Source organism: Alteribacter aurantiacus DSM 18675 (assembly GCF_000429705.1).
Taxonomy (GTDB): domain Bacteria; phylum Bacillota; class Bacilli; order Bacillales; family Salisediminibacteriaceae; genus Alteribacter; species Alteribacter aurantiacus.
On sequence record NZ_KE386941.1, the window covers coordinates 1 to 57,671 of the forward strand.

At 41.6% G+C, this 57,671-nt stretch carries 47 protein-coding genes, 16 tRNA genes, 2 rRNA genes and 1 riboswitch (1 of these 66 running past the window's edge); of the genes, 54 read left to right on the top strand and 11 right to left on the bottom strand.

Annotated features, from left to right (window positions below; translation table 11 throughout):
• The 26 genes from G476_RS0103070 to G476_RS0103205 all read left to right on the top strand — a co-directional run.
• Positions 1–111, top strand: a 23S ribosomal RNA gene (locus tag G476_RS0103070); the annotation flags it as partial.
• A gap of 95 nt (positions 112–206) precedes the next feature.
• A 5S ribosomal RNA gene (gene rrf / locus G476_RS0103075) occupies positions 207–323 on the top strand.
• 12 nt (positions 324–335) lie between these two features.
• Positions 336–410 (top strand) — tRNA-Asn (locus G476_RS0103080).
• A gap of 3 nt (positions 411–413) precedes the next feature.
• A tRNA-Ser gene (locus tag G476_RS0103085) sits at positions 414–506 on the top strand.
• Positions 507–511: 5 nt separating this feature from the next.
• Positions 512–586 (top strand) — tRNA-Glu (locus G476_RS0103090).
• A 76-nt stretch (positions 587–662) separates the two neighbouring features.
• Positions 663–738 (top strand) — tRNA-Val (locus G476_RS0103095).
• Between the two features lie 6 nt (positions 739–744).
• Positions 745–821: transfer RNA gene (locus tag G476_RS0103100), tRNA-Met, on the top strand.
• Positions 822–825: 4 nt separating this feature from the next.
• Positions 826–901, top strand: a tRNA-Asp gene (locus G476_RS0103105).
• Between the two features lie 11 nt (positions 902–912).
• Positions 913–988: transfer RNA gene (locus G476_RS0103110), tRNA-Phe, on the top strand.
• Positions 989–996: 8 nt separating this feature from the next.
• Positions 997–1,072: transfer RNA gene (locus G476_RS0103115), tRNA-Thr, on the top strand.
• A gap of 56 nt (positions 1,073–1,128) precedes the next feature.
• Positions 1,129–1,213: transfer RNA gene (locus tag G476_RS0103120), tRNA-Tyr, on the top strand.
• A 54-nt stretch (positions 1,214–1,267) separates the two neighbouring features.
• Positions 1,268–1,344: transfer RNA gene (locus G476_RS0103125), tRNA-His, on the top strand.
• A gap of 34 nt (positions 1,345–1,378) precedes the next feature.
• Positions 1,379–1,453 (top strand) — tRNA-Gln (locus G476_RS0103130).
• Between the two features lie 4 nt (positions 1,454–1,457).
• Positions 1,458–1,532 (top strand) — tRNA-Gly (locus G476_RS0103135).
• A gap of 9 nt (positions 1,533–1,541) precedes the next feature.
• Positions 1,542–1,616 (top strand) — tRNA-Cys (locus G476_RS0103140).
• Positions 1,617–1,647: 31 nt separating this feature from the next.
• Positions 1,648–1,736, top strand: a tRNA-Leu gene (locus G476_RS0103145).
• 45 nt (positions 1,737–1,781) lie between these two features.
• Positions 1,782–1,866, top strand: a tRNA-Leu gene (locus tag G476_RS0103150).
• 114 nt (positions 1,867–1,980) lie between these two features.
• Positions 1,981–2,907: a tyrosine-type recombinase/integrase gene (locus tag G476_RS0103155; RefSeq protein ID WP_026688790.1), complete on the top strand. Its 927-nt coding sequence runs from the start codon at positions 1,981–1,983 to the stop codon at positions 2,905–2,907.
• A gap of 155 nt (positions 2,908–3,062) precedes the next feature.
• Positions 3,063–3,974: a hypothetical protein gene (locus G476_RS22775; RefSeq protein ID WP_051314631.1), complete on the top strand. Its 912-nt coding sequence runs from the start codon at positions 3,063–3,065 to the stop codon at positions 3,972–3,974.
• Positions 3,975–4,201: 227 nt separating this feature from the next.
• On the top strand, positions 4,202–4,393 hold the full coding sequence (locus G476_RS0103165) for a hypothetical protein (RefSeq protein ID WP_026688791.1): 192 nt from the start codon (positions 4,202–4,204) through the stop codon (positions 4,391–4,393).
• Between the two features lie 106 nt (positions 4,394–4,499).
• On the top strand, positions 4,500–5,105 hold the full coding sequence (locus G476_RS0103170) for a hypothetical protein (RefSeq protein ID WP_026688792.1): 606 nt from the start codon (positions 4,500–4,502) through the stop codon (positions 5,103–5,105).
• A gap of 560 nt (positions 5,106–5,665) precedes the next feature.
• On the top strand, positions 5,666–6,418 hold the full coding sequence (locus tag G476_RS0103180; protein WP_026688794.1) for a hypothetical protein: 753 nt from the start codon (positions 5,666–5,668) through the stop codon (positions 6,416–6,418).
• 552 nt (positions 6,419–6,970) lie between these two features.
• The gene (locus G476_RS0103185) at positions 6,971–8,488 is read left to right on the top strand and encodes a phage major capsid protein (RefSeq protein ID WP_026688795.1); all 1,518 of its coding nucleotides are present in this window, start codon (positions 6,971–6,973) and stop codon (positions 8,486–8,488) included.
• 97 nt (positions 8,489–8,585) lie between these two features.
• Complete coding sequence (locus tag G476_RS0103190; protein ID WP_026688796.1) at positions 8,586–8,996, top strand: phage major tail protein, TP901-1 family; 411 nt, start codon at positions 8,586–8,588, stop codon at positions 8,994–8,996.
• A gap of 472 nt (positions 8,997–9,468) precedes the next feature.
• Entirely contained in the window at positions 9,469–9,798 is a 330-nt protein-coding gene (locus tag G476_RS0103200; RefSeq protein WP_026688798.1) for a P27 family phage terminase small subunit, read from the top strand.
• Position 9,799: 1 nt separating this feature from the next.
• On the top strand, positions 9,800–9,985 hold the full coding sequence (locus G476_RS0103205; RefSeq protein ID WP_026688799.1) for a hypothetical protein: 186 nt from the start codon (positions 9,800–9,802) through the stop codon (positions 9,983–9,985).
• Between the two features lie 81 nt (positions 9,986–10,066).
• Here G476_RS0103205 and G476_RS0103210 read toward each other — a convergent pair whose 3' ends face one another.
• Positions 10,067–10,942 (bottom strand): DUF3800 domain-containing protein, encoded by an 876-nt coding sequence (locus G476_RS0103210; RefSeq protein ID WP_026688800.1) that lies wholly within the window; start codon positions 10,940–10,942, stop codon positions 10,067–10,069.
• Positions 10,943–11,074: 132 nt separating this feature from the next.
• Between G476_RS0103210 and G476_RS0103215 the strand changes: the two genes are divergently transcribed.
• The 6 genes from G476_RS0103215 to G476_RS0103245 all read left to right on the top strand — a co-directional run bounded on the left by G476_RS0103215 (position 11,075) and on the right by G476_RS0103245 (position 17,619).
• On the top strand, positions 11,075–13,786 hold the full coding sequence (locus G476_RS0103215) for a class I SAM-dependent DNA methyltransferase (RefSeq protein WP_026688801.1): 2,712 nt from the start codon (positions 11,075–11,077) through the stop codon (positions 13,784–13,786).
• 128 nt (positions 13,787–13,914) lie between these two features.
• The gene (locus G476_RS0103220; RefSeq protein ID WP_026688802.1) at positions 13,915–14,769 is read left to right on the top strand and encodes a hypothetical protein; all 855 of its coding nucleotides are present in this window, start codon (positions 13,915–13,917) and stop codon (positions 14,767–14,769) included.
• 105 nt (positions 14,770–14,874) lie between these two features.
• Positions 14,875–15,273: a hypothetical protein gene (locus tag G476_RS0103225; RefSeq protein ID WP_026688803.1), complete on the top strand. Its 399-nt coding sequence runs from the start codon at positions 14,875–14,877 to the stop codon at positions 15,271–15,273.
• A 273-nt stretch (positions 15,274–15,546) separates the two neighbouring features.
• Positions 15,547–16,068 carry a tubby C-terminal domain-like protein gene (locus tag G476_RS0103230; RefSeq protein WP_026688804.1) on the top strand — a complete coding sequence of 174 codons (522 nt, stop codon included), beginning with the start codon at positions 15,547–15,549 and terminating at the stop codon, positions 16,066–16,068.
• Positions 16,069–16,336: 268 nt separating this feature from the next.
• Positions 16,337–17,068 (top strand): potassium channel family protein, encoded by a 732-nt coding sequence (locus G476_RS0103235; RefSeq protein WP_026688805.1) that lies wholly within the window; start codon positions 16,337–16,339, stop codon positions 17,066–17,068.
• Between the two features lie 269 nt (positions 17,069–17,337).
• Positions 17,338–17,619 (top strand): hypothetical protein, encoded by a 282-nt coding sequence (locus tag G476_RS0103245; protein ID WP_026688806.1) that lies wholly within the window; start codon positions 17,338–17,340, stop codon positions 17,617–17,619.
• Between the two features lie 171 nt (positions 17,620–17,790).
• Here G476_RS0103245 and G476_RS0103250 read toward each other — a convergent pair whose 3' ends face one another.
• From G476_RS0103250 to G476_RS0103260, 3 genes are all read right to left on the bottom strand, one after another.
• Positions 17,791–18,807: a L,D-transpeptidase family protein gene (locus G476_RS0103250; RefSeq protein ID WP_035186059.1), complete on the bottom strand. Its 1,017-nt coding sequence runs from the start codon at positions 18,805–18,807 to the stop codon at positions 17,791–17,793.
• A gap of 337 nt (positions 18,808–19,144) precedes the next feature.
• Positions 19,145–20,041: a DUF4349 domain-containing protein gene (locus G476_RS21165; RefSeq protein WP_051314632.1), complete on the bottom strand. Its 897-nt coding sequence runs from the start codon at positions 20,039–20,041 to the stop codon at positions 19,145–19,147.
• Between the two features lie 129 nt (positions 20,042–20,170).
• Positions 20,171–21,073 (bottom strand): aldo/keto reductase, encoded by a 903-nt coding sequence (locus G476_RS0103260; protein ID WP_026688808.1) that lies wholly within the window; start codon positions 21,071–21,073, stop codon positions 20,171–20,173.
• Positions 21,074–21,325: 252 nt separating this feature from the next.
• On the opposite strand from G476_RS0103260, the gene G476_RS0103265 reads away from it, so the two are divergent.
• The gene (locus G476_RS0103265) at positions 21,326–24,373 is read left to right on the top strand and encodes an efflux RND transporter permease subunit (RefSeq protein WP_026688809.1); all 3,048 of its coding nucleotides are present in this window, start codon (positions 21,326–21,328) and stop codon (positions 24,371–24,373) included.
• Positions 24,374–24,476: 103 nt separating this feature from the next.
• Here the strand turns inward: G476_RS0103265 and G476_RS0103270 are convergent, their stop codons facing one another.
• On the bottom strand, positions 24,477–25,331 hold the full coding sequence (locus tag G476_RS0103270; RefSeq protein WP_035186604.1) for an SDR family oxidoreductase: 855 nt from the start codon (positions 25,329–25,331) through the stop codon (positions 24,477–24,479).
• Positions 25,332–25,660: 329 nt separating this feature from the next.
• On the opposite strand from G476_RS0103270, the gene G476_RS0103275 reads away from it, so the two are divergent.
• Positions 25,661–25,861 carry a DUF2188 domain-containing protein gene (locus G476_RS0103275; RefSeq protein ID WP_026688811.1) on the top strand — a complete coding sequence of 67 codons (201 nt, stop codon included), beginning with the start codon at positions 25,661–25,663 and terminating at the stop codon, positions 25,859–25,861.
• 89 nt (positions 25,862–25,950) lie between these two features.
• Here G476_RS0103275 and G476_RS0103280 read toward each other — a convergent pair whose 3' ends face one another.
• Entirely contained in the window at positions 25,951–26,340 is a 390-nt protein-coding gene (locus tag G476_RS0103280) for a DUF302 domain-containing protein (RefSeq protein ID WP_026688812.1), read from the bottom strand.
• Positions 26,341–26,523: 183 nt separating this feature from the next.
• Here G476_RS0103280 and G476_RS0103285 point away from each other — a divergent pair.
• From G476_RS0103285 to G476_RS0103350, 14 genes are all read left to right on the top strand, one after another.
• Positions 26,524–26,597, top strand: a tRNA-Gly gene (locus G476_RS0103285).
• Positions 26,598–26,707: 110 nt separating this feature from the next.
• On the top strand, positions 26,708–27,853 hold the full coding sequence (queG, locus tag G476_RS0103290; protein WP_026688813.1) for a tRNA epoxyqueuosine(34) reductase QueG: 1,146 nt from the start codon (positions 26,708–26,710) through the stop codon (positions 27,851–27,853).
• A gap of 99 nt (positions 27,854–27,952) precedes the next feature.
• Positions 27,953–28,483 carry a methylated-DNA--[protein]-cysteine S-methyltransferase gene (locus G476_RS0103295; protein WP_026688814.1) on the top strand — a complete coding sequence of 177 codons (531 nt, stop codon included), beginning with the start codon at positions 27,953–27,955 and terminating at the stop codon, positions 28,481–28,483.
• A gap of 205 nt (positions 28,484–28,688) precedes the next feature.
• Positions 28,689–29,591 carry an amidase domain-containing protein gene (locus tag G476_RS0103300; protein WP_026688815.1) on the top strand — a complete coding sequence of 301 codons (903 nt, stop codon included), beginning with the start codon at positions 28,689–28,691 and terminating at the stop codon, positions 29,589–29,591.
• 204 nt (positions 29,592–29,795) lie between these two features.
• Positions 29,796–30,269 (top strand): tRNA (uridine(34)/cytosine(34)/5-carboxymethylaminomethyluridine(34)-2'-O)-methyltransferase TrmL, encoded by a 474-nt coding sequence (gene trmL / locus G476_RS0103305; protein WP_026688816.1) that lies wholly within the window; start codon positions 29,796–29,798, stop codon positions 30,267–30,269.
• Positions 30,270–30,639: 370 nt separating this feature from the next.
• Positions 30,640–30,916, top strand: a riboswitch (cobalamin riboswitch).
• 178 nt (positions 30,917–31,094) lie between these two features.
• Positions 31,095–33,293 carry a ribonucleoside-diphosphate reductase subunit alpha gene (locus tag G476_RS0103310; RefSeq protein WP_156906580.1) on the top strand — a complete coding sequence of 733 codons (2,199 nt, stop codon included), beginning with the start codon at positions 31,095–31,097 and terminating at the stop codon, positions 33,291–33,293.
• Positions 33,294–33,308: 15 nt separating this feature from the next.
• Positions 33,309–34,346 (top strand): ribonucleotide-diphosphate reductase subunit beta, encoded by a 1,038-nt coding sequence (locus G476_RS0103315; protein WP_026688818.1) that lies wholly within the window; start codon positions 33,309–33,311, stop codon positions 34,344–34,346.
• A gap of 270 nt (positions 34,347–34,616) precedes the next feature.
• The gene (locus G476_RS0103320; protein ID WP_026688819.1) at positions 34,617–36,158 is read left to right on the top strand and encodes an AbgT family transporter; all 1,542 of its coding nucleotides are present in this window, start codon (positions 34,617–34,619) and stop codon (positions 36,156–36,158) included.
• A 427-nt stretch (positions 36,159–36,585) separates the two neighbouring features.
• Positions 36,586–36,825, top strand: a complete 240-nt coding sequence (locus tag G476_RS0103325) for a hypothetical protein (protein ID WP_156906508.1) — start codon at positions 36,586–36,588, stop codon at positions 36,823–36,825.
• A 245-nt stretch (positions 36,826–37,070) separates the two neighbouring features.
• Positions 37,071–38,273 (top strand): M20 metallopeptidase family protein, encoded by a 1,203-nt coding sequence (locus G476_RS0103330; RefSeq protein WP_026688821.1) that lies wholly within the window; start codon positions 37,071–37,073, stop codon positions 38,271–38,273.
• Positions 38,273–39,589, top strand: a complete 1,317-nt coding sequence (locus G476_RS21170) for an amidohydrolase (protein WP_205620288.1) — start codon at positions 38,273–38,275, stop codon at positions 39,587–39,589. Before G476_RS0103330 ends, G476_RS21170 begins: the two co-directional genes overlap by 1 nt.
• Entirely contained in the window at positions 39,586–40,830 is a 1,245-nt protein-coding gene (locus G476_RS0103340; RefSeq protein ID WP_026688822.1) for a M20 family metallo-hydrolase, read from the top strand. Before G476_RS21170 ends, G476_RS0103340 begins: the two co-directional genes overlap by 4 nt.
• Before the next feature lie 3 nt (positions 40,831–40,833).
• On the top strand, positions 40,834–42,141 hold the full coding sequence (locus G476_RS0103345; protein ID WP_026688823.1) for a helix-turn-helix domain-containing protein: 1,308 nt from the start codon (positions 40,834–40,836) through the stop codon (positions 42,139–42,141).
• 581 nt (positions 42,142–42,722) lie between these two features.
• Positions 42,723–44,330, top strand: a complete 1,608-nt coding sequence (locus G476_RS0103350; protein ID WP_026688824.1) for a glutathione ABC transporter substrate-binding protein — start codon at positions 42,723–42,725, stop codon at positions 44,328–44,330.
• A 164-nt stretch (positions 44,331–44,494) separates the two neighbouring features.
• Here G476_RS0103350 and G476_RS0103355 read toward each other — a convergent pair whose 3' ends face one another.
• The 3 genes from G476_RS0103355 to G476_RS0103365 form a co-directional block, all read right to left on the bottom strand.
• Entirely contained in the window at positions 44,495–45,685 is a 1,191-nt protein-coding gene (locus G476_RS0103355; RefSeq protein WP_026688825.1) for a M14 family metallopeptidase, read from the bottom strand.
• Between the two features lie 88 nt (positions 45,686–45,773).
• Positions 45,774–47,273: a UDP-N-acetylmuramoyl-L-alanyl-D-glutamate--2,6-diaminopimelate ligase gene (locus G476_RS21175; RefSeq protein ID WP_051314633.1), complete on the bottom strand. Its 1,500-nt coding sequence runs from the start codon at positions 47,271–47,273 to the stop codon at positions 45,774–45,776.
• 194 nt (positions 47,274–47,467) lie between these two features.
• Positions 47,468–47,920 carry a hypothetical protein gene (locus G476_RS0103365; RefSeq protein ID WP_026688826.1) on the bottom strand — a complete coding sequence of 151 codons (453 nt, stop codon included), beginning with the start codon at positions 47,918–47,920 and terminating at the stop codon, positions 47,468–47,470.
• Positions 47,921–48,142: 222 nt separating this feature from the next.
• Between G476_RS0103365 and G476_RS0103370 the strand changes: the two genes are divergently transcribed.
• The 3 genes from G476_RS0103370 to G476_RS0103380 all read left to right on the top strand — a co-directional run bounded on the left by G476_RS0103370 (position 48,143) and on the right by G476_RS0103380 (position 51,069).
• A complete protein-coding gene (locus G476_RS0103370; RefSeq protein ID WP_026688827.1) occupies positions 48,143–48,784 on the top strand; it encodes a YpjP family protein in 642 nt (213 codons plus the stop codon).
• 204 nt (positions 48,785–48,988) lie between these two features.
• Positions 48,989–50,110, top strand: a complete 1,122-nt coding sequence (locus tag G476_RS0103375; protein ID WP_026688828.1) for an NAD(P)/FAD-dependent oxidoreductase — start codon at positions 48,989–48,991, stop codon at positions 50,108–50,110.
• A gap of 203 nt (positions 50,111–50,313) precedes the next feature.
• Complete coding sequence (locus G476_RS0103380) at positions 50,314–51,069, top strand: MerR family transcriptional regulator (RefSeq protein ID WP_026688829.1); 756 nt, start codon at positions 50,314–50,316, stop codon at positions 51,067–51,069.
• Between the two features lie 61 nt (positions 51,070–51,130).
• Here the strand turns inward: G476_RS0103380 and G476_RS0103385 are convergent, their stop codons facing one another.
• On the bottom strand, positions 51,131–52,405 hold the full coding sequence (locus tag G476_RS0103385) for an acyl-CoA thioester hydrolase/BAAT C-terminal domain-containing protein (protein WP_026688830.1): 1,275 nt from the start codon (positions 52,403–52,405) through the stop codon (positions 51,131–51,133).
• 509 nt (positions 52,406–52,914) lie between these two features.
• Between G476_RS0103385 and G476_RS0103395 the strand changes: the two genes are divergently transcribed.
• Positions 52,915–53,220: an antibiotic biosynthesis monooxygenase family protein gene (locus G476_RS0103395; protein WP_026688831.1), complete on the top strand. Its 306-nt coding sequence runs from the start codon at positions 52,915–52,917 to the stop codon at positions 53,218–53,220.
• A 287-nt stretch (positions 53,221–53,507) separates the two neighbouring features.
• Complete coding sequence (locus G476_RS0103400) at positions 53,508–54,065, top strand: DUF5366 family protein (protein WP_026688832.1); 558 nt, start codon at positions 53,508–53,510, stop codon at positions 54,063–54,065.
• A 284-nt stretch (positions 54,066–54,349) separates the two neighbouring features.
• On the opposite strand, the gene G476_RS0103405 is transcribed toward G476_RS0103400, so the two are convergent.
• A complete protein-coding gene (locus G476_RS0103405; RefSeq protein WP_026688833.1) occupies positions 54,350–56,203 on the bottom strand; it encodes a transglycosylase domain-containing protein in 1,854 nt (617 codons plus the stop codon).
• 169 nt (positions 56,204–56,372) lie between these two features.
• On the opposite strand from G476_RS0103405, the gene G476_RS0103410 reads away from it, so the two are divergent.
• Positions 56,373–57,671 carry the 5' portion of a PrkA family serine protein kinase gene (locus G476_RS0103410; RefSeq protein ID WP_026688834.1) on the top strand. The gene runs 597 nt beyond the window's last position, so 1,299 of the gene's 1,896 nt are visible here — the first part of the coding sequence; it begins with the start codon at positions 56,373–56,375; the stop codon falls past the right edge of the window.

The following is a 57,671-nucleotide window of genomic DNA, read 5'->3' on the forward strand; positions in this document are numbered from 1 at the left end:
ATTACGTTAAGTAAGTAAGATCCCTCAGAGACGATGAGGTTGATAGGTCTCATGTGGAAGCGTGGCAACGCGTGGAGCTGAGAGATACTAATCGATCGAGGGCTTATCCAAAAATTGATGTTTGTTTAGTCTTCTAACGAAACTCTGTGAAGAGTGTCGAAGCTGTTATCTAGTTTTGAGAGAATATCTCTCTAACTTCATATTTGTCTAGTGGCGATAGCGAAGAGGTCACACCCGTTCCCATGCCGAACACGGAAGTTAAGCTCTTCAGCGCCGATGGTAGTTGGGGGCTCTCCCCCTGTGAGAGTAGGACGTCGCTAGGCAAGTATTATTATTCCACAGTAGCTCAGTGGTAGAGCAATCGGCTGTTAACCGATCGGTCGTAGGTTCGAGTCCTACCTGTGGAGCCATATGGAGAACTGTCCGAGAGGTCGAAGGAGCACGATTGGAAATCGTGTAGGCGGTGTAGAACCGTCTCGAGGGTTCGAATCCCTCGTTCTCCGCCAGATATGGCCCGTTGGTCAAGTGGTTAAGACACCGCCCTTTCACGGCGGTAACACGGGTTCGAATCCCGTACGGGTCACCATTACTTACATATCTCATTCAATTGAAGCAGCTAGCATATGAAAGTATGTGAAGAGCTTCAGGATAAATGAATATTCGGAGGATTAGCTCAGTTGGGAGAGCACCTGCCTTACAAGCAGGGGGTCGGCGGTTCGAGCCCGTCATCCTCCACCATATCGTCGCGGGATGGAGCAGTCTGGTAGCTCGTCGGGCTCATAACCCGAAGGTCGGAGGTTCAAATCCTCCTCCCGCAACCAAAAAGGTCCCGTGGTGTAGCGGTTAACATGCCTGCCTGTCACGCAGGAGATCGCCGGTTCGATCCCGGTCGGGACCGCCATTAAAATGTTTGGCTCGATAGCTCAGTCGGTAGAGCAGAGGACTGAAAATCCTCGTGTCGGCGGTTCGATTCCGTCTCGAGCCACCATTTTGTATGCTGGCCTAGCTCAATTGGTAGAGCAACTGACTTGTAATCAGTAGGTTGGGGGTTCAAGTCCTCTGGCCAGCACCACCAAATAATCCTTGACGGGTTATTCATTTTTTTGTAAAATATTAATTGTCTCTTTTGGAGGGGTAGCGAAGTGGCTAAACGCGGCGGACTGTAAATCCGCTCCCTCAGGGTTCGGCGGTTCGAATCCGTCCCCCTCCACCATTGAGTTTTTTGGAACATTATCTGATGCTTAGGCATATGGTAATGTAAGCTGTGGCGGTCATGGCGAAGTTGGTTAACGCACCGGATTGTGATTCCGGCATGCATGGGTTCGAGTCCCATTGATCGCCCCATACAATTTAAATTAACTAAAATGGACGTAATTTTAGGGCTATAGCCAAGCGGTAAGGCAACGGATTTTGATTCCGTCATGCGCAGGTTCGAATCCTGCTAGCCCTGCCATTTTGCGGGAGTAGTTCAGTGGTAGAACACCACCTTGCCAAGGTGGGGGTCGCGAGTTCGAATCTCGTCTTCCGCTCCATTTTATTAAGGCGGCATAGCCAAGTGGTAAGGCATGGGTCTGCAAAACCCTGATTCCCCGGTTCGAATCCGGGTGCCGCCTCCAATTATATATAACTTTGTCTTATAGATGTCATGCCGGGGTGGTGGAATTGGCAGACACACAGGACTTAAAATCCTGCGGTAAGTGATTACCGTGCCGGTTCAAGTCCGGCCCTCGGCACCAGAAAAGACTAAGATAAGACAAGCACTCGAATTGCCTTTTAGATTTGCCGGTGTGGCGGAATAGGCAGACGCGCACGACTCAAAATCGTGTTCCTCACGGAGTGCCGGTTCGACCCCGGCCACCGGTACCATACATAACTATAAATGCAGTATTCACAAGGCTTCAACAGTAATGTTGAGGTCTTTTTTTGCGTTCTTTTAACACGACTAAAATAAGCGATAATCGTGTGCCTAGGAGAAAATTTATGAGAAGACGTAATGAATTAACAGAAGAAGAAATGAAAATAATCAAGAAAACAATTAGTGATGATGAAGCATTTGATTTATTTTTTAGAGATTGTTACTTAAGAAATTTAAGACCTGCAACCATCGAGTATTATAAAAATGAATTTCATGCTGCTAAAAAGTTTATAAGCATACCATTAGTTGAATGTGAACAAAAAGGCATTGAGGAATTAATTCTACAAAGTAAAAAAGTCATGAAAATAACTACAATAAATACACGATTAAGAGCACTTCGAGCATTTTATAACTACTTAAATAAAAACAAGCTCATTGAGAAAAATCCTATGAAGAACATTAAATTATTACGAGATAGACAAAAAACAATAGAGACATTGGATAACAAAGAAATTGAAGCATTGATAAGGGTATTACGTAAAAAGAAAACTTTCATTGGATTTAGAGATGAAGTGGTTTTGCTTGTGTTTTTAGATACTGGAGTTCGACTGTCTGAGTTAATCGGAATTGAGGTGGATGACGTTAGAGATAACAAGATAATTATTAGAAAGACTAAAAATTTATTTGAAAGAATTGTTTACTTGTCAGATACAACACAAGAACAGCTAAAAAGATATTTAATGATCCGTGGTTATGTTGAAACAAATAAGCTGTTCATTAATCGAGACAACAAAGAGCTTAAGCCACATAGTATTCAAACAAGCTTTTCAAAGTATGGAAAAGAAGCAAAAATATCAAAAAGAGTTAGTCCACATACATTTAGACATACAATGGCAAAACGAATGATAATGGCTGGAGTTGATGCTTTTAGTCTCATGACAATACTGGGCCATAGTGACATGACCATAACTAAGAGATATGTAAACCTTTGGGGACCAGATATAGAACAAAAACATAAACAATATGGAGCTTTAAAAGGACTAAAACTTTAAATGTACGCACGTATGTTCGATATATTATAATAAAATAAAGAGATGGTAATTGGATTGGACCCCAACCATCTCTTAAAAACGAAACAGAAGATAGACTTCTGCAATAAAATTGTAGCATGTCTTCTTTTGTGATGTCAAAGGGAGAGAGTGAACAGATGAAGTTAGTATCAATTTTAAGTGGGAAAGGTTTCGTCATGTATAACAAAGAACTTGCCCATGAAGTATCAGTTAATGGTTCGATTATCTTTGGTCAACTATGTTCAAGTTACGAGAGTTTTGATAGCAAAGGAATGCTAACAAATAAAGACGGAAAGAAATACTTCTTTTTAACTGCCGAAACATTAGAAGAAGAAACTGCTTTAACATACAAACAACAACTTAAAGCCACAAAAGAATTAGAAACTGCTGGATATATTCAAACAAGAACAATGGGAATGCCATCAAAGAAGTACTTTCATATTACAAAGAAAATTGAAAAGGTTTTGATTGGAATACCAAGCTCTGACAAAAGGGAAGACCTGGACACTAACTCAAACCCTACTAATGAAGGACAAAAGGTAAATGCTAGGTATGACGAAAAGGAATACCATGCGTTGACAAAAAGTAACGGCATGCATGAACAAAAGGTAACGCTAAAAATAAATAATAAAAATAAAAAATATAAAAATAAAAATATAAAACTAAACCTTAATCCTAATCCTATAGATATTTATGAAATTCTTTGGGAAGCTCAATTTCCAAAAGAATTAAAGAATAGGATTAAAGTTATGATTTCAAATAAATCTGTGTCTTTATCTTCCGAACAAATTCTTTTAATTGAAGATGCTTATAAATATCAAATTGGTAGAGAATATGTAATTCCTAATTGTGCATTAGATGACACGACAGCTTTAAATGATCATGAGTTTTCAAAGACTGTTATAAAAATGTTGGAAGTATGTAAGAACATAAATAATATGAGAGGCATGATTAAAGAATGGGTGGAAAAAGCTTATTGTTTCAAACTGGATCAACATCGTGTTTCAGATTATTCATGTGGTAATACACCAAGTTGGTTAACTGAATAGAGGATGACAGAAAAAAATTGAAGCCCCAGGTTTAAATTCTAAGCCATTTATCCTTATGATAATAGATTAATATTACCTTCTCTCTTAAGATTGAATATGGGTCAATCTGTGACTATTCTAACCTTTATATTTTTATAATCAAATGGAACAAGTCAAAATTTTTTTAGCTTTACATATTAAATACTCTCGATACAATGACTTCGAATATAATATTGGAGGTCATATTTATGAAAAATCAACTTATCAAAAAAGCATTGAAAAATTTCACAATGAACGAGCTAATTCAAATTAAAAATATTGCAGGAAAGATTGGAAGAGGTTTTGAAGTTACAAGTAAAGAACGACAACTGTTTGAGAGGTATAGTTCAATAATGCAAACACAACAAAGGATGTTTCACTTAATGTATGGGCAGCAGTAAGCTGTCCTTTTTTTATATAAAATTTTAGTTTTCTTTCTCCTAGTTGGTTACAAATTGTGCTCGATTGATATAAAAAATCTGACCAACTAAACTAGGAGGAAATATTATGGAACAAAAACTAAGTTATATTAGAGATTATAAATTCTATTATGGGAAAAATTTACTCAAGAAGTACGATAGCAAAGTTGTTTTAGGAATGTTGAAATTAATGAATGGAAATCGAAAAGCTTCGTTTACAATTTCAGAACTTGCTGAAACAGCGAATGTTAGTAGAAGTATTGCAAAATCGACTGTTTATAAGATGATCGATGAGGAAATGGAAAATCATCTAGTGATAGATTTTATTCCTGCTAAGTATTCTGCGAATGAACGTCATGTAGTTCAGTTTCCATACGATATGACAAATTTCTCGTTTTTGTTTGAGCATGAAATTAATGAACTGTTAAGTCTTGAAACTAACGAAATACGAGTTTTCTTAATCTTATTTAGCTTTACAAAACAATCAAATTCTTACAAGCAAAAAAAGATAAAGCGGATTCGAATTGGTAGAGCTAATCTTTCACATTATAGTGGAGTGAAAAATCTAAACACTTTAACTAGTGCTATCAATGTATTAGAGGCTAAAGGTTGGATTAAGATTGTTGACAAAGGAAATAATCTAAAAGAACTTAATACAGAATATGAGATTTTAAAAGATTATGAAATTCGATAATGGACTATTTTTATAGTCCTTTTTTTGTTTTTACAAAATTACTCCAGAGAAGCAAATTTGTTATACAAAATTACTCCAGTGAAGCAAAATTGATACACTAAATAATTAAATAATAAATAATAAAATATATTATTGCCGCAAAATTACTCCGTTCCACTTCGTAATTTTACTAGCAAGAGAAAAAGAATAGAATTAAAAAACCTTTAATAAATTTCTAAATTTCATTTACGTTTTCAATCCAGTAGATATAAATACATTACTTGATAAACAACATCAAGAATAATTCCAAGGAGAAACGATCCCAATGCACAAAAAAATATTCAACAAATCTATTGCAACTAGTCTAATTCAAAGTGGTCATAGTTTAATAGGTCTTGAACAAAATCGAAAGCATCCCAATTTAGTCGTTTTTGTATTTGAAAATACTCGGCAATTAGATACTGATTTATCAACAATAATAAAATCAAAAGTGGAGAACTAACGTGGAAAGATTTTAAGGACTAGTCAATTTTATGACCAAGACATACTACTAAAAAACGAACAAGAGGAGAAAGCTAACTATGATTACAATGCCAAAAGAAATTCAAATTCATGATGTTGAAGATCCACCCTTAAAATATTCTATAAAAAAATACAACTTGTTCTTTAAGAACGAGCTGATTTTAGAGAATGTTGGAGTTTTAAGAATAGCTAAATTCATAATGGAAAACACTCATTTACGTTCTGATGATGCAAAACTTATATCCGTATTATTAAAACAAAAGAAGACTGCATCATTTATAGCAAAAGCTTTAGGATCTGACTCAACTAAAATAATTCCTCTGTTTAATGTAGAGCACTTAAAAGACGAAGAAGTAATTATTGAAAATGGAAGCACGGAATATATCAATGCTCAAAAAGCTTGGCAAAAATCTTATGATAAAGCTTCAAAAAAGATGTATGAAAAAATAGCAGCCAGTAAAACTAAAACTAAAGAAACCGAAATGATCAAGGAGTTTAAGAAAGCTGAAAAATTGCTTAAAAAAGAAAAACAAATATTTGCTATTATTGAAAGTCATGACACAGGACTAGACTATAAAAATATCCTTCAATATGAAACAGCTGAAGATTTCAGAAAAATGCAACCTTGGTACATCATAAACGAAAACTTTCAAATAATTGATCTAGTGAAATGTAAAGATGATATTAGCTTTTGGGCTAGTAGAAAAGAAGGCTTAAAAAGAGCTCCAAGTCGCCAAACAATTTTCAACTACATCAAAGAAGACAAAAAATATCTTGGAAAATATTATTTTAAAAAAGTTGAAGATTATTGATGAAAAACTGTAACTTTACGCAACTTTAGTTACTTATTTAATATAAGGGTTATTTGATAAACAAATTAATTTAAAGATTAAATTTATGCAGTCGAACGTCTGACATAACGTTCGATTGTTTCCATAATTCTCCTTTATATATGTAGTTACAGAAGTTCCATATTTCATGACTACACTTTGAGAGATAGGTTGGCGACCTCCTTCCTCTCTCTCCTTTTTTAAAAATCAATTTATCCATATAAAATTTAGCGCTACATAATAGTAGTGCTGATAACGTCTCTTTCTTATGTTTAAACACTTATTTTCCCTTCTCTAAGGTAGTCAATGTAAAACTTGACAACCATTTCGATTTTTCTTTACCAGTTCCGATCATTTCGGAACAAACGGGCTACTCATATTATTGGGTAGCCTTTTTTATGTTTTCCAAATGCCATTTAGATTCTTTATCCATGAGATTCCTCCAAGCTTTCTCTAAGTAGTTGAGTTGCTAGATGGCATTCGAAAAATATATAAGCTGATTTATCAGCGATAACAACAAAGAGGTGAACTCATTTGAAACAAGTAGAATTGCGATTCTATAACAGTGAAATTAGAGCTAATGAAGATGGCTCAATGAAAGTAAGTGGCTATGTAAATAAAGTTGAACAACTCTCAGAGGTTCTTGGTAGTGCAAAAAAATTTGTAGAGAAGATAGCTAAAGGCGCTTTTGATCGAGCAATTAAGAACACTAAAACAGATATTGATTTCTTAGCTGAACATGATACTAAACAGGTTTTAGCTTCAACTCGGAATAATTCATTATCCCTTCGTGAAGATAATGTTGGTCTTTATATGGAAGCAACAATTGTTCCAACTTCTTACGGAAAAGACTACTACGAATTGATCAACTCTGGAATTTTACGAAACATGAGCTTTGGATTTCGAACAGTTAAGGACTATTGGAAATCTGGACTAAATGGAATTGCAGAAAGAACAATTCATGAATTGGAACTCTTTGAAGTTTCGGCTGTTAAAAATCCAGCATACTCACAATCTACACTTTCAGCTAGAGGAATTGATCTAGTTGAAGATATTACAATTCCAAACCTTAAAAATGAAAAGGAACAATTAAACAAAATGAAAACAGAATTTAGATATAACACCAAAAATGAAATTGAAATTCGAAAAGAAAACGAAAGCCGCGAATTTAACGAAACGCTAAAAGGTATTGCAACTCGTGATCTACAAACTACAGATTACAGTGGAGCAGTCATTCCAGAAAACGTGGCAGACCAAATCGTAGTGAAACTTGAGGAAGTTTCTCCTGTATTTGCACGAGCTAAAAAGTTTTATTCAACAAGTGGAGCTCTAAAAATCCCTCGTGAAAACGCTGTTGGAGTAGGTATGTTCGTTGGTGAAGGTGAAAACCTTATCGAAGACGCAATGATTCTTGGAGAAGTTAAACTCGAACAAAAACGAGTAGGAGCTGCACTTTCATTAACTAATCAACTAATTAATGACGCTGCTATTAATATGGCTGAATATGTACCTAGCTTGCTAGCAAGAAGAGTTTACAAAGCTGTTGAGGAATCAATACTTCATGGTAATACTGATGAAAGTTTTCGTGGAATTGTTCATGAAGAAGAAGTTGAAGCTTTCGTTCTTTCAGCAGATGTTTCACTGCTAGATACTTTGCTTGATATGACTCTAAATATTCACCCAGAATATCTTTCTAAAGCTCAATTTATCATGTCTCGTCCTTTCTTCAATAGAGTAAGTAAACTGAAGGATGCTGTAGGCCATGCTTACGTGCAAAATGGAATAATTAATGGAAAACCAACAAAAACTCTATTCGGTTTAGAAGTTGTAATTTCTTCTGCTCTAGAAGATGGAGATGCTTCCGGTCAAACTCCACTAATTCTTGGTTCGATTGAAGATGGATATGCAGTTATGGTTAAAAAAGGCGCTACAATGACAGTAGTTCAAGATTCTAAACAAGCATTACGTGGTAGTCAACTATTCGTTTTTGATAGTTATATGGACGGATGCGTTTACAATCCAGATGCTTTTGCAAAATTAGTTATTGCTTAATCATTATTGTGAAAAAACTTCACAAATTATGAGACTTGATCTACTTTAGGTCAGCTCTCTTTTATTTAAGTAGAAAATGAAAGAGGTTATTTAAAATATGAAAATCACAGGAATGAAAGTTAAGTTGTTCATTAAAGATGCAACAACTGGAAAAGTGTTAGCTGGTCAAAAGAACGCATCTCTTTCTCGTTCCGCAGAAACTATTGATGCTACATCAAAAGATACTGAAGGTTTTTGGAAAGAGAATTTACAAGGATTTAAAGAATGGTCAGTTGATTGTGATGGTGCGTTCATCGAATCTGATGAAGCTTACGGAATTCTTGAAACAGCATTTATCAATTCTGAAAATGTTGACGTATATCTCGAACTCCCATCTGGTACGAAATATGAAGGAAACGCTACTATAACAGATTTCTCACTCGAGTTTCCTTACGATGATCTTGTAACGTATTCTTTAAGTCTACAAGGTAGTGGAGCACTATACACTGCACTTGGAGAACAAGAATAAATGAATTGTATGGAGTGGTCTTATGGCTACTCCACCTTGTATTTGTATATAGCAGGCTGAGATCAGCCAATAAAGAAAGGAATTATAAAGATTATGAATATCAATAAGAAGTTTGACTCAATGGAAGAGCTAAAAGAGTACATGAATGACAGAGACTATCGCTGTATGTATGCAAATCTCTTAGTCGATTATTACGGTAGTCTATTAGAGGACAATAACATAAAGAAAAGTCGTAGATATGTTTTAAATGCAGTAAATAATCATTTAGTTAAAAAAGGTTTGGACAAAGTAAGTTATCAAGTAGTTAGAACTCGCATTGAATCAAAATGGAACTAAGCTAACCTATACCCCATACTTTTCTAGAAAAAACGCATAAAGGCTTGAAATAACGAGGGGAGGGTCACACGCAATACCTGCATTTTTTGTGAAAAGCATTTTTATACAAATATTTACATTTCAGGGAGCGGATTATATGAACGATAAGATTGAACAGATTCAATCAAATATCTATCAAGCTGTTTCAGCAAATGGAACTGTTGGACCAACTGAGTTAATCCTAATTGATCGTTTATCTTTCAATGTCTATACTGTAATTGAATGTGAAAGGAATTTACTTAAAGAAGGATTCGTTCTGGATGGACTCCATGGAAAAAAAGAGCATCCATCTGTAGCTGTGAAAAATAAAGCTGAAGCTAAAATTCGTGAGTCGCTCATTTTACTTGGTTTAGATGCAGCTTCCAAATCAAAAGAAAAAGATAAAGCAGCTACCTCTGAATTCATCACTCAATTAATTGGGGGCTAATATGGCGGACTTATTTAAACGACTCCTAGAAGAAAGGGTTGTTATTGACCCAACCCTCTATATCGTAAAGATCCAAGATAAGGTTGGCCAAGAATATTCAACTTACTTAAATGGAGTGGCTGAGCGTTGGAAGCATAACTCAACAATCATTGAGCAAGTAGAATTCTTCAAAAAGTATGATCTATAGGCTTGAATAATTTAAAATTCTGTGACTATAATGTTATTAGGGTTCGGGGATAGCTCGGACGGCCGCATTGAGCGGCTTTTTTTATGGGAATCTTTTGATTCCATGCCCCATATAATATGGCGCATTATCTAACTTTGATTCAATTGCCTCAAAAGCTCGATCTTTTTCTCCTGTTTTCATGTATTTAAAAATAGGAAATGACACAAGATCTGTTAATTCAAGTTGAATGAAAGAAGCTTTGCCTTTATTTTTAGAAAAGCACCATTTCTCATTGAAATAAACACCTACGATATTAGAAAAGTGGCTACTATCATGATAGTTGTTTCCGTTACTTAAAAGATTAACTAAATATGTTAATACGGCTTTATCCTCATTTTTCCCTCTAGCTTCTAGCATCAAAATTCCTTTTTTACCCTCACGGTTTAATTGTCTACAGTATCGTTCAATAATGAAGTTTAAACAAAGATCATAAACTTCATAAGGATTTGCATACTGGTTAACATGATTAATTTTATCTATTGAAGAGCTATATATTTTATAATTCGCATTACAAATCATGTCAGTTAAATCTATTAAAAAATCATTGAAATTTATCAGTTTTGGATTAAACGGGCCTTCTTTTCGACGTATCTCACGTGAATGAAATACAACCCTCCTTTCACCATTTTTATAGTTATATAAACCATCCCTCCAATAATGAAATTTAATTGTATTAACTGAGTCCTTGAATGAATTAAAATCTTCTTTTTTTAACACTATTCCTGAAATTGTAAACCATCTGTCATGTTTGTATAAAGATTCGTTTATAACTGCTCTCATGAATTCTAATGGTTTATTTCTTTTTAACATTTTCATTCCATTAAGGTCATTTGTTCCATTTTCATCAATTGACATAATGTAATCAAAGTCTTCTGTCCACTCATTAATAATTGTTGGTCTTTTATCCCAATTCGTCATAATTACACCTTTTCTTACTTTTTCTACAATTTTATCATAACTAAGCTGTTAGAATATAGATAAATGCAACATTCTTGAACTAATATATAGTAGAATTTAGCTATGGTTAAGTAGATAATGAGGTGTTTAATAATGGCAATGCTTAGTTGGAATGAAATAAGAGTTAGAGCAATTAGGTTTGCAAAAGAATGGCAAGATGAGACAAGTGAAAATGCTGAAGCAAAAACTTTTTGGGATGAATTTTTTAACGTTTTTGGTATCTCGAGAAGAAGAACCGCATCATTTGAAAAGAAAGTAAAAACATTAGGTGGAAAGAGTGGGTATATAGATCTTCTATGGAAAGGCGTCTTATTAGTTGAGCATAAATCCAGAGGAAAAGACTTAGAAAGGGCATATAAACAAGCTAAGGATTATTTTCCTGGATTAAAAGAGTCCGAACTGCCAAAGTATATTTTAGTCTCAGATTTTGAAAACTTTGCACTATACGACCTAGACACAGATTCCAAAAGAATTTTTACTTTAGAAAAATTCCCCCAAAATATTGAACTCTTTGGTTTTATTGCAGGTTATCAACAACAGGAAATTAAAGAACAAGACCCTGTAAATGTTGAAGCTGCGGAAAAGATGGGAGAGCTACATGATAAATTGAAGGAGATAGGGTATGGTGGTTCCGATCTCGAAGTTTACCTTGTTCGACTATTATTCTGTTTATTTGCAGATGATACTGGTATTTATGAGAAAAACCTATTTAGAGATTATATAGAACATCATACTAAAGAGGATGGTTCAGATCTTGCTGGTACAATAGAACTGATATTCGAAGTTTTAAATACTCCTGTTGAGGAAAGGTTAGCGAATATTGATGAGACTCTTGATAAATTTCCTTACGTAAACGGTGGGTTGTTTTCGAAAAGATTAAGGTTAGCTTATTTTGATTCTGAAATGAGGGAAATGTTATTAGAGAGTTCAGCACTTGATTGGGGTCGAATTTCTCCTGCAATTTTTGGCTCATTATTTCAAAGCGTAATGGATAGTGAAGAAAGAAGATCATTAGGAGCACATTATACAAACGAAGAAAATATTTTAAAAGTAATAAATCCCCTCTTTCTTGAAGATCTTTGGAAAGAATTTAAAAAAGCGAAAAGAAGCCAGAAGCAGTTAGAGCTCTTCCATGAAAAGATTGCAAGTTTAAAGTTTTTAGATCCTGCTTGTGGTTGTGGGAACTTTCTTATTATTGCTTATAGAGAACTCCGATTGCTGGAGATGGAAGTAATACGAGAATTACTAAGAGGGAAAATGGTGTTGAAAATTGATCTTTGGGTAAAAGTAAATGTTGATCAATTTTACGGAGTAGAAATAAATGAATTTGCAACTCAGGTAGCTCAACTAGCTATGTGGTTAATTGATCACCAGATGAACATGGCAATTAGTGAAGAGTTTGGCCAATACTTTGTTAGACTTCCTCTAACTACCAAACCTAATATTATTTATGGCAATGCATTAAGAATGGATTGGAAGGAAGATATTGTTAGTCCTGAACGATTACATTTTATACTTGGAAATCCCCCTTTCGTCGGTACTGCTTATATGAGTAAGGAACAAAAAGAAGATATAACACCAATAGTAAAACCAATTAAGGCTGCAGGCGGCCTAGATTATGTCACTGCATGGTATATAAAAGCTGCGGACTTCATTGAGGGAACCGATATTTCTGTTGCTTTTGTTTCTACAAATTCTATAGTTCAAGGTTTACAAGCAATAGTTTTGTGGAAGTATCTTATGCATAAAAAAGCCATCTTGATAAACTTTGCACATCAGACATTTAAGTGGTCTAGTGAAGCTAAAGGTAAGGCTGCTGTTTATTGCGTAATTATAGGTTTTAGTCGAAGGTCAGAAAGTAAAAAAATGCTATTTACATACCCGAATGTTTCTGGTCCAGCTACAATGATAAGCGCTAATAACATTAATCACTATTTGCTCGATGCGCCGACAATATTCATAAAAAGACGCAGAAAACCAATTTGTGATGTAAAAGAAATACTTTATGGTACAAAGCCGGCAGATGGAGGATATTATTTATTTAATTTAGAGGAAAAGGAAGAGTTCATAAAAAAAGAGCCTAATTCTGCAAAGTACTTTAGAGAGTGGGTAGGATCAAAGGAATTAATTAATAGCCGGAAAAGGTATGTATTATATTTAAGAAATTGCCCTCCTGGTGTGTTAAGAAAGATGCCTTTAGTCAGAGAAAGAGTCGAGGAAGTAAGAAAAGTAAGATTAGCAAGTACAAAACATGCAACAAAAAAATGGGCGGATTTCCCTACGCAGTTTACCGAAGACAGAGTAATTGAGGATGATATATTGGCTATTCCTGAAGTTTCGTCCGAAAATAGAAGTATTATCCCCATAGCCTATTTTAAAAAAGGAACAATTTGCAGTAATAAGATATATCAACTTTCATCCGGAGATTTATATTTATTTGGAATTCTAACATCTGCAATGCATAATGCCTGGACCAAAACTGTCTGTGGTAGGCTAGAGAACAGAATAAGTTATTCAAGTACTGTAGTATACAATAATTTCATTTTCCCTACTGAAAATGAAAAAATACGTAATACTATAGAGAAGCGTGCTAATGACGTATTATCAATAAGAGAAAAGTATGAAAAAATGGGAAGCACCCTAGCTGATCTATATGATCCAATTGTAATGCCAGTAGATTTAGTAAAAGCACATAGAAGTTTAGATAAAGCTGTAGATAAAGCATATGGGAAATCATTTAAGAATGATAATGAGAGAGTAGAGCACTTGTTTAAACTTTATCTAGATAAGGTTAACGATATATAAAATAATAATTTTAATTCGCATAAAAATCACCTAATAAAAGTGTTAAGGTGATTTTTATGTTTAAAACAATACTTTTTCGGTTTATTATTGTACATATCATGTAAACCGTTCTTTCTAGGAGGGAAATTATGTTTCTTTTAGGAATAATACCAATAACTATTACTACATACCTATCTAATCAGTGGGATATCTTTATTTCAAATTTTGCTTTGTTTGCTGCATTAAGTGTTATACTATATTTTGTTATTCAAAAATCCGTTGAACATCGGTTCCAGAGCCGATTAACTAAACTTAAAGGTAAGGTAGACGAGGAAGTACAAGGAAAATTAATCACCTTAAAGGGAAACCTTGATCATGATTTACAATCAAAAATAGAAGTTTTGAGAAGTACACAACAAAATAAATTGGAGTCTTTAAGACTTGAGCATCAAAAGGTGTTACTAAATTTTGAGACATTCAATAGTCAACAAAATGAGCGATACCCTCAACTATATTTCTTAACCGAGCAAGCATTAGGTTATATTTATTACTTAAGAGGAATTCGAAAATTCCCCACTTTTAAAAACTCCGATATTGAAGATGTAAAAACCTATTGTGAAGTTATAGAAATGAATTCAGGAGATAAAAATAGAATTCTTTCTTTATGGCAACAAGATAGAGATAAAGCAATTTCGGAAATAGAAAGACTTAAAAACATCATTGATTATAATCGAGCTGAGGTTAAATGGTATGACGCTAACGATTATCTAATTTATAATGAGTTATATTTTTCTAATGAAATTACCGATCACTCAAGGAAATTGCTAGACTTAATGCATAAATATTGGTTAAATTTAAATCCAGTGTATCATTCATCAACTTACATGACTGACTTAAATGAAATGAGCCAGGACAACTCCGTTATAAAACAAAAAATTGATGAACAAAGGAAAATATGGAAGGTCATTATGAAAAAAGAGGTATCTGGACAAGCAACATTATAAGTTAGAAGTCTATAACTTTAAGATGGACATTTATTATAAATAAAACATCTATTGTATGTTTACCAATCCAATCACTTCGATATAAGAAAAATGAGGTGATTGCCTATGTTGCCAACAAAAGAGCAACTTATACAATATTTATCTGATAAAATGACGAACCAAGATATTGCAAAAATCTATGGAACATCGTTTCAAAAAATAATTCAACTTATTAAGGAATTTGACCTAAATCCTGATGAACTTAGGAAAGTAAATAATTTTACCGTCTATGAACATTGGTTAGATGGAGAAGTAGTATATGTCGGAAGTGGAGTATGGTATAGGTGCAGACGATATACTAATAGAAGGAACTCAGTACACAGAGAATTAATGGAAGAAGGGAAGATACAATATAAAATCGTTGAAGAGTTTGAGATCGAGGAAGATGCAAGGGAATATGAAGTACTACTAATCGATAAGTATAAGGAATTAGGTCAAGCAAAATTCAATAAACAAATTCATTAAGGCTTGACGATTTGGAGAACCAAAGTCATAATTGGTAGTAATCGTGTTAACTAAAAAAAACAAAAGTCCAACAAACTGTTGTGGCTGTTGTATTTATAAGTTATTTGGTTACTTTTGGGACTCTAAATCGTGTTCCTCACGGAGTGCCGGTTCGACCCCGGCCACCGGTACCATACATATTAGACTAACGGTTCTCATTTATGAGGACCGTTTTTTGTATTATTTTTAGCACCATACAATAGAACCAAACAATTAGAGCTGGAGTGTACCTTTATGAATAAGTATAGTTTCAATAATCCAATGAGGTTTACAGAGGAAACAATCGTTTATAACGAGCAAGGTAACCCGAGATTTCAAATGCAAGGGTTTTATAAGGGGATTACCGGATATTTATTAAAGTTGATTAACTTTCAAATAAACATTAAAGGAGTCTGCTGTGACGGAGTGCAGATGTATCTTGAACAAGAGCCTATTCTAAAGGAAGGGATTACAGGAAAGTGGAGGTTAATCACATCTAAGAGTGGTCATGCTCAAAATGAATGTATAATCCATAACAAAACTAAGATTAAAACAGATATTATGATGAATTACTATAGAGGCGATACAGTTATCGAAATGAGTTCAACTTTGATTGATAGAGGGATCTACTTTCGTGAAAGAAATACTAATAAGCTTTTAGCCAAGGCTGAGGTGCCACGAGTATATATAAAGGATTTGAAGTATGAGGTCTATGATACATCAATCAAAGAATGGGAAGTAGCTTTACTTTATTACCTATATATAATATGGAGATAAGATTTGAATATGGATAATTAATGTCAAGAAAACTGAAAAGTACAATAGAGTCTCTTAACCTTGCGAATAAAAATAATATTTTTCTCTAACCTAACGGTATCTCAATGTTGAGAACCGTTTTTGTATTTTTTGCGAAACATAGAATGTATAACTATTGAAAAGATACCAAATTTATACAAATAATCTCTCGTTTTCTCGATATACGGTGATATAATTGTAAAATAAGGAATAAATGTAGGTAATTTTAGTTTAGGGAGTAGGTGATGAATTGAAGAGAACTGTTATTACGTATGAATTAATCATGTTTCTTTTGGCGTTGGTGTCACTTGTAGTGATTTGGACGGACAATCAAACGTTCCTTATGTTAGACCGATTTGTGTTAGCAATCTTTATAGTAGATGTGTCCATTCGAATTATGCGTGCAGATAAGAAATGGGAGTACGTAAGAAAGAATCCTTTCGATATTGTAGCCATCATTCCTTTAGACGCGATTTTTCAGTTAGCTAGATTTGCTCGTTTATTTAGGGTTCTGAGAATGTTTTTAATTGGTAAGAAGTTTGCTAGACCATTCTTTTTAATTCTTAAAACAAACGGGTTAGATAAACTAATTGGTGTAACTGCAGGGCTAATCTTTTTGTCTTCTATCCCCATCCACTTTTACGAAACGTCAGTAGATACTTATCAAGATGCTATTTGGTGGTCGGTGGTTACGACAACAACTGTCGGTTATGGAGATATCTCTCCAGAAACGGGTATTGGGAGAGCGGTAGCTGTGGTTTTAATGTTTGTTGGAATCGGGCTTATTGGAATGACCACAGGGGCTATTGCTACTTTCTTTATAAAAGGAGAGGAAGAAATAAGTCCAACGATCATTTATTTAAAGGAACAAGTTAGTCGTATAGATCACCTATCTCCTAGTGAAATAGAAAATATTATTGTTATATTGGAGCGATATAAGAAAGACCAACACCGGACTTGGGCTAAAAAGGAGTCAGTCTGATGAAAAAAAGAAAGCGAAGGTATCAAAACCAGGCACAGGATCTAGCAATTGGTGATACAGTCTTAGCTATTCTCTGTATTTTATTTCTGTTAGGTGTGATAGGGATCTGGATGCAGGGTGGGGGATGAATGTTCTAGGTATCATAGCAGAAATGAGGATCATCAGGTTTTTCTATTCTTTTAATAACATACTATGGTTCTGTTTGAGAAATAGAATTATCTAGGTGTGAGAAGTGATTATATAGACTAAATGGTAAGGAGACAAATTACATGGATAATGGTATTGGAAAGTTAGCATTTGGCGCAGGTTGGACCATTTTAGTTATCGGAGCAATTGCGTCAGTTTACATTGGTTTACGGCTCATGCTAGTTCCGGCGGAGGTTGGTGTAACTGGGTATGTATTCGATGAAGGAATTAAGCATCCTTTACGATGGTTTATCGCAGGAGGTTTATTTACATTTACAACGGTTGGTGGATTAATTCTAGTTGCTATTAGTGGAGTCATTCAAGAAATCGAATATCGTAATGAAATTCGAAGTAATTCTGCTTAATCATGGATTAACCAACTGAAGTGTTTGTTTTTAGTTGGAATGGGTTTTCTGTCCATTCCTTTTATTATGTTATGAATACATCGTCCATTAAATAAAAGCAACTATTGTGACACTTTCATATTTAAATATAAACCCACCTCTACACGCAGAGGTGGGTTCCCTTATTCCTGTTTAAAACGCTCCCCAAGTCTTCGGTCCGACTATGCCATCCTGTGTGAGGCCTTTTTGACGTTGGAAGCTAATGACTGCGCTTCTTGTTTGTGGTCCGAAGATGCCGTCCGCGGTGATGTTATAGCCGTTGCTTCTGAGTTGGTTTTGCAGATTAGTAACAGCGGATCCACTGCTGCCTTGTCGTACCGTCGGCTGGTTGGTAACAATTCCGGTATTGGTCGTGGTTTTTTTTTGCGGACTGGTTGATGATGGGCTTGTGGCTTTGGCGTTTTTCAGTGCATTCCATGTGTCGGATCGGGCGACGCCATTAGCTGTGATGTTGTTGTCTTTTTGGAACTTCTTAAGGGCAGCTTCAGTGTTTCTTCCGAAGATCCCGTCAATCCCTTTTGTGCTGTAGCCTTTATTCGTCAGTTGTCGCTGAAGGTCTGTCACAGCTGCGCCACGGCTTCCCATTTGTAGCGTTGGAGTTGAAGAGCTCACTGGTACGGCTTTTGAGCCTCCGTCTAAGTTATAGCCATTGGCTTTTGCGATTGTGTTAAAAGAACTGCTTGAAGAGACGATGACGACAGGTGTGTTCACTTTGACTTTATCATAGAGCCAGCGAACTTCTTCATTGTGCATGCGAACGCAGCCGGCACTGGCGTAGGTGCCGATGGAAGCCGAGTTATTGTTTCCGTGAATCGCATACGTGGTGCCCCATGTTCCTCTTGCATTGATACCTAGCCAGCGGTCACCAAGAGGATTCCTTGAATCGCCGCCAGCTATGTTTCCTGTGTAGTATGGACGGTTTTTAATCTTGTTTACGATTTTGAATGTCCCTTCTGGCGTCATGCTTGCCGAACGACCGGTGGCTACACTGAATGTTTTCACATGCTTGTTGTTTTCATAGAAGGCTAGTTGATTGTTCGACTTGTTAATAATAATAAGCTGATCGGTACCGGACGCTTCGGTTGATGGCATTTGCCACACAAAAAAGAAGACCCCTAAGAGTATGTAGCAAAGAAGTTTTTTGATCATGATGTAATTCCCCCATAAAGTTGAAAGTTAATAAACAATATGAGGAGCGGTTTGTCCACTTTCCGATTTTAAAATAAATAATGATTATGCCTCTTAGTCGTAACCCTATTAATTAATGTGAAGTGCCTTGTCCATTTGTAATGCGTAGCTGAACGCTAGCAGCGACACTCCTGCGGCTGTGGGAGCCAGGAGAGACCCCGCAAAGGCTTTGCCTGAGGAGGCTCGCCGGCACCGCCGCGGAAAGGGAGCGGATAGCGTGAAGCGGAGATCACACACACTGAGCAAGGATTTACTCATTAAAAAACCAAGCACCATGATTGATGCTTGGAAAGGGGGGTTAAACCGACTTATCAGATGAGCGTTTCCTTGAAAGGTAGTAAAGGGTTCCTGCACCGATTGCCAGAGGTACGATCACAGGGGAGAAGCCAATCATAAAGACAACGACCCCCGAGAACATGGATACGATGCCGTTAACCGTGTTCATAAACAGCCGTTGAGCCCGCTCAAAGGTGTTTAACGATTCAGGGTCTTGAAGCGAGGACACGGCTCGTTCTTGAATGTGAATGGAAATAGTCGAGAAGGCCACATGGTTTTCAAGATAATTCATTCGTCCTTGAATGTGTTCGATTTCACCTTGTACTTCAGACAAGTCTCTTGAGATTTGCAAAAGGTCTTCCGTATTTTCCGCTTCGTCTAAAAAGGCAAGGAGTCGTTCTTCAAGAACTTCCTGCGAGCGGAGGCGTGATTCCAAGTCTACATATTCTTCCGTAACGTCATTTCCGTAAGAAGACTTTTCGAGCACGCGGGTATCGGATGACTCCAAGTCAGTCATAAATGAAAAGAAATGCTCTTGGGGGACGCGAACGGTCATGTTGCCAGAGCGGTCATCGGATGTTCCTCTTTGGTAAACGGACGATTGCAACACAAATCCACCGAGTCGCTCTACTTCTTGTTCAATTTGTTGTTGGGCTCGTTCGAAGTTCCTCACTTCAATGGCTATGTCTCCGTTATAGATGACCATTTGCGTTCGTTCAGCGTTACTTGCGGCTTCACGAGATTCCGACTCTGCCATTTCTTCATCAGCCATTTCGTACTCCCCAGCTGCCACGTCATCGCTCGCCATGTCCCTGTCATACTCCACATCACTGTCGTAAGATTCATCATAATCTCGATTGCTACAGGATGTAACCAAAAGCACCATCACCACAAACAAAAAAACGATATTCTTTTTCATCTACTGACCCCCTATTGGTCGTTTACGTAGTAGACGAGTGTATCTGGAAAAAGTTACAAACCTTTTTTTGGTTGATGATTAAAATAAAAAAGCTCTTTAAAGGAAGTCCCTTTAAAGAGCGTGGTGCTTTTATGGTACGTCATGTCCCATAGAAGAGTGCAAGATAGCAAACCACTGATCCAACGTAAGCTTGTGCTCAAGAGCTCGCACAGCGGAATCAATGCGAGCGGTCTTTCCAGAACCGACAATCGGCATGATCTTAGCCGGGTGGTTTAGGAGCCATGCATATAGCACTTCAGAAAGATCTTCTGTTCCAAGTTCTTCTGCGACCGTTGTGAGCGTATCTCTTAACCGTACGGCTTTTTCGTCATTTGAAGAGAAGATCGCTCCGCCCGCGAGAGGGGACCATGCCATAACGGGCATGCGTTTTTCCATACATAGGTCGAGTGTTCCGTCTTGAATGTTTTCAAGCTCGTAAGCAGATACTTCGACTTGATTGGTGACGAGTGCGTCATCCAAATACGATTGAAGCATGTTCAGTTGGTGACGTTTAAAGTTACTTACGCCAAAACTCCGTACTTTACCCGACGCCTTTAATTCTGAAAAGGCCTCGGCTACGTCTTCCGGATTCATCATCGGATCGGGACGGTGGATCAACAACGTGTCGATGTAATCGGTTTTCAAGTCCCGTAACGAGTTGTCCACAGAGAGGAGGATGTGTTCTTTTGACGTGTTGTAATGGTGGGACTTGTGCGCTGGGCGGTTTGGTGATTCCAAGACGATGCCGCATTTTGTGACAAGCTCCATTTTTTCTCGTAGTTCGGGTTTCGCTTCAAGGGCACGGCCGAATAGGGCTTCGCACGTGTAGCTTCCGTAAATGTCAGCGTGATCGAATGTGGTGATGCCTTTGCTTATGCAGTGTTCAATCAATTCAATGGTTTGATCAGTTGTGTAGTTCCAGTCATTTAAACGCCAAGCACCGTGAACGATGCGGGAAAACGAGATGTCTTTTGTTAACGTGATTCGCTCCATGTTAAGCACTCCTTATGTAGGTAGATGTAATGCCTTCTTTTATTTAACCATGGAATCGTGTTGTCGGCTACATATTCCATCTCCGTCTAGAGGCGTAGTGAAGAACGGTCGCGGGGCCGTGGTTTAGGTCTTTTCTACAGACTATAATAAAAATGTGAAAAATAAACAGTTATTTCTTTATAATGGAAACCGATTGGGTTTTCATTCGTAAGTAAACGAGGGTAATAAAACGGGGAAAAGAGAGGGATTTGTATGGGTTTGTTACAAAGGTTGCTTGAGCGAAAGATTGTGATTGGGCTCATGGTCGTATTGGTGTTCATGGTTGGGTTGTACTCCATCAACAAGCTTGATCGAGAGTTGATTCCATCCATTGATTTCGATATGGCGATGATTTCAGCTAGTGCAGGGGATATGCCTGTGTTGGACGTTGAAGAAAGGCTTACGAAACCGATTGAACAAGTGTTAAGCGGTACAGATGGGGTAGAGTCGTTTCAGTCCTCATCATCGGTTGGAAGCAGCTCTTTCTTTGTGGAAATTGAAGAAGGAAGAATGAAGGAAGTTACACGGGATCTTGAAGCGAATCTATCAAGCTTGGAATCTCAAATTAGCGGTGTGAATGTTATTCAAGTGTTTCCTATGAGTACCGATCAAGGTTTCGAGTTTTATATGGAAATCTCCGGCGGTTCTATGGAAGAGATGAGTGAATTTGCAAGGGGAGTCGTTAAGCCTCGTCTTGAAGGGCTTTCCTCTGTTAGGGAAGTACAGCTAAGCGGGTTGGAAGAAACGGAATATGTGATCGAATTTGACCGGGATGCTCTGATGGAGAACGGTCTTGATATGAACCAAGTGGTCGGCGCACTTCAGCAGGCCAATGTAGACATGTCTCTTGGGGAGCTCACAGCGGATGAAAATGAACCCTCCGTTCGTTGGGACACGTCATTCAAATCACTGAACGATTTGGAACAAGCGGTTGTGCCAGGGATGGATGGGCCGGTGGCGTTAAGTGATGTGGCATCGGTTTCGGTGGAAAATAACCAACACTCGTCGGTGGCTTGGAAAGACGGAAGCCGAGATTTTATTCTTGTGGAAATTGGCAGAGCGAACGGATACACGCAGCTTGATATGGCCGCGGATGTGAGGACGGAAGTAGCAGCGATCCACGAAGCGGGAGTCGGTTTCTCTTTCGGTGAACTTGTCGCACAAGCGGATTATGTGAGTTCATCTCTTGACGGGGTTACGCAAAATATTTTGATTGGTGGCTTACTAGCCCTCGTGGTTCTTCTGGTATTTTTACGTAACGTAAGAGCGACGATGATTATCGGACTTACCATTCCTGTATCGATCTTGCTAACCTTTGCGACGATGTGGGTGTTTGGATACAGCTTTAATGTCCTAACCCTTGTTGGACTTGGTCTAGGGGTTGGGATGATGGTGGATGCGTCCATCGTAATTTTGGAATCGATTTATCGTAAAAAAGAGCAAGGATACGAAGGCATGGAAGCTGTAACCAAAGGCGTACGTGAAGTTGCCACTGCAGTTATTGCCTCTATGCTCACAACGGTCGTTGTATTTGTACCTGTTGGGTTGTTTGGCGGTGACGCTGGGGTATTCATTCTCATATTGAGTGTGGTTGTGGTGATTACACTGGTGAGCTCGGTTGTAGTGTCCTTTACACTCATTCCAGCTCTTGCGGAGAACTTCTTGAAGCTTCGTGAAAAAGACCGTAAAAAGAAAAAGGAAAGCCGAATCATTGCCTCATATGGAAGTCTGATCGGTTGGTTAAGTGGGAAAAAACGACGTCGGTACTCGATGATTATGGTCTTTTTCCTCGTATTTGTCGGGTCGATTGCCCTCACTACTCAAGTCCCTCTTACACTGATGCCTGACGTATACGATCGTTACGCAGAGATTGGGGTGGAGCTTGAAAGTGGGATTACACCATCGGAAAGAGATGCGATTGCTGTAGCAGCTCATGAAAAATTGTCAGAAGTCCCTGACGTGAAGTCGAGCGTCTTTATCGACGATCCTCAGTTCATGTTCGCCATTATTAACATGACTACGGGCAATGAGGTAACGACGCCTCAGGATGAGGTGAACCTGGCTATTAACGAAGCCCTTCGAGAGCTTGAAGAAGAGTTTCCGGTTAAAAACGTCGGGATGATTACAGGACCGATGGGCGGAGCGCCGATCCAACTTACGGTCAAGGGAGAGAGCTTAGATGGGATTCAAAACATCGGTCAATCTCTTGTGAGCGAACTTGAAGAGATCGATGGTCTCGTCAATGTGGCTACCTCCATGGAAGCTACGAGTGAAGAGCGCCAGTTTGTGTTTGATGAAGAAGCCCTTGAGGAAGATGGACTGACCACAAGCGATTTGTTTATGCAGCTACAAGGCTCGTTTACAACGGTGCCTGTTGGTGAAATTGCGGAGAGTGGGCGTGCGGTTCCAGTCGTTGCTAAATCTGACTTTGTGATCGATAGCGAAGCTTCTTTGAACGATTTTGAACTCGTGACAGCAGCTGGTGTTGAACCGTTATCTACGTACATGAGTTTGGAAACAATCGAATCACCGCTTCAGATTGATCGAAATAACGGAGACCGCTATATTACCGTATCTGGTGAGATCGAGGGCCGTGATTTAGGGTCTGTGTCCCGTGATGTTCAGAGCGTAATTAGTGATTATGAAGTGCCAGTCGGCTATTCTGTATCCACGGCTGGTGATATGGAAGCGCAACAAGAAATGATCATGGATCTTCTTGTAGTGTTAGGGATCTCAATTTTCCTTGTGTACCTTGTGATGGCTGTCCAGTTTAACAGTCTCGTTCATCCTGTAATCGTCATGAGCGTGATCCCGATGACGGTGATCGGATCGATTTTGGCTCTCTTAATCACGCAGCGAGAGTTAAGCGTGTTATCGGCACTCGGATTACTCATGTTAATTGGGGTTGTGTTAAACAATGCGATCCTATTGATTGACCGTACGAAGCAGCTACGAAACGAAGGCTTGGATGTGAATGAAGCGGTGAAAGAAGCTGGGAAGAATCGGATCCGTCCAATCTTTATGACCACATTAACGACGGTGGGGGGGATGATGCCGCTTGCTTTGGCAACGGGAAGCGCCAGTGCTTATCAAGCGCCTCTTGCCACGGTCATTATCGGAGGCCTGTTGTTTGCGACGTTTATAACATTAGTTTTAATTCCGTCTGTATACCTACTATTTGAGGATGTAGGACGTGGCTTTAAGCGCTTGTTTAGGCGAAAAAAGAAGAAGCAAGCGGAAATGATTGATGTAGCGTCTTAACGTTACATGAAAAAAGCAAAAAGCCCAAAGGCGCGTCGTCGCTTTTGGGCTATTCTTATATTGAGAAAAGGAAATTGGCTGTGGCGATGATACGTGCTGAGACCTACCCGTTAATAATATCCCCGCCGTTTACGTGAATCACTTGGCCTGACACATAGGAAGAGTCTCCGGACGCGAGGTAAACATAGCTTGGGGCTAGTTCAGCGGGCTGTCCTGGTCGCCCCATCGGGCTGTTTGATCCAAAGTCGGCCACGTCGTCTTCTGGGAATGAAGCAGGAATGAGCGGTGTCCAAATTGGACCCGGTGCTACTCCGTTTACTCGAATGCCTTTTTTTACAAGGTTCTCAGACAGAGACCGAGTGAGAGCGACGAGTGCCCCTTTTGTAGACGCGTAATCCATAAGAACAGGCATGCCTCGGTACGCAACGATGGAAACAGAGTTGATGATGGTACTGCCTTCTTTTAGGTGATCAAGTGCAGCCTGTGTAAGGTAAAAAGCAGAGAAAATGTTCGTTTGGAACGTCCTGTGAAGTTGTTCGCTCGTGATGTCTCTCAAGTCTTTTGCATAATGTTGTTCCGCTGCGTTATTAATTAAGCAATCGAGCTGACCAAATTCACTCACTGTTTTTTCTACGAGATCACGGCAAAATTGCTCATCACCAATGTCACCAGCATAGATTTCGCATTTAACACCTTTATCTTCAACGAGCTTTTTCGTTGTTCCGGCATCGTCATGTTCGTCTTTGTAGGCAATCGCTACGTTAGCTCCTTCTTTTGCAAAAGCGATAGCGACGGCCCTACCAATACCACTATCTCCACCGGTTATGAGTGCGACTTTATCTTTTAGTTTGCCGCTACCTATGTAGTCGGGGTCATCAAAAATTGGCATTGGATCCATCTCTGTTTCAAGTCCCGGCTGCTTCTTTTGAACTTGTTTTGGTTGTCCGTTCGTTTGCATGTTTTTCACTTCTTCATATCTCACGTTCGTCACTCTCCTCCATTGGTTTCTTTTGTCCATTTCCAGTTTCCCCAAGTTGTAAACCGAGTATTGATGAATTTCGGTCTTTTTACCTTGTTTTAAGATGACGGTGTACATTCACATTACAGTTGTTTTATCATGTGCATGCCTTTTACGGGTCATCCATCTTCAGCTCATGTCTTCTTTGTTTATGTATAAAAGCATGACGCTTTCCGAAAACATCTTGCTGTAATGAGGTTTAAGAGGGCGGGTTAACGGAAATAGCCCAGTACGACAACAATGATAACCTGTAGAGGAGGTTCACAGGCATGAACCATTATACTGTAAGACCGAATAAAGACGCCGATGAATGGTTTGTAAAAATGGAAGACGTTGCATCGGAGTCGTCATACGATAAAATAGATGAAGCAATCCGCCAAGCGGAGATAGTAGCAAGTGACAATCGACCAGCAAAACTCATCATTTACAACCACCTTCAAGAAATTGTGGATGAAAAAACGTTCAAGTAAGCACAAAAAAACGCTCAAGGAATTCCTTATGAGCGTTTTTTTCTTTATATGAATTTTGGATCGAGTGTCTACGGATGAGAGTGTGAAAATTACTTTACCGCATTTTCAATACACGTGATCAAGCGCTGTTCTACATCATTTGCAGCCGTTCTGACTTCAGGATTGTCCACATGTTCCATTAGAGACGTTGGTTTTGGCATGCCTACAAATGTTTCACCGTTATGGGTGTATACAACTACTTTACAGGGTAAAAAGTAGCCAGTCATTTTCGTGAGTTCCAATACGTGCTTCGCATCTTTGGGGTTGCATACTTCAAGGATATAGTAATCATCATCGTAGCCGAGCCCTTTTTCTTCTAGTTTTTCTTTTACGTTAAATGACCAAAGCACACCAAAGGATTCATCTTTTAGTGACATTTCAAGGTCATTCACTACCTCCACAGGATTCTTGTCCGTTTTAACAGTAAAATCAAAGCTCATAGAATTGTGCCTCCTTTTTTAAAACGTATAGCCTTCTTTGGATAGCATAAAACGTCATTAGTGGTCTCGGTGCTCCCTCATCTTAAGAAGAAGGTAAAATTTTTCCAACTCTCTTCTAACTAGTCCTAAGGTGATTTGACATTAAGATAATCGGGTAGTAAAATACATAACAAGTCAAAACAAGCGGGTGTAGTTTAGTGGTAAAACCTCAGCCTTCCAAGCTGATGATGTGGGTTCGATTCCCATCACCCGCTCCAATAAAGAATTCATCGAAGTAGTGTTTCAGTTGAAACGCTACTTTTTCAATGTGTATAAAAAATGGAGACAAGGCGCAGGGGTATATTTTTCAGGAAAGGTGGTGGAAACAGTGACATCAGCCCATTTAAAAGAACAAATCATTGCATATAGTAAGACCATAGGTGTTGATAAGATTGGTTTTGCGTCAACCGATCCTTTTCTTACGCTTAAGGATCGCTTGATTGCTCATCGAGAATTGGGCTACGAATCCGGTTTTGAAGAGCCGGATCTAGATAAACGTACTGAACCATCACAATTATTGCCTGAAGCGAAAACAATCATTGCGATTGCTTTGGCTTACCCATCAAAAATGAAAAATGCCCCTGTTTCCAAAAAGGGAGAGCGTCGAGGGATCTTTTGTAGAGCGTCATGGGGGGAGGACTATCACCACATTCTTCGCCGGAAATTGGCGCAGCTTGAAGACTTTATTCAAGAGAAGATCCCAGGTGCTAAAAGTGTCTCCATGGTCGATACAGGTGAGCTTTCTGACAGAGCGGTGGCCGAGCGAGCGGGAATTGGATGGAGCGGAAAAAATTGCGCTATCATATCTCACGAGTTTGGGTCGTATATGTATTTAGGTGAGCTCGTTACGACGCTGTCTCTTCCGCCTGATCAACCGATTGAAGACCAATGTGGAACGTGTAACAAATGTGTGGATGCTTGTCCTACCGGAGCTCTCGTCCAAGGTGGTCAGCTTGATTCAGGAAAGTGCATTGCCTACTTAACCCAAACAAAGGATTTTTTACCGGACCGCTTTCGAAAGAAGCTTGGGAACCGGCTATACGGTTGCGATACGTGTCAGGTGGTGTGCCCTGAAAACAAAGGAAAGAATGCTGATCATCATGAAGAGATGCAACCCGATCCTGAGGTCGTCAAGCCAAAGCTCGAACCGTTGCTTACCATTAGTAACCGGGAGTTCAAAAACACGTATGGGAACATTGCAGGCTCTTGGAGGGGAAAAAAGCCGATTCAGCGTAATGCTATCATTGCTTTGGCCCACTTCAAGGAAACATCTTCTTTGCCCACATTGTACACTCTTTTGACCGATGATCCCCGTCCCGTTATTCGCGGAACAGCAGCATGGGCAATCGGAACAATCGGAGGAGGCGAAAAATCGGAAAAAGCACTTAAACAGGCGAAAGAAAGAGAAAAAGACACGGATGTGCAAGCTGAAATCGCCAAGGGGCTTCATGTCCTTTTAAACGAGCGTATATAGCCTTGGAAAGTATTGTTCTTGTCCAGTAGGATAAGGATATCGCTGTCAATCACTTGCACGGTGTGGAATTTAAGTTAGGACTGAAATGAGGGGTTAGTTATGTCGAAACGGTCATTCATTTACTATACGGAAATGGATAGTCCGATCGGAGCCTTAACGATTGCAAGCACAGATTTTGGTGTTTGCTTAGTCGAATTCGGTCCGGTAAAAGAAACATGTTCAAGCATTCAAATATGGACGAAAAAGCAATTCATGAATGCCGAGCTAAAAGAGGACCCGGAAAAACTTCAGCCGGTTGTTGATCAGTTGAAGGAATACTTTGCCGGCACACGAACAACATTCGATCTCGAGCTTGATTTAGTGGGCACGAGGTTTCAATGCCTTGTCTGGGAAAGAGTTAAAAAAATCCCTTACGGCCAAACAAAGTCATACAAGCAGATTGCAATGGAGATCGGAGCACCAAAAGCTGTGCGTGCAATCGGTGGATCCAACAACAAGAATCCGGTCCCTATCATCGTTCCGTGCCACCGCGTAATCGGAAACAACGGTTCCATGGTCGGATATGGCGGAGGACTGGATAAGAAAGAACATCTTCTTAAAATGGAAGGTGCCATAGAGAAAATTTCGTAATCATTTGATGAGCTCCTGCTTTTTAGCACGGAGCTCTTTTATTTTGATTTTGGGTGAGGAGTGACAAGACTGACGGTGGTGAGTCTTATAGCGCTATTTTAGGTTCTGGTGCAAGTGGCCCTCCTATGCGTCCTTACAGAAGCTATCATGATCATGAACCGTTCGTGCATAGGATAGTGATAGAGCAATTCAAGGGGGCGACACGATGAATAGGGGACTGAGGCGTTTAAAGGAATACGTGAAACAGTGTCATGAATGTTACGTGTCCAAGGATGGAGAGCTACCTTACTTACGAACTCACGAAAGCGAAGCCTACCAACGTAAAGTAGAGCAATACAACAAGCGTGGCGCTGAAATCGTAAAGAACATCGTCGATGGAAAGGTGATTAGTCAGAAGCATTACGGAGTTCAAGAGCTCATCGATTACGTGCTTGTTTTTCAACATCTGATCCGTCACGGGAAACGTTTTTACTTTGAAGAGCAGGTTCAGTATCGCCGGGCGGTACTCATGGACGATGACTTGGTGGATGATTACTTGCTCATCGAAGAAGGAAACGACATGGAAGAACGGGATGTTAGTGATCCGGTTGGATTTGGTGTGGAAACGGAAGAGCCCCCTGACTTTAGAGGGTATAACCGATTGGAAGTGGTTAAGTACGCGGAGCGGTGGTGGAATACACCGAACCCCGCGTATAAGAAGTTCGAAAATAATTGTACGAATTACTTGTCCCAATGCTTGAAGGCAGGGGGAATTCCTATGACTGGATCGGGCAATCGCTCAAAGGGGTGGTGGTACACTGGAAGCAATTGGAGCTACAGTTGGACAGTGGCGAACGCCTTTCGTTGGTACTTAAGTGGAGTCAAATCCACAATCAGAGCGAGAGAGGTATCTTCTCCAAAGGAGCTCATTCGAGGGGATGTGATTTGTTATGACTTCACAGGAGACGGAAACTGGCAGCATACGACTATCGTTGTGGCAAAAGACGAGAACAATATGCCTCTTGTGAACGCCAATACAACGAACAGCCGCATGCGCTACTGGGCATACGAAGATTCCACCGCCTGGACACCAAATATCAAATACAAATACTTTCACATCATCGACTAAAAATGTTCGGGGGTCAACGTTCGGGGGTCTGTCCCCCGAACGTTTTGTCAATCCTATTGACAGAATAGAAAACATAGCTAATCGGCTTTAGGCAATGGGGGCGCAAAGTCAATGGAAAAATGGAAATTGTGCGGGGACAGACCCCCGAACGTTTTCGTGGTATAATACGGTGTGGTAATTCGAGATCTTTTTTGAGGTGAAAGTATGGGCATTCATGTTGTTTTATATCAACCGGAAATCCCTGCAAACACGGGAAACATTGCGAGAACGTGTGCAGGTACTAATACAGCGTTACACTTGATTCGTCCGTTAGGGTTTTCAACGGATGATCGTATGCTAAAGCGAGCTGGCTGTGATTACTGGCCAAGCGTAAAGATTCATTATTATGACTCCCTTGAGGAGCTAATCGAGTCCTACGAGGACGGAGAGTTTTTCTTTATCGAAACGATCGGTGAGAAATACTATCACGAATTCGACTATAGTGAGACGGACAAGGACTACTTTTTCGTGTTCGGACGTGAAACCACAGGACTACCTGAAGCGGTCACGGAAAAGTATGCCGATCGATGCTTTAGAATTCCTCAAACCGATAATGTAAGGTCACTCAACTTGTCGAACACAGCGGCAATTTTGGTGTATGAAGCGTTGCGTCAGCAGTCGTTTCGTGAGTTGACGTAATTAGACAAGGGGCAGCGAACCAACCAGACTAAAGGAGCCAGGTTGGTTCGTTGAGGTGGTGAGAGAGCAGGATTCATTATAAAAGTGGAATTTTTCATTATAAGTTTGAATTATTCATTATAAATCTCCCAATATTCATTAAAAGGTTGAAAGATTCATTATATATCACGAAAAATTCATTATATCCGCATATCCGCATATCCTCATATTCGCCTGCCCTCCCCTCCTCCCAATCCCTTAACAACCTCTCCTCTTTTATGGCACAAAAGCCCCAATTCAAACTTCCTGAAAGATATTCCTTGCAAACAACCTCTCTCTCTACTAAAATACTAAATAAGCAACAAATGGAAACAACAAACACAATATATAGTACAAACGCTGAAATTTAGGTGTCATGCAGACTTAATAGGGAATTCGGTAGCTATCGCCATGTGTCAACAAATAACGTCGCATAGGCAATGGCATTGAAACCGAAACTGTCCCCGCAACTGTGAATGCTGACGAAACGAGAATCCACTGTACCGATCAAGGTCCACGAGCAGCGCCAGAGCGCATGCTCAATCAAAAGGACTTGGCTTTAAAGTATGGGAAGGCTCGGAGTAGGACGACGCATGAGTCAGGAGACCTGCCTGGATTTCGAGAGTTTCATGTCTTCGGGGATTGAGTGCATGGAGCGGCAGGGACCAATATAAATACTTGCAACTCAAGGGTCAAAATCGACTTTTGTGACTGTGGAGTATTGCGTCACATCAAAATCCCTTTCTGCCGTTTTTCCTAGTACATCCAACTCTTTCCCGCGAGGAAAGAGTTTTTATTTTGCCCAAAATGAGAGGAGAAACGATGATGATTGAAGCGAAAAAGGATCATACGTTAACGGAACAGCTTACAGATGAATTTCAACACCTGGACTGGAGCAACTGGGAGACAGCTAATAAATCGACGAAAGACTTGCAGCAGCAAGCGCTCGATCGTCTTTGTATGGAAGAACCGGATTGGACGTACGTAGCAGCAAGGTACCGCCTAAACGAACTGTACGAAACGATTGCGGCCGACCGTTTTTGTGATTCCGAAAACGTTTATGAACGATTTCCAGAGACGATCAACTACTTAACCAACGACAGAATCTACTCGAAAGCGATACGCCATCACTATAATGAACAAGACCAACGAGAGTTAATGAAAGCGATCGACCCAGCACTTGATAAACAATTTACTTTCCTTGGGCTACATACGTTTATTGACCGGTATTTGGCAAAAAATCATGAGAATCATGTGGTGGAATTACCTCAAGAGCGATTCATGGTTATTGCGATGGTTCTTATGCAAAACGAACCAAAAGACAAGCGTCTAAGTCTTGTAAAAGAAGCGTATTGGGCCATGGCCAACTTGTATATGACGGTTGCCACGCCAACCCTATCCAATGCCGGGAAAACGCACGGTCAGCTGTCTAGTTGTTTCATTGATACGATGGATGATAGCTTACGGGGCATTTTCGATACGACGACCGATGCGGCAACATTAAGTAAAAACGGCGGAGGCATTGGCATTTACCTTGGTAAAGTCCGTTCGAAAGGATCGTCAATTAAGGGCTTTAAAGGAAATTCTTCTGGCGTCCTACCTTGGATGAAGCAGCTGAATAACACAGCGGTAAGTGTGGATCAGCTCGGACAACGCCAAGGAGCAATCGCCGTCTACTTGGATGTGTGGCATAAAGATATCTTTCAATTTCTTGATGCGAAGTTAAATAACGGTGATGAACGCCAGCGTACACACGATCTTTTTACAGGGATAAGCTTACCCGATCTTTTTATGGAAAGAGTAGAATCCCGTGAAGATTGGTATTTATTTGACCCACACGAAGTAAGGCAGCAGATGGGCTTTTCACTTGAAGACAGCTTTGATGAGCAAAAAGGAGAAGGGACATTTCGTCAAAGGTACGAAGCTTGCGTTCAAAACCCGGACTTGTCCCATCACAAGGTACCGGCTATTGATATCATGAAACGAATCATGATTTCGCAGCTTGAAACGGGAACGCCATACATGTTTTACCGAGATGAAGCGAACCGCATGAATCCGAATGCTCACAAAGGAATGATCTATGGTTCCAATTTGTGTACAGAAATCATGCAAAACATGAGTCAAACGACGGTCATTGAAGAAACGACGCGGGACGGTACAATTATCATCACAAAACATGCCGGTGATTATGTGGTGTGTAATCTTAGTTCTGTTAATCTCTCAAAGGCTGTTCCTGAAGACGTTCTTGAGCGACTGATTCCGATTCAGGTTCGCATGCTTGATAACGTGATTGATGTAAACGATTTGGAAGTTCCTCAAGCAAAGCTTACAAATGAAAAATACAGAGGCATTGGTCTTGGAACATACGGATGGCACCACCTTCTGGCCCTTGAAGGGATTCGTTGGGAAAGCGAGGATGCTGTGAACTACGCTGACGGGTTGTACGAAAAAATCGCCCGCCTTACGATTGAAGCCAGTGCACAGTTGGCAAAAGAAAAAGGCACGTATCCGGCCTATAGTGGGTCTGATTGGGATAAAGGAACGTATTTTTCGAAGCGCGGACTCGGGTCGAATTGGGATAAAACAATGAAGAAGGTTGAACAACACGGAGTGAGGAATGGTTATCTCATGGCGATTGCCCCTAATTCATCTACGGCAATTTTGGCAGGAACGACGGCGTCGATTGACCCGATTTACCGAAAAGAATACGCCGAAGAAAAGAAGAACTTCCGAATTCCAGTTACAGCTCCGGACCTTACGCCTGATACGACGTGGTTTTATAAAGCAGCTCACGACATCGATCAGCACTGGAGCATTAAGCAAAATGCCCAAAGGCAGCGCTACATTGATCAAGGAATTTCCTTTAATTTCTATGTGAAAAACACGATAAAAGCAAAAGAACTTTTAGGTCTTCATATGCAAGCTTGGAAAGAGGGGCTGAAGACCACGTATTACGTGAGGTCTACATCCAGTGAAATTGAAGACTGTGAAAGCTGTGCAAGCTAAAAAGGAGTGAGAGAAGTGGATTCATTAAAAGAACGAAAGCTCTATGATGTAACGGCACCAAACGCCTCTACAGGAATAATTAACGGGGAAAGCTCGAACGTACTAAACTGGGATGATACCCGGTTTAGCTGGGCTTATCCTCTTTACAAGAACATGCTCGCCAATTTTTGGACACCGTTTGAAATTAACATGAGTACTGATATTAAGCAGTATGAAAAACTTGAAGCTCACGAACAAGAAGCCTTTAACAAAATCATCGGGTTACTCGCCTTTTTAGACAGCATCCAAACGGACTATTCTATGCACGTGGCACGCTACTTGACAGACTCTAGTCTTAGCGCGTTGATGACGGTCTTGTCTTTTCAAGAAGTGGTCCATAACCAAAGTTACTCGTACGTTCTATCGAGTGTCACGAGTAAACAAAAACAAGATGAGATCTTTGAGTATTGGAAGCACGATCCTGTTCTTAGGGAGAGAAATGATTTTATCGCTCAAGGTTACGAAGCCTTTGTTAAAAATCCGACGCCTCAAACCTTTCTTGAGTCGATTGTCTACGACGTTATTTTGGAAGGGCTGAACTTTTATTCGGGCTTTAGTTTCTTTTACAATATGGCACGAAATCAAAAGCTTGTATCTACGTCTACAATGATCAATTACATCAACAGGGACGAACAGCTCCACGTCCATCTGTTTGCTAATATCTTTAAAGCCCTTCTTAAAGAACATCCGGAGCTAAATACGGAGAAAAACCATCGTTTTGTGCAAGAGACGTTTAAAAAAGCAGCGGAACTTGAAATCAATTGGGCTCACTATTTGTTCAAAGAACCGATAGAAGGCATCAACTTGAACGATCTTGAGGCGTACATTAAGTTTATGGCGAACAAGAGAGTAAACGAGCTCGGAATTGAAAGACCTTTTGAAGGGTACCGAAAAAATCCAATGAGATGGATTAAAATCTATGAAGATGTGAATAGCGGAAAGACCGATTTTTTTGAACAAAAATCAAGACAATATACAAAAGTGGGAACGGACAACGGATTTGATGATTTATAGTGAAACTGCCTCTTTACGGAGGCGGTTTTTTCTTGTTTTAAAAAAGGATATTATTTTTTTATATTAAATAAGAAGTTTTTTTTGAGGTAAAACCGTTGGTATCTCTGGAGTCACCCTTATTTAATATTCAGAAAAGAAAAAACGTTGTTAAATTTAACGTTTACATTAAAACAATCCTATGATACTTTCAAATTAACGGTTTAATTAAAGACATTTTCCGTAATTTAAACGGACATGCCGTAAATACTTTTTTTAGAGGAGTGAATGAGTATGATTGACTCAAACGGAGGCAATAAAAAGCGAGGCTTGTTCTCCCGTTTTCTTGATATGGTTGAACGAGTAGGAAACAAGCTGCCTCACCCGTTTATGTTGTTTGTGTATCTTGCACTAGGGGTAATTGGGGTTTCTTGGTTCATCGGTTTATTCAACATTACATTTGAACACCCTGGCACAGGGGAGACTGAACAAATCCAAAGTATGCTGTCAGCAGAGGGTATTGAGTTCATCATATCCTCGATGTTAAGTAACTTTACGGGCTTTGCTCCGCTCGGGCTTGTACTTGTGATGATGTTCGGTATTGGCCTTGCTCAAAAGGTTGGCTTGATTGAAGCCTTTATGAAAAAGACGATCTTAAATGCCCCTCGTAGCCTGATCACCTATGCAATTATTGCGACAGGTATTATGGGGAACTTGGCTTCTGATGCGGCGTTTGTTATTGTACCGCCTCTTGCAGCCATGGTGTTTTATGCGATTGGGAGACACCCTCTTGCAGGGATTGCAGCCGGTTTTGCCGGTGTTGGTGCCGGATTTACAGCCAATGTAATTATTACAGGAACGGATGCCCTTCTTTCCGGAATTAGTACTGAAGCGGCTCGTACGATTAACTCTGAAGCGCTTGTCACACCGGTCGACAACTGGTACTTCATGCTATTCTCGGTTCTGATGCTCATGTTTGTAGGTGCTTGGATTACGGAAAAAATCATTGAACCACGTCTAGGAAAATACGATCCTTCTCTAGGAGAAGACGATGTGGTCGGACAGAAGCTTGAAGAAATTACTCCTGTTATGAATAAAGGACTTCGAAACGCAGGAATCGCCGGATTGGTTTATGCCATTCTAGTATCTTTCCTCATTGTTCCTGGCGACGCCATTCTTCGTGGTGAAGGTGGTACGATTGTACCTTCTCCGTTCTTGACGAACATTGTACCGATCATTTTGTTCTTCTTTATCGTAGTTGCGATTGCGTACGGTCTGACTGTGAAAATGATTCAATCGACTAAGGACATTCCGGAATTTATGGCGGAGTCCATGAAAGATATGTCCGGTTACATCGTGTTGATCTTCGCAGCGTCACAATTTATCGCTTACTTTGAGTGGACCAACTTGGGTGCGTTCATTGCCGTGACTGGTGCAGAGACACTCACGAACTTGAACTTCACAGGCCTACCGGTTATTGTTGGCTTTATCATTTTGGCAGCAGTACTAAACTTGTTCATTTTTAGTGGATCTGCTCAGTGGGTGTTAATGGCACCGATCTTTATTCCGATGTTTATGTTACTTGATTACAACCCGGCATTCGTTCAGCTTGCTTATCGAATTGCTGATTCATCTACGAATATCATTACACCGCTCAATCCGTATGTGGTTATGGTGCTTGCTTTCATGAAGCGCTATGACAAGAACGCAGGGTTTGGAACGCTGATTACAATTATGCTTCCATACTCCCTCATCTTCCTCGGTATTTGGATTGCGATCTTTATCGGATGGACCCTACTTGGCCTACCGATCGGACCTGGTGTAGGAATGAACTAAATCAATGAGAAAAGGGGAAAGAAGTTGTTAACTAGCAACTTCTCTTTCCTTTTTGCTTTATAAAAAAGACGAGTGTTTTATGATATAAACAACGTAACAAGGTGAGTTTGAAAAGCTTCATTGAACGGCATATGCTCCCTTTCCGCGGACTCGCGGTGAGCCTCCTCGGACGCTGTCCTGCGGGGTCTCACCTGCTCCGTAATTCCGCAGGAGTGTCACATATGTCGTTCAATTCCGCCTTATTCGTGCAAAACAAATAGAACGAAACAAGATTTATCCCTCCGCTTCAAGCGTGGTGCGCTAAAACAACATCTATTGTTTATAAGAGGATGATTAAAGTAGCTACAATCTATCGGAAAGCTAGAAAAGATGAGTGTGGATCTTTGACAGTCTTCCCGTTCATTACATGGAGTACTTTATTCTTTAGTTGTGCGTAGCTGAACGCCAGAAGCGACACTCCTGCGGCAGTGACGAGCGTTTGCATCGTGAGTTTTCTGCGAGTTGCTTCGACGCAGATTACTACGAAGCAGTACTTGCAGAGGAAGAAGCAGGAGGTTCTATTGGCCTTTCCTCCGGCACCGCCGCGGAAAGGGAGCGGATGGCGTACAGCGAAGCATTATACACTGTTTTAAAGGTTGTACTCATTAAAAGAAACGCTGTCTTATAGAAGGGAAGCTGCTTTTTTACAAGAAAAGTTGAAGCAGAAGGGCCCGAGACTCCTGTGGCCGTGGGGGCAATCCAAGACCTCACAGGTCGCAGACCGAGGAGGCTTGCCAGCACCGCCACGGAAAGCGAAGGGCCCGTATGCTTCAACTACAATTCCATTGATGATGAAAATAATAATAAAAAGCAACGTCTATGAAAACAGTCAAAAGAAACAAACCAAACGATCAAACAAGGAGTCGGTTTACGATGAGTTTTTCAGTAAAAGGAAAAGGCAAAGAAGTAAAGGAGTTGGTGGTTCATTACCGCAGACATTTTCACCAACATCCGGAATTAAGCCAAGAAGAAACGGAAACCTCAAAGACGATCCAAGCTTTTTTGAAAGAAGAGGGCATCCCTTTTGAAGCCGGTTTTGCTACTCACGGTGTTTTAGGGGTCATCGAAGGAGGAAAGCCCGGCAAAACGGTTGCTCTCCGGGCAGACATCGATGCTCTCCCAATTCATGAGAAAAACGACGTAGACTATGCTTCAAAAACACCTGGAAAAATGCATGCTTGCGGTCACGATGCTCATACTGCCATGCTCATGGGAACTGGGGCACTATTAAACCGCTATAAAGATGAGCTCCAAGGCACTGTTCTTCTTGTCTTTCAACCAGCTGAAGAACTAGCTCCTGTTGGTGGCGCAGAAGCTATGATGAAAGACGGAGTGTTTGCAAAGCACAAGCCAGATGCGATCTTTGCTCAGCACATGTGGCCAGACCTTCCAGTCGGACAAGTGGGCGTTATGCAAGGCCCAATCATGGGCAACTCAGATCGTTTGTCCCTCACTATTCGTGGAGCGGGAGGCCACGCGAGTATGCCTCACCAAGGAAAAGACGCGATTGTGATTGCGGCTCAAGTGATCACGCAGCTTCAAACGATCGTAAGTAGAAACGTGGATCCTATGGCGTCTGCTGTTATTACGTTCGGGGAAATTCACGGTGGTGATCGCTACAATGTCATTCCAAGTGCGGTTACACTTGATGGTACGGTGAGAACGAATTCAGACGAGGTCAAAGAGAAAGTGAAAAGCCGTATTTTAAAAGCAGTCGAAGGGCTTGCAGCTGCGCACGAAGTCGAGATCGATGTTGATTACGTGGACGGTTATCCGGCTACAGTCAACTCTCCAGAGTGGGAGGCACCTGTAAGAGAGACGGCGCAACGTATTTTAGGCGAAGAGGCAACGCCGACAGTGAACCCGAGTCTTGGTGGAGAAGATTTCGGACGCTTTTTACACGAGTATCCAGGCTTGTACTACTGGCTCGGCACAGCAATTCCCGAGCGCCCGGTACAAAAGCCTCTTCACGACGCCGAGTTTAATATAAATGAAGCTTCTCTTTCGATTGGAACGGAGCTTATGACCCAACTTGCTATTGATGCCTTAGAGCGATTAAACAAGGAGAGTCAGTGATGGGTGTGGACCCATTTTTAGACGAGCTCTATCCGAGTCTCGTAGAGTGGCGCCGATCGTTTCATAAGATTCCGGAAACAGGCTGGACGGAATATGTAACCACGTTTCGTATTTACAAAGAATTAAAGAAGCTAGGGTTTGATTTGTATGTAGGGCGAGAGGTCGTCGAGTCAGCTGAACGAATGGGGGTGCCTGAAGAATCTGAGCTTGCTTTAGCAGAAAAAAGAGCTCAAGACTTTGGGGTCGACCCTGACCTTTTGGAAAAAATGGCAGATGGACACACGGGTGTTGTAGCTGTTTTAGAAACGGGTCGCCCAGGTCCTCATATTGCATGTCGCTTTGACATCGATGCCCTTCCAGTCAAAGAGTCCATTGAACCTACACACGTGCCAATTAAGGAGGCCTTTGCTTCTACAATCGAAGGGAAGATGCATGCTTGTGCTCATGACGGTCATGCTGCCATTGGTTTAGGTGTTGCTACGTACCTTGCTAGGATGAAAGAGCAGCTTTCAGGCACGTATACACTTCTATTTCAACCTGCCGAAGAAGGAAGCAGAGGAGCAAAAGCAATGGTTGAGAAGGGGTGGCTTGACGACGTTGATGTGTTTTTAGGGGGGCACATTGGCATTGAGGACCTTGAAGTGGGACAAGTCGCTGCGACGACGGACCAGTTTTTGGCTACCACCAAATTTGATGTGACCTTTACAGGTGTAGCTGCTCATGCAGGGAAACGGCCGGAAGAAGGGAAGAATGCCCTTTTGGCTGCGGCAGCGTGTGCCCAGCACTTGCATGGGATTGCGCCTCATTCACACGGTGCCACTCGCTTAAACGTGGGTACTCTTCATGCGGGAACAGGACGTAACATCGTGCCCGACCATGCCACGTTAACAGGTGAAACAAGAGGAGAGACCGCTGAACTGAATGATTACGTGTTTTCCGAAGCGAAAAGAATCATTGAGTCAGCAGCCAATCTTTATGGAGTCGATGCAGAGATGAGCGTCGTCGGTAAAGGAACGACAGCTGTTTGTGATTCTTCGTTTGTTGATTTACTCACAAAAGGGGCAGAACAAACACAGGCCATTAAGGATGTCATTGCGCGTCTTTCATTAGGAGCTTCTGAAGATGTGACGCACATGATCAACCGCGTGCAAGAGCGGGGAGGAAAAGGAACGTACATGATTTTTGGTACGCCACTTCCGGCAGGGCATCATCATCCTGAATTTGACTATCACGAAGAGGTATTAAAAACGGGAGTTGCTGCGTTTATTGCTCTTTTTCACGAACTGGCGCGAAACCAAGGGGAGGATCAACAATGAAACAGTGGTTACAACATACACTTGAAAAGCTCAACCTCGTAACGACGATGGAGCAGCCTGAGGGCTTTACGAGGCTTGGGTATACAGATGAAGAATGGGAAGCCATGGCTGCTTTTACTCGTATTGCTGAAGAGCTTGGCCTAACGGTTACACAAGACGCTGCGGGGAACCGAATTGCGCGGTGGGAGACATCTGAAAACAAACACAAACCGGCAGTTGCAACGGGATCTCACGTAGATACGGTCAAGTACGGTGGTGGTTACGATGGTGTGGCCGGCGTACTTTGTGGACTTGGCGCAATTAAGCTTTTAAAACAAGAAGGATTTAACCCGTTGGCGCCAATTGAAGTGATTTGTTTTGCATCGGAGGAGTCCTCTCGTTTTGGCATTTCCACAATCGGAAGTAAAGCCATGTCAGGAAAGCTTGACGTGGACACGTTGGCGAGTGTGGAAGACGAAAACGGTGTGACCATAAAAGAAGCGGTCGAATCAAGAAGGCTGACTTGGGCTAACGTGAAGAGCGCAGAAAGAAGGAGTGAGGATTTAGCTTCTTTTGTTGAGCTTCATATTGAACAAGGGATGAGAGTGGAGAGGGCGAAACGAGATTTTGGAGCTGTTACAGCAATTGCTTGTCCGATTAGACTCGTTTTACACATTGAAGGAAAAGCGAATCACACTGGAACAACGCCCATGGGTCAACGACAAGACGCATTGGTAGCGGCAGCGCCAATCATTTCCTTTATTTCGGAGAGGGCGAATGAGCTTTCCGAAAAATCCGATTTGCCAATTGTAGCCACTGCTAGTACGATAGAACTAAAGCCAAATGTGATGACGGTCATCCCAGGTCAACTTGACCTTGGTATTGATATCCGAAGTGTGGACGATCGCTTAAAAGAGCAGCTTGAAGAGGAAATTCGGGACAGGTGCAAGCAGGTAGAACAGCGTTTCGACGTGACAATAGATGTGGAGAAGCTTGTTCATAACCCGTCTGTTCATCTGGATATGAATGTACACGACAAGTTGGTCTCACTTGGAGAGGAGCTAGGGTTAACGTCTCTTACTCTTGAGAGTGGTGCCGGTCATGATGTGATGAACATGGCAGCGAAGTGGTCTACCGGTATGATTTTTATCCCGTGTAGAGAAGGTCTTAGCCATCATCCGAATGAACATGCGAGTATTGATGATCTTTACAAAGGCACAACGATCATTACGGCTTATTTACGAAAAGAAACAGGTGAATAAAACGTGAAAATTAAATTGGGTGCAGTAGGGCCTGAAGATTCGATTAAAAAAATCATACAAGAAGCCAGTCGTTTTGACGATCTTGAGTTGATTCCTTTTCCATATGAAAAAACGGAGGAGACAAAAGAGATTATTGAAACAAACAGAGGGAAAGTCGACTATTGGCTCTTTTCAGGTCAGGCTCCATATTTTTATGCCCGTACCTATAATCTCGTGGAGGAGCACGAAGCCACTTATCCTCCTTTATATGGCTCAAGCCTGTTGGGGAAACTACTGAAAGCACAGTACAAAAAAGGAACGATTCTTCCGAGCATCAGTGTAGATACGATTAGTGATGAAGAGATGGATTCCTTTCGTAATATGTTTTCTTTGGAGGACTTGAACGTTTACAATTACCCGTACGAGGGATATTTGCCTGCGGACGAAATTGTTTCCTTTCACGAAAATCTGTACAAAGAAGGCAAGATCGATGCGGCATTTACAAGTATTCGATCGGTTTATTTGGAGTTGAAAGAAAGAGGCGTACCATGTTACAGGGTGACGCCTACGGAACTGGCGATTCAGTTGACCATCAAGTTCTTGAGGGAGCGGATCCACTCCGCCCTTTACCGAAAGTCGCAAATTGCAATTGTAGGTATTGAACGGATTCAAGAACCAGGTCAATCGGAAGAGGACTATTATTCATTCAAGTCGAAGCATCAAGACTTGGACTTAAAGCGCCTTATTTTACTCTATGCGGAAAAAGTGCACGGTTCATACGTGCAAATGGGAGACGGGTTGTTTTTCATTTATACGACGCTCGGCGAACTGGAATATCAAACGTATCAGCCTTTATTCAACCTCATTTATCAGGCTGAAATGCAGACTGGCCTCAGGCTTCGAACAGTTACAGGGTATGGTCGAACGGCCATTGAAGCAGAGCAAAATGTAAGACTTGCGTTCCGTGAAGCCAGGTCCACACGAGAGCGGATCATTGTAACCGTTGACGAAGATAAGGCGGTTCATCAGGTTTATGAAGACAAAGGTGAAGTCACTTACAACCAACGGATGTGGGGAGAAGAATGGCTTGAAAAATTCAAGGCCGCTCACATCAGCCCCGCTATCGTGTCAAAAATTCAGTCGATCTCTTCGTACTATGGTCGGGAAACGGTAACAGCCAAAGACATCTCCACGTGGCTGAACAGCACCGATCGAAACGCACGACGAATTCTCACTGCATTGGAAGAAATGGGACTTGCCCGCATTAGCGGCGAAGAACAACCGGGCCAACGAGGTCGCCCAAGAAAAATATACAAGCTATGCTTTGAATAAGAAGAAAAAACTGCACCCAAAAAAGTGCAGTTTTTTCATGCCTTTGATGCCAGGCACTATGTTTAACCTTTCACATGGTGCCTGACCCCGTGCTCATGTATTCACAAACACAGTTTTTCGCTGTTTCATTGTACCTACTTGAGAATAGGAGTGGGGCTCAAATCATGAAAAGTCCGATTACTATGATCCTTGGTTTCTTCCAAATATTATCCTAATATATTGCTGGTGTCAGGTGGGGGATATGGTGCAATCTGTTAAATAATGTGGATGATGCAGGTTGATTGCGTAATATTTATTAAGAAATTATGTAAGGAGATGAACCCTTGTAATTACGCTATTTTCGGACTGAATGTTTAGAAAGATTAAATAGTAATATAGTTTTTAGCCTTTACAAGAGGATCAAGATGTAGTAGTTTTGTACATAACATTTTTTCGCCGAACATTCGGACGAAAAGGGCAATACGAATGTGATGAGAAGAAAGAGGCATACGTTAAATTTTCAGAATTTATAACATTTTCCGTATAATCACTTTACTCTTTCTATTTCAGTAAGTGTTGCAGACATTCAAGGGGGAAACAACATGTTTAAAAGCAAAACACTCAAAGCAGGAGCGATGTCGCTCGCACTGGCGTCACTAGTCGCCGCATGTGCAAGTGAACCAGATCAAGAAGCAGGTGGCGGCGATGATGGTCAGCCGCAAGAAGAAGGTAACGGGGAATCAGGCGGTGACCTGAAAATCGGTGTCCATTCCGATATTACTACACTCGATCCTCATACAGCGAGTGATGTTCCTTCTGGCCAGGTCCATACGGCCATTTACGAAACACTGACTCGATTTGACGAAGACATGGAATTGGAACCATTACTAGCTGAGAGCTGGGAAGCGAAAGAAGAGAACGTTTGGGAATTTAAGTTGGTTGAGGGTATTCAATTTCACGACGGTACGGACTTTAACGCTGAAGTCGTGAAAGCAAACGTTGAACGTATTTTGGATGAGGAAATTGCTTCACCTCGTGCCATTCTGTTTGAAGTCATTGATGAGGTAAATGTAATAGACGACTATACGGTGGAATTTATCACATCAGAGCCTTTTGCACCATTGCCTGATCACTTTGCCCACTACGCATCAAGTATGGTAAGTGCCGACTCCATTGAAAAAGACTACGCTGCGGTGGAGGATGGTGCGCAACCTGGTGATACCATCAACGAAGAGCCGGCTGGTACAGGATTCTTTTCTTTTGAAGAATGGAATTCCGGTAGTGAAGTGAAGCTTGTAAACTTTGAAGATTACTGGGGAGAAAATGCAAAAGTCGATACAGTCACATTCGAAGTTATTTCAGAAGACTTAACGCGACTTGGTAACCTTGAAACTGGAGACTTGCATATCATTGATCCTGTTACACCAAGTGATATGAGTCGTGTAGAAGCAAATGAAAATACAGACATTTACATCCGTGATGGAGCAAGCATCTCTTATCTTGGATTCAATATGGAAAAAGAACCATTTGATGATCCTCGGGTCCGTCAAGCATTGGATTTGGCCCTTGATAAAGAAGCCATTTTAAACGGAGTCCTTGAGGGAACAGGGGAAGCTGCGAACGGTCCGATTAACGATACGCAATTTGGCTACAGTGAAGACATTCCTGTAAAAGAGCGTGACGTTGAAAAGGCGAAAGAACTACTTGCTGAAGCCGGATACGAGGACGGTTTTGAAACAACAATCTGGACAAATGACACTCGTGAACGTTTAGATATCGCAGAGCTTGCTCAAGCAAACTTTGAGGAAATCGGTGTTGATGTCTCCATCAATCAAGTTGAATGGGGAGCTTACCTTGAAGCGACAGGAGCAGGGGAACATGATATGTTCATTCTAGGCTTGTCCCTTGGAACGGGTGATGCAGATTACCCTCTTCACATGCTCTTCCACTCTGAGAACGCAGGGCCTCCGGGGAACCGCGTATTCATGAAAGACGATTCGTTTGACGATCTTCTTCAAGAGGCGCGAGTAGAGCAAGATGAAGATACACGTGCAGGGCTTTATAAAGAAGCGGTTGAATACTTGAATGAAGAAGCACCGATGTCATTCTTGTACCACCCGTCCCACGTAATGGGGCACCAGCAAAACGTTGAAGGATTTTGGGCTGACGGATCTGGAATCTACCAGCTTCAAAATGTAACCATTAACTAATGACAGGCATAGAATAAGAAAAGGTGTAACGTGCCGGGCGAAGGAGCGACTTCGTCCGGCACGTTTTCTTTGTGCTAGATGTCGGGGTCTGACCCCATGAGAAGGGCTTCACACAGTGCCAGACCCTACGTGAATAATCACACACAGTGGCAGGCCCCACAGACTTACATATACAAGCTTGCCAAAAAGATACCCAAGTTCTCTTCATACATTTCATCGAATTGGTCGATGGGCAAAGGATTCACACCGAGTCCTAGTTCCACAGTAAAGCCGGGGCGACGGAATTCCTGAATAAACCAATCTTTGTATCCTGCATAGCTTTCTACATACTGGATCGGTTCAAACCCCGATACTCTTGCAAACTCATTGACAATGCCTTCTGATTCTTCAGGTTCAAGCCCTTCGTAACCCCAAAAGATAACCTTACCTTGCGTATGATAAGCAAGGACGCGATCAAAATCCGATTCTTTTGTAAGATCCGCCATTGCAATGGACTCGGGTTCCGTTAACGGTGCATAACCTGGGAAATCCCGAGGAGCCGGGTTTTGCGGTTTTGTTTCTGCTTCTTCTTCCCACCGTGCAGGAAATTGATTGTTTAAATCTACTCCGCGTATGTTTGCTTTCCAATCTGAGAAGTCCGTGCTGTTATTGTTAATCGCCAGCACATCGCTTCGGTAAGGCTCCTCTTCAGGAAGACCGTTAATGAGGAGATCCACTCCATCAGGGTTTACATTAGGTACAATGGACAAGGTGATAGAAGTAAACAACGGAAGCAGGGCAAGGCCTCTTAAAGGTTCGTTGTTTACTAGACCCAATAAGTAAGCATCCAGTGTTTGCATTAGTATTGGAGTTGTAATCCATTCATGGGCGTGAAAAGAGCCGTTCATGTGGACGCGCTTCTCTCCCGTTCCTACTTGGATTTCATACAGATTTTTCCCCATGACCGATTGTCCGATGGTTCTGACGGTTATAAACGGATAAATCTCTTCGAGGACTTGAATGTCTGCGACCATGGAAGCAAAGTCATAGTCTCTCGCCCCTTGAACGATGGGGGAGCGGACTCTTATGGGGATAAAGATCTGCTGATTGACCTGAAGTTGAAATGGATTGATTCCGGGATTTACAAGCTGAATCATATCTGTGGAGGCTCCGATTCGCTGCCCGATCGTCCAAAAGGAATCTCCAGGTTGGATTGTATACGCACTCAAATAAAATCCCGGTATTTTAACAATCTGACCAATTTGCAGGCGATTGGGATCAATACCAGGATTGGAAGCGGTTAGTAAAGGAAGGGGTACGGCAAACAATTGGCTTAAAAACCAGAAGCTATCCCCTTGACGGATCCGGATGTTCATATGCTTTAACCTCCTTCTTTTCATACCTATGAAGAAAGAAAGGCGGTCATACTGCTGTACAAAGAAAAAACGGCTTCAATGAGCCGTTTCACGTTTGGAACTTTTGATTTTTTTCAGAGAGGAAATATTGTTCTAATGTCTCTGTTTCGGAGTATGGCACTTCTTCTCCATTAACGAATTGATGACCAACAAACCCGATGCCAGTCAAAAGAACGATGTCTCCTTCTTCAGCATAAGAGAGCGCTTTATGAACACCTTCTGCCCGGTCCAGAGCAGTGCTGATGGACGGATGGATTGGATCTTGGAAGCCACTTAACACGCCTGTTACAATATCCCGTCTGTCCAAACGATCGGGGTGATCGACTGAAACAACGATGTGATCGGCTTGTCCTTCGACTGCCGCTCCCATATTTGGCCACTGGGCTGGGTCTCCACCACCGGCACCGGTTACAAGGACAATGAGCTTCCGATGTGAAAAAGACTTTACGGCTGTTATGACGTTAGTAAGAGCATCCGGCGAGTGGGCGAAATCCATAATGATCTTATAATCGCTCAAGCTTTCTTCAATCTGAAAGCGACCTTCTGGAGGCGTAATCGTTCTTAATCCTTCCAAAAGGAGTGGAACAGGCACATGCAAGTGTAAACAGGCGCCCAAAGAGGCAAGGAAATTGGAAATGTTATACTCACCGAAAAGAGGTACAAGGACAGGAATCCGCTCTTTTTTGATATACAAATCCATGGATGTTCCTGCGGATGTGACCGTCATGTTTTTCACATAGATATCTGCTTCTTCCTTGATGCTGTAAGTGAGTAACGGTCCCCTAAACTCGTTGATGATATCGTGACTCATGCCTTGATCGTCCAAATTGACAACCGCTGTTTTTACATGGCGAAAGAGTTTCAGCTTGGCTCGTTTATAGGCATCAAAGGAACCATGGAAATCGAGATGTTCAGGGGTTAAATTCGTATGCACACCTACATCAAACGTCACGCCATCTACTCGCTTTTGTTCGATGGCGATAGATGTAGCTTCCAAAGAAACAGCTTGTAAACCTTCCTCATAAAAACGATGGAAGATGTATTGCAGATCCGGAGCTTCAGGAGTTGTGTGGGTAGTGTGATTAAAATTGCGGCGTATGCGGTCATCCCACACACCATTCGTACCGATTAGTCCGGTAGGAACCTTAGCCTTATTCAAGAGGGATCGTACAAAAGAAGACACGGTCGTTTTCCCGTTGGTCCCGGTTACGGCAACGGTTTTAAGCTTTTCGTGCGCTCGGTCATAAAGCAGGATGGACAAGTAAGACATAAAGGATTGTGCGTCACTGACCTGTACGAATGTGGTGTTAGGGTACTGGACACTTCCTTGTTCAAGTCGGTCGGCGTCTGTACCGACGACGATGGAAGCTCCTTTTTCGCACGCTTGTGAAAGATAGTTGTGACCATCGGTTCTTGTTCCTTTCACACAAATGAACGCCGTGCCAGGTTCAACTTTTCTTGAATCATATGTAATGGAATTGAAGGATGTGTCTGATAAGCCCCAGTGATAAATGAAGTGAGGGTGTGAATCGTGAAACGATAATAGCATAGGTATAGCTCCTTTTTTACAACCCGTATTTGTAGCGTAGTATGTGTTATTTCGTAAACTTCTATTAATAGGACGAAAAGGTAAATCGTGTAGGTTGCTATATCGCTTTACTACCCTAAATGGTTTAGAACTAAACGTAATGTAAAACGAAACAAGCCGGAAGAGCGTGATCTCTGCCGGCTTGACTACGTTTATTAAATTCGTGTAAATCCTTCTTCATCAAGGTATTGGGCTGCTTGTTTGTATGAAACGAACGTTCCATCGAGCCCTGTATCGGCATACACATTCCACGTATCGCCTTCTTTGATAACGGTAAGGGTTTGCGTGTTGTCGTTGATCCATACTTCTTCTTCCTCAACTGATTCTGGCTGAGGTGTTAGAGAGGAAATGGATTTTTCGATCACGGAACGAAGGGCTCGCTCGGTGAAGTTACGAATGTTCACCATTCCTTTATCGTTGATTTCATAGCCCGTAAGCTCTCCGGCATAGACAAAGCCATTACCGTTGGGGTGTAGGTGATAAACCACGTTCTTTTTTTCCAATGCGCTATCAGGATAGTGAAAGTTCACTCTTCCCATAGACACGTCATGTCGCTCCAATTCCGGAAACGATTCAATAATGTTGAGTTTTTCTTCAAATGTTAACATAGTGCCTCCCGTATCTTTCGTCCATCTTAGTATAACCAAGGCATTGAAAAAGTTAAAGATCGAACTTTTTCAGTGCCTTCTACACAAACAAGGGTGAAGAATTAAAACGTTCACCGGATATTCACATTCTTCAAATTAAGTTTAAGAATAGTCAAATAGTTTAATAGACTTTTCCCTTCAATTTGTTAAAATAGAAGTAGTAATTGTAAGGGAGCGTTCGTTATGAAGCTGTGGTTCCAAAAGATATCCATTGTTTTGATTACATTTATGACCCTGGGAATGTTTATCCCACCTACATACTTAGATACGAATGCTCAGTCCTCCAAAGGATTGGATGATACGGACGCCGACGGAGACTTGGCTTCTTTATCCGAGGAAGACGCAGGTCTGCCTGAAGATGAGCTTGATTTAGATGACGACGACCTTTTACTAGATGATGATCTCATTGATGGTGAGACCCTTGAGGAAGCCATTGAGCGAATTACGGATGAGGCGAAAGAGCAGACCCTTCGCAAATTAGGGCCAAAAATCGCCAAGCAAGTAGAAGATGATGTACTGAATGCGATCATGCCAAACATAGAAGAAGTACTAAACACCATCGTTGAACAAGCAGAGGATAACCGTTATCAAAACTTCGTTGTAGCAGAGGAACCCGCAGCTGGATACGGCGAACGGATTTTTAACATCTATGATAGTGAAGCGAACGAAGACGTGGCCAAATTTCACGTCCGCCGGGATAACCGACCGAAAAACGGCTACTGGTTCAACTTTCATTACCACTTAAGCTCTGACGGATTCGAAGAACACCATGAGCTAGGTGAGGTCTATTGGGATAAAAACACACCACCGAAGTGGATGTCATAACAGAAGAAGCCCTTCTTACATGGAGGGCTTTTTTGTTTGACCAAAGTATAGAGGAACGATTGCGTGTGAAGAACCAGGACCCCAAGATAAAAAGAAACTGGATCGCGTAACACCTTCACCCGTTTCCGTTGGACAACACTCAATTGAATGAACAACACGAAGTATAGTAAAATGTGCAGAGACACAAAGAGAAAAGGTGAACGCATGAAAACATATATCGTAATCGGATCAGGTATTTTAGGAGCATCTACGGCTTACCACCTTGCAAAAGAAGGGGCGCGTGTGGTTGTGATTGATAGAAAAGACGAAGGGCAGGCGACGGACGCTGCTGCAGGAATCATTTGTCCGTGGCTGACCCAACGCCGAAACAAACCGTGGTTTCGACTCGTAAAAGGAGGCGCAACTTATTATCCAACTTTGGTGGAGAAGCTTCAAGCGGACGGAGAGAGTGAAACAGGATACGCCAAAGTAGGGGCGATGATTATGCACCACGAAGAGCATATGATTGACCGTATTGAAAAGCGGGCCGAAGAACGAAAGCCGACCGCCCCTGAAATGGGAGAGGTGACAAGACTATCTCCTCAAGAGACGCAAGAGCGCTTTCCTGTATTAAGTGACGCATACGGAGCGATCCACGTGAGCGGAGGCGCACGAGTGGATGGGAGAGCCCTTCGAAACGCTTTAATGAATGGAGCAAAAAAGAATGGAGCCCAGTTTATTTCCGGGGACGGAACGATTCGATATAACGACGACCGAGCAACTGGTGTAGAAGTGAATGGAGAGACGATCAAAGGGGATGCCGTGATCGTAACGGCTGGTGCTTGGGCAAGAGAAATTCTCGAAAAGGTTGGCGTGAGGTTTATGGCATCCTCACAAAAAGCGCAAATCGTTCACTTGGACATGCCTGATACAGACACAAGTGAATGGCCTGTAATCATGCCGCCGAGCCGATTGTATATGCTCACTTTCGGACCGGGAAGAGTCGTTGTTGGAGCGACACATGAAGATGATGTAGGCTTTGATCCCCGTCCAACAGCGGGAGGCATTCATGAAGTCCTTAATCGTGCATTGGAAGTGGCACCGGGGTTAACAGATGCCTCTTACGTAGAAACAAGGGTTGGATTTAGACCCTTCACACCAAACTTTTTGCCGGTAGCAGGACCGGTTCCAGGAAAAGAAGGACTTTACGTAGCGAACGGATTAGGCTCTTCCGGACTAACATCAGGACCTTATCTAGGAGCCCAACTGGCAAGGCTTGTGATGGGAAAACAAACCGATCTCGACATGTCCGACTATGACATCTCCATCGCCATTGAAGAAGAATAGCACCAAAACGAAAAGCGCAGCTCAAATCAGAGCTGCGCTTTTCGCTTCTGTGCCTCTTCGGTGTCAGACCCTGTGTGAAAAAGTGAGCAGGGGGTCTGGCACCACGTGAAAGGATCCACAAAGCACTAGGCGCTCAGGGAATAAAAAAACCGTTGACTCTTACGTTGCGTTATTGTTTATAGTAAGTGTTGAGGTGATCACCCGTGTATCGAATTAAAGAAATTGCGCAGTTAAGCGGTGTAAGTGTGCGCACACTTCACCATTATGATGATATCGGTTTGCTACGACCGGCAGAAGTGAAAGAAAACGGGTATCGATTTTATGATGATGAGAGTTTAAGTGCCCTGCAACAGATTCTGTTTTTCAAAGAACTTGGGTTTTCGTTGAATGACATTAAACGAATCTTAGACGATCCGTCATTTGACCGTAAAGAAGCACTTGAGAGTCATAAAAAGATACTCATTGAAAAGAAAGAGCGCTTAGAGAGAATCATTAGATCGGTCGATCAAACCGTCAACGCAATGAAAGGGGAAGAGAGAATGTCAAATGAAGACATGTTCAAGCCGTTTGATATGAGTCAAATTGAAAAACATCAAAAGCAATATGAAGAAGAAACAAAAGAGAAGTATGGTCACACCGACGCATATAAAGAATCCAAAAAAAGAACGGATTCCTACAAAAAAGAGGATTGGGAAAGAATTCAAACGGAGTGGAACCGCCTTTATCATGATCTTGCTTCCTTGATGAATAAAGAAGCAGGAGACGCCGAAGTGCAAGAACGGATCGCAGATTATCACAAGCTCATTAACGATAACTTTTACACGTGTCCGAAAGACATGTTCCGAGGACTTGGAGAAATGTATGTAGCCGATTCTCGTTTTACTAAAAACATTGATAAACATGGAGAAGGATTGGCTGAGTTTCTGCGAGACGCTATTCGACTTTACTGCGATAGGTAAAAAAGATTACCGGTGCCAGCCACGCTGTGAAAGACTGAGCGGAGTGCCTGGCACCGAACATTTACCGGTGAAGCATCACCGTTTCGACTTTTGGTTTTGCCGGATGGAAGTGTTTTTCGAGAAAACATAGAGTCTCCTCCCACGAGCGGCGTCCGCCCTCTGCATTTGCTTGTTCCGTCCCACCCAGTTCATAAGGAAGGTCCTTTGGAAGAACGGAAGGGAGATAAGGGAGCGTCAATACGTGACCGGCATCCTCAAGTTGAACATGCTTTTTCTCATATGCGAAATGGTGCTCAGATAATCGCTTCATCATACTCTCGCACATGGCACTAGAAGGCCATACCTGGTCTTGTCCGCTACTCAAGAGAAGGATTGGTCCGTTAATGTTCTCCACTCGAATCTCTGCCTCATCACGTTTATTTTTTTCAAGACTTCGCTCATACATATCCCGCAATGACACCGGTTCTTTTCGCCACTGGTTCGTCAGGGACTCGATCAACGCTGAAAAAGAATAAGAGTACTTTACAAAAGGTAAAGGTTCGCCATTACGTGACCAAGAAGAACCCTTGCGTTTACGGTTAATTCCTTGAAACACGTGACTGGACGGCACTTCCCCCACGACGAGACGAATCTTTTCGTTGTAAGAAGCACTCACCAGTGCGAGTTCGCCTCCTTTTGACGTACCCATAGTTGCAATCTCACTATGATTGACAAAGGATTTTTCGCTGAGCCATTCCACCGCTCGATCCACCGTTTCCAAAGGGATGTTTTGAAGAATTGGTGACAGACCTGGTTCACCGAAGTACGCTAATGCAAGCACCGCATATCCATGAGAGCTCAGTACTGAGGCTGTTTCCTCGTATAGTCCTCCTTCTGACCCTCCTAGCAAAATGACACCAGGTAGGTTCTTTTCATCACGAGGATAAAAAAAGGTTCCTACAAAACCTTCTTCAAACACCGTTTCCCTCTCGATGTGATCTTCCAAGAACAATCGCGTAATGGTTCTCTCCAACACCGTTTCCTCTCGCTCATTCAACATGGTGATCTCAATCTCCATCGGGTCTAACCCGGAACGTTGCATCACCGTTCCATGAGAAGACGTACGTGTCGGTTTTAACGAAGAAAGGAGGCGTTGGATGGATTGTTGGTCCTCTGATTTAAGTTGAATTTTACCTTGTTCATCGGCTTTTACAGTCATGGAAGACGTCCAAAGCCCCTCTGTTCTGTCAATATAACGGGCTTTAACCGTCACCGTTTCAAAAGGGAAAAATCCGTCCATATGAAGTTGAACCGGCTCATCAACTCGTCCAATATCGGGGTACAAAAAGCATGTCATTTCATTCACCTGCCATATGATTGTTGCGAAGCAGCTGGTGTGTATTCGTGAAGTAGGCGTTCCCTTCGCTCGTCTTATCTATATTCGATAGACGGGTAAAAAACCATTCTTTTTCTGTAAAAACCTTCTTAGGCGATCGATCTTACCTGAAGAACATCTAGAAACATAACGCAGGTAAAGTTCGAATTTTTTCAGTGCTTATGGTAATGTCTATGGAACAATTAAAAAAAGCCGAGCTTCTCTTTAATGAGAGAAACTCGGCTTTTTACAGTTAGCTACGGTTTGGGTTGTCATTGTACCCGGCAGTAAAGATGGCAGCAATAAAGGCTGCACATACGCCTAAAATTAAAAGCAAATTCATGTTTTTTGCCTCCTTCAAACATATCGAACAATCTCTAGTAATCAATATACCACGAATAGTCTAGGGATGCACGTCCAATTTCTTTTCTTTAAACAAGCTCTCACGTATAATGAAAGCGAAAACACAGATTTGAAACGGAGGGACCTATATGTACGTAGTCATGAACGAGTTACATGTACCCAAAGAAGGAAGAGAAAACGTAGCCGCCCGCTTCTCTGAAAGTGCAGAGAAGATGAAAAACGTACCAGGATGCCTTGATTTTATGTTTTTACACCCCGCTGACGATGAGAACTATCAGGTGGTACTAACGAAATGGGAAACAAAAGAAGATTACACAGCGTGGGTAGACAGCCGTGCTTTTAAAGATGCTCATAAAAAGCGTCGTGAGAATTTGGACAAGAGCCCGACTTCCGGTAACAAAATCTACGAGTATGAAGCAAAACATCATCTGTAAAACGTGTGAAGGTGCCTGAGTGTGGGCATCTTCTTTTTTGGTCTCATGAGAGCTAAGGCGTTAATAACTGGGATGAAACAGTTAATTATAGCTTGAAAGCCGTAAATCGTAACATTGATCCAGTCAATAGTGTAACCGTAGCCGTTAATACACGAGTTCAAGCCGTTAATCATCGCTATGAACTGAGCGGGAGAGCGTCCGTCTCCTTTTTGTACTCTGTATTAAATGTCGGTAAAAAATAGCCGATAAAAGAAGTAGTAGTGACGATAGGCAAGGTGATCATGTTGATGAAAAATACATATCTTACGAGTCATTTCCCCCTCATCTCCATCGTTTTTTTCAGTCTGGCTCTTGCGTTATTCAGTGAACGAGCGATTATCGCTTTTTTGATAGAGGTGGGGATTTACAACGGAATGACCGAAGTGTTCAGTGAGCAAGGAATTACACTTTCCTTACTATTTTTGCTTTTGTTTTTTTACTTTATGCTTTTTTCTGCCCTAAAGTTGATCGCGGATACCATCAACGAAGTATCGCTTCTTTTCTTTTCAAAGGACAAGGAAGGAAGTGATCTACAAAAAATCAGGGGAGGCGTGTGGATATTTCTTATCGGGAGTATTTTGGCTGTGGTTCTCTCATTTAATATCCTGTATGTGATAGGGGCTTTTTTGGTCGCTTGTTTTTGTTATTTCGTATTCTTTGTATACAAACTGGGAAGTTCTCTTTCTTCAGCTACGTTGGTGGGGATGATTTTTTTTCACATGTTTTTTTGGTCGACTCTCGTTGCGAGTGTGTCGTTTGCTCTTCTTAAGTTGTACAACACAATGTTGGCTTCATTGCCTATTTAAAAGAAGAGGTGTGTTCGAGTGTCTTTCAATCTAAAGCGTTACCGATATACGTTCGGTTGCGTTTTTTTGTTTGTTTAGGAATATATAATTCTTCTTACATGTGGCTAACTCAGACAAAATGAAAATAAGTGGACCGAACGTAGAATAAGTTAGCCAAACAAATGATAAGTGGAACAAACTTAAAATAACGAAGACAAAACAACAATAAGTGGATCATACGGGAGGCGAAAGGCCTCGCCCTCCGTAAGTGCTCCGCTATCCTTCAGTCTCCTGAGCTTTTCCTTTCACTCCATCAATTTCTTCCATAAAGATGTGTGCAGGTTTCTTTCGCTTGCATGCGGGATGGGGGAAGGCGTATCCTGACCGAGCCAAATACCCGTTGTGTATGAGTCGTCCAAACCGACGAACCAAAGGTCATGAAAGCTTGTGGTGGTGCCGGTTTTCCCTCCTGCGTAACGATTTCCCGGAAGACGGGCTGCTCGTCCGGTACCGTCATCAACGACCTTTTGAAGTAACTGGCGCATATAGTCATTCGTTTCTTTTGTCCAAACGGACTCGGTTCGGTCATCCCACTCGTAAATCGTGTTGCTGTTTCGGTCCGTCACATGGGTAATTGCTCGCGGTCGTGTAAAATGGCCATCATTTCCAAACGTAGTATAAGCCCCTGTAAGCTCTAAAAGGGATACCTCCATCGTACCAAGTGCGGCAGAGAGCACGCGGTGATCGTTGGTCACACGACTGAATTCGAAAGGCTCGAGGTACTCGAATCCTTTCTCCACACCGATTTGATGAAGCATGCGTACAGCGGCTGTGTTATACGATCGAGCGAAGGATTTGTCTAGTGGGACCCAACCGTAAGTGGCTCCGCCAAAATTACCGGGAGCGTACCCATTGTGCTCGAAAGGACTTGCATCGATCACCGTAGATGGCCCCACACCTGTGTATTCCATATAAGGAGCAAAGGATAGAAACGGTTTGATTGCGGATCCCGGCTGGTTATAAGCCTGATAAACTCTGTTAAAGTCAAACTTTTGATAGTCAAGGCCGCCAGCTAGGGCGACGATCTGGTGTGAATCGTGATCGATCATCACGGCGCTTCCTTGCAGATTGGCTCCTTTTAACGTGTGATTGATCTCCTTAACGAGATGGTGCTGCTTGCTTTCATCAAGAGCAGTATGGATCCTGATTCCGCTACTCAGTAATTCGTTGACTTTTTCTTCCCAGCGTTCTCGTATACTCTGCCTTTTATCATCGGAGATTGCTTGTTTTACTTTTGCATCATACCCGTGATGGTGACCGATCAGCTCGTGAAATTCATGGTGCACATATGTGACGTAGTCGGGGAAAAGATCAATTTTGTTTTTTACATTCAAAAGAACCTCTTCTTCTTTTGCCTCATCATAATCAGAATCCGAGATAAAGCCTTCATTCTTCATTTGTTTTAACACCCAATCCTGCCTAGTGTGAGTGTTTTCCTTATGTAATAACGGGTTGTATAGTTCAGGGCGGTTCGGGATAGCGATTAAGAAGGTGCATTCCGCAAGTGAAAGTTCATGAGCATGCTTTCCGAAGTAAAATAGGCTCGCTGCTTCAATCCCGTAAATGCCGTTATGAAAATAAAGGACGTTCACATATAATTCAAGGATTTCTTCTTTTGTTAAATGGCGTTCCAGTTGATATGCGTGTAATAGTTCAACGAGCTTCCGTTCATACGTTTGTTCGTGAGACAAATAGATGTTTCGCGCGAGCTGTTGGGTAACGGTGCTGCCTCCTTGGGCAACCGACTGGGATTCGAGGTTTACGAGAAGGGCACGCACAATGCCTTGGACATCGAAGCCTTGGTGGTCGTAAAAGGATTGGTCTTCCACAGCCACGAGTGCTTCAATAACATGCCGTGGGATTTGGTCATATGTAAGATTGACTCTGTAATCACCGGCATACAGTTCTGAAATAACAGCGTCATCGGCTCCTTTAATAAAACTTGTTTCCGACAGAGACGTTTTTTTTATTGGCATTCGTTCATCCAATACATGATGAAAAGAATTGGCTTTTTGGTATTCGGTGATGCCTTCAATTAGAAAAAATGAAAAAGCCCCCATGAAAAAAAGGACCCAAAACGTTCCTGCCACTCCTCGCATGTCCTTACGCCTCCTTGCATTCTCCTTTTATTCTATTAAATACTGTCGAAAATTGGTAGGTTTTATACGCATGTCTTTTCAAAGAGAGCGAATGAACCTATGAAGCCATGCATAAGATGAATCAAGATATCTGGTTGTTTCCCCAACCAGTATTGGGAGGAGGCCCCAAATGGACATTCTTAATAAAATTCAGCAGTACCGGGAAGAGGAAGAGAACCTGAAGTGGGAAGGGACATTCGCGGAGTACCTAGACATCTTGAGAGAACGACCGGAAGTGGCACAGACTGCACACTCCCGTATTTATAACATGGTTAAAGATGCGGGCGTAGAGGAAGTCGATGGTAAAAAGCATTATCGTTTCTTTGAAAATCAGATTTACGGGCTTGAAGACGCGCTTGAAAGATTGGTAGAAGAGTATTTTCATTCAGCAGCCAAAAGACTTGATGTTCGTAAACGAATTCTCTTGTTGATGGGCCCTGTAAGTGGTGGTAAATCGACTCTTGTGACGATCTTGAAACGAGGACTTGAAAAGTATTCCAAGTGTGACAACGGAGCTGTCTACGGGATTAAAGGCTGTCCGATGCACGAAGATCCGTTGCACCTCATTCCGCACCATTTACGTGAGGAATTCAAAAATGAAACAGGCATTCGCGTAGAAGGAAACTTGTCTCCTCTCAACCTCATGCGTCTTGAGCAAGAATATGGTGGGCGTATTGAAGATGTAATGGTAGAACGAGTAATATTCTCCGAAGACAAGCGTTGCGGTATCGGAACGTTCAGTCCATCCGATCCGAAGTCTCAAGACATTGCGGATCTAACCGGTAGCATTGACTTCTCAACCATTGCGGAGTACGGATCAGAATCAGATCCTCGCGCCTACCGCTTTGACGGCGAGCTTAACAAAGCCAACCGTGGACTCATGGAGTTCCAAGAGATGCTCAAATGTGATGAAAAGTTCTTATGGCACTTATTATCTCTTACTCAAGAAGGAAACTTCAAAGCTGGGCGATTCGCGTTAATTTCAGCTGATGAAATGATTGTTGCGCATACCAACGAAGCGGAATACAAGTCGTTTATTTCCAATAAGAAAAATGAGGCTCTTCACTCACGGATCATCGTCATGCCGATTCCGTACAACTTGAAAGTCAGTGAAGAGGAACGAATCTACGAAAAAATGATTCGAGATAGCGATATTTCCAATGTCCACATCGCCCCTCATGCATTAAGAATAGCAGCGATCTTTACCATTCTTACAAGACTCAAAGAGTCCAAGAAAAATGGTGTGGATATTCTGAAGAAAATGAAGCTCTATGATGGGCAAAATGTAGAAGGCTTCAATACGCAAGACATAGAGGAAATGAAGAAAGAGTATCAAGACGAAGGAATGAACGGAATTGACCCTCGGTACGTGATCAACCGGATTTCCTCGGCGATCATTCGTAAAGAGCTCACGTCGATCAACGCCCTG

Excerpts from the sequence above, each read along its gene's own strand:
- G476_RS0103250 (WP_035186059.1), bottom strand. The coding sequence starts at position 18,807 with ATGATCAAAAAACTTCTTTGCTACATACTCTTAGGGGTCTTCTTTTTT.
- G476_RS0103350 (WP_026688824.1), top strand. The coding sequence starts at position 42,723 with ATGTTTAAAAGCAAAACACTCAAAGCAGGAGCGATGTCGCTCGCACTG.
- G476_RS0103260 (WP_026688808.1), bottom strand. The coding sequence starts at position 21,073 with ATGGAGCGAATCACGTTAACAAAAGACATCTCGTTTTCCCGCATCGTT.
- G476_RS0103170 (WP_026688792.1), top strand. The coding sequence starts at position 4,500 with ATGGAACAAAAACTAAGTTATATTAGAGATTATAAATTCTATTATGGG.
- G476_RS0103180 (WP_026688794.1), top strand. The coding sequence starts at position 5,666 with ATGATTACAATGCCAAAAGAAATTCAAATTCATGATGTTGAAGATCCA.
- G476_RS0103165 (WP_026688791.1), top strand. The coding sequence starts at position 4,202 with ATGAAAAATCAACTTATCAAAAAAGCATTGAAAAATTTCACAATGAAC.
- G476_RS0103280 (WP_026688812.1), bottom strand. The coding sequence starts at position 26,340 with ATGAGCTTTGATTTTACTGTTAAAACGGACAAGAATCCTGTGGAGGTA.
- G476_RS0103365 (WP_026688826.1), bottom strand. The coding sequence starts at position 47,920 with ATGTTAACATTTGAAGAAAAACTCAACATTATTGAATCGTTTCCGGAA.
- G476_RS0103300 (WP_026688815.1), top strand. The coding sequence starts at position 28,689 with ATGAATAGGGGACTGAGGCGTTTAAAGGAATACGTGAAACAGTGTCAT.
- G476_RS0103355 (WP_026688825.1), bottom strand. The coding sequence starts at position 45,685 with ATGAACATCCGGATCCGTCAAGGGGATAGCTTCTGGTTTTTAAGCCAA.
- G476_RS21170 (WP_205620288.1), top strand. The coding sequence starts at position 38,273 with ATGGGTGTGGACCCATTTTTAGACGAGCTCTATCCGAGTCTCGTAGAG.
- G476_RS0103155 (WP_026688790.1), top strand. The coding sequence starts at position 1,981 with ATGAGAAGACGTAATGAATTAACAGAAGAAGAAATGAAAATAATCAAG.
- G476_RS0103340 (WP_026688822.1), top strand. The coding sequence starts at position 39,586 with ATGAAACAGTGGTTACAACATACACTTGAAAAGCTCAACCTCGTAACG.
- G476_RS0103265 (WP_026688809.1), top strand. The coding sequence starts at position 21,326 with ATGGGTTTGTTACAAAGGTTGCTTGAGCGAAAGATTGTGATTGGGCTC.
- G476_RS0103320 (WP_026688819.1), top strand. The coding sequence starts at position 34,617 with ATGATTGACTCAAACGGAGGCAATAAAAAGCGAGGCTTGTTCTCCCGT.
- G476_RS0103220 (WP_026688802.1), top strand. The coding sequence starts at position 13,915 with ATGTTTCTTTTAGGAATAATACCAATAACTATTACTACATACCTATCT.
- G476_RS0103375 (WP_026688828.1), top strand. The coding sequence starts at position 48,989 with ATGAAAACATATATCGTAATCGGATCAGGTATTTTAGGAGCATCTACG.
- G476_RS0103405 (WP_026688833.1), bottom strand. The coding sequence starts at position 56,203 with ATGCGAGGAGTGGCAGGAACGTTTTGGGTCCTTTTTTTCATGGGGGCT.
- trmL (WP_026688816.1), top strand. The coding sequence starts at position 29,796 with ATGGGCATTCATGTTGTTTTATATCAACCGGAAATCCCTGCAAACACG.
- G476_RS0103295 (WP_026688814.1), top strand. The coding sequence starts at position 27,953 with ATGTCGAAACGGTCATTCATTTACTATACGGAAATGGATAGTCCGATC.
- G476_RS0103400 (WP_026688832.1), top strand. The coding sequence starts at position 53,508 with ATGAAAAATACATATCTTACGAGTCATTTCCCCCTCATCTCCATCGTT.
- G476_RS22775 (WP_051314631.1), top strand. The coding sequence starts at position 3,063 with ATGAAGTTAGTATCAATTTTAAGTGGGAAAGGTTTCGTCATGTATAAC.
- G476_RS0103385 (WP_026688830.1), bottom strand. The coding sequence starts at position 52,405 with ATGACATGCTTTTTGTACCCCGATATTGGACGAGTTGATGAGCCGGTT.
- G476_RS0103225 (WP_026688803.1), top strand. The coding sequence starts at position 14,875 with ATGTTGCCAACAAAAGAGCAACTTATACAATATTTATCTGATAAAATG.
- G476_RS21175 (WP_051314633.1), bottom strand. The coding sequence starts at position 47,273 with ATGCTATTATCGTTTCACGATTCACACCCTCACTTCATTTATCACTGG.
- G476_RS0103330 (WP_026688821.1), top strand. The coding sequence starts at position 37,071 with ATGAGTTTTTCAGTAAAAGGAAAAGGCAAAGAAGTAAAGGAGTTGGTG.
- G476_RS0103230 (WP_026688804.1), top strand. The coding sequence starts at position 15,547 with ATGAATAAGTATAGTTTCAATAATCCAATGAGGTTTACAGAGGAAACA.
- G476_RS21165 (WP_051314632.1), bottom strand. The coding sequence starts at position 20,041 with ATGAAAAAGAATATCGTTTTTTTGTTTGTGGTGATGGTGCTTTTGGTT.
- G476_RS0103395 (WP_026688831.1), top strand. The coding sequence starts at position 52,915 with ATGTACGTAGTCATGAACGAGTTACATGTACCCAAAGAAGGAAGAGAA.
- G476_RS0103210 (WP_026688800.1), bottom strand. The coding sequence starts at position 10,942 with ATGACGAATTGGGATAAAAGACCAACAATTATTAATGAGTGGACAGAA.
- G476_RS0103205 (WP_026688799.1), top strand. The coding sequence starts at position 9,800 with ATGGCGGACTTATTTAAACGACTCCTAGAAGAAAGGGTTGTTATTGAC.
- G476_RS0103190 (WP_026688796.1), top strand. The coding sequence starts at position 8,586 with ATGAAAATCACAGGAATGAAAGTTAAGTTGTTCATTAAAGATGCAACA.
- G476_RS0103215 (WP_026688801.1), top strand. The coding sequence starts at position 11,075 with ATGGCAATGCTTAGTTGGAATGAAATAAGAGTTAGAGCAATTAGGTTT.
- G476_RS0103245 (WP_026688806.1), top strand. The coding sequence starts at position 17,338 with ATGGATAATGGTATTGGAAAGTTAGCATTTGGCGCAGGTTGGACCATT.
- G476_RS0103275 (WP_026688811.1), top strand. The coding sequence starts at position 25,661 with ATGAACCATTATACTGTAAGACCGAATAAAGACGCCGATGAATGGTTT.
- G476_RS0103310 (WP_156906580.1), top strand. The coding sequence starts at position 31,095 with ATGAGAGGAGAAACGATGATGATTGAAGCGAAAAAGGATCATACGTTA.
- G476_RS0103370 (WP_026688827.1), top strand. The coding sequence starts at position 48,143 with ATGAAGCTGTGGTTCCAAAAGATATCCATTGTTTTGATTACATTTATG.
- G476_RS0103200 (WP_026688798.1), top strand. The coding sequence starts at position 9,469 with ATGAACGATAAGATTGAACAGATTCAATCAAATATCTATCAAGCTGTT.
- G476_RS0103270 (WP_035186604.1), bottom strand. The coding sequence starts at position 25,331 with ATGCAAACGAACGGACAACCAAAACAAGTTCAAAAGAAGCAGCCGGGA.